Origin of the sequence: Capnocytophaga sp. H2931 (genome assembly GCF_002302535.1) — a bacterium.
Classification (GTDB): domain Bacteria; phylum Bacteroidota; class Bacteroidia; order Flavobacteriales; family Flavobacteriaceae; genus Capnocytophaga; species Capnocytophaga canis.
Genome location: NZ_CP022381.1, coordinates 1,994,665 through 2,052,335, shown reverse-complemented (window position 1 = coordinate 2,052,335; position 57,671 = coordinate 1,994,665). Strand labels below are relative to the sequence as shown.

General features: G+C 36.5%; 47 protein-coding genes (2 of these 47 only partly in view). 18 read left to right on the top strand and 29 right to left on the bottom strand.

The window, feature by feature from the left end; all coding sequences use genetic code 11:
- The 6 genes from CGC52_RS08725 to CGC52_RS08700 form a co-directional block, all read right to left on the bottom strand.
- Window positions 1-7,410 carry the 5' portion of a gliding motility-associated C-terminal domain-containing protein gene (locus CGC52_RS08725; protein ID WP_157909134.1) on the bottom strand. The gene continues 1,629 nt to the left of window position 1, outside the view, so only the first 7,410 of its 9,039 coding nucleotides appear in the window; its start codon is at window positions 7,408-7,410; its stop codon lies beyond the left edge, outside the window.
- A gap of 1,122 nt (window positions 7,411-8,532) precedes the next feature.
- Window positions 8,533-9,963, bottom strand: coding sequence for an asparagine--tRNA ligase (gene asnS, locus CGC52_RS08720; protein WP_042344666.1), 1,431 nt, complete (start codon window positions 9,961-9,963; stop codon window positions 8,533-8,535).
- 136 nt (window positions 9,964-10,099) lie between these two features.
- The gene (locus CGC52_RS08715; RefSeq protein ID WP_232751809.1) at window positions 10,100-11,764 is read right to left on the bottom strand and encodes a hypothetical protein; all 1,665 of its coding nucleotides are present in this window, start codon (window positions 11,762-11,764) and stop codon (window positions 10,100-10,102) included.
- Between the two features lie 106 nt (window positions 11,765-11,870).
- Window positions 11,871-12,851 carry a cation diffusion facilitator family transporter gene (locus CGC52_RS08710; RefSeq protein WP_095894124.1) on the bottom strand — a complete coding sequence of 327 codons (981 nt, stop codon included), beginning with the start codon at window positions 12,849-12,851 and terminating at the stop codon, window positions 11,871-11,873.
- 27 nt (window positions 12,852-12,878) lie between these two features.
- Entirely contained in the window at window positions 12,879-14,291 is a 1,413-nt protein-coding gene (locus CGC52_RS08705) for an alkaline phosphatase (RefSeq protein WP_095894123.1), read from the bottom strand.
- A gap of 186 nt (window positions 14,292-14,477) precedes the next feature.
- Complete coding sequence (locus CGC52_RS08700; protein WP_095894122.1) at window positions 14,478-15,428, bottom strand: Na/Pi cotransporter family protein; 951 nt, start codon at window positions 15,426-15,428, stop codon at window positions 14,478-14,480.
- Between the two features lie 264 nt (window positions 15,429-15,692).
- Here CGC52_RS08700 and CGC52_RS08695 point away from each other — a divergent pair, with 264 nt between their 5' ends.
- From CGC52_RS08695 to CGC52_RS08660, 8 genes are all read left to right on the top strand, one after another.
- Window positions 15,693-16,607, top strand: a complete 915-nt coding sequence (locus CGC52_RS08695) for a dimethylarginine dimethylaminohydrolase family protein (protein WP_042008492.1) — start codon at window positions 15,693-15,695, stop codon at window positions 16,605-16,607.
- A gap of 382 nt (window positions 16,608-16,989) precedes the next feature.
- Window positions 16,990-17,922 (top strand): citrulline utilization hydrolase CtlX, encoded by a 933-nt coding sequence (gene ctlX, locus CGC52_RS08690; protein WP_042008490.1) that lies wholly within the window; start codon window positions 16,990-16,992, stop codon window positions 17,920-17,922.
- Window positions 17,923-17,938: 16 nt separating this feature from the next.
- The gene (locus CGC52_RS08685) at window positions 17,939-20,470 is read left to right on the top strand and encodes an O-antigen ligase family protein (protein WP_095894121.1); all 2,532 of its coding nucleotides are present in this window, start codon (window positions 17,939-17,941) and stop codon (window positions 20,468-20,470) included.
- A gap of 3 nt (window positions 20,471-20,473) precedes the next feature.
- Window positions 20,474-21,037, top strand: a complete 564-nt coding sequence (gene pyrR / locus CGC52_RS08680; protein ID WP_042008486.1) for a bifunctional pyr operon transcriptional regulator/uracil phosphoribosyltransferase PyrR — start codon at window positions 20,474-20,476, stop codon at window positions 21,035-21,037.
- Between the two features lie 8 nt (window positions 21,038-21,045).
- The gene (locus CGC52_RS08675; protein WP_042008484.1) at window positions 21,046-21,975 is read left to right on the top strand and encodes an aspartate carbamoyltransferase catalytic subunit; all 930 of its coding nucleotides are present in this window, start codon (window positions 21,046-21,048) and stop codon (window positions 21,973-21,975) included.
- A gap of 3 nt (window positions 21,976-21,978) precedes the next feature.
- A complete protein-coding gene (locus CGC52_RS08670) occupies window positions 21,979-22,293 on the top strand; it encodes a hypothetical protein (protein WP_042008483.1) in 315 nt (104 codons plus the stop codon).
- Window positions 22,293-23,198, top strand: coding sequence for a ribonuclease Z (locus CGC52_RS08665; RefSeq protein WP_095894120.1), 906 nt, complete (start codon window positions 22,293-22,295; stop codon window positions 23,196-23,198). The genes CGC52_RS08670 and CGC52_RS08665 overlap by 1 nt, the downstream gene beginning before the upstream one ends.
- 122 nt (window positions 23,199-23,320) lie before the next feature.
- Complete coding sequence (locus CGC52_RS08660) at window positions 23,321-24,442, top strand: serine hydrolase (RefSeq protein WP_095894501.1); 1,122 nt, start codon at window positions 23,321-23,323, stop codon at window positions 24,440-24,442.
- Window positions 24,443-24,460: 18 nt separating this feature from the next.
- Here the strand turns inward: CGC52_RS08660 and pyrF are convergent, their stop codons facing one another.
- The 15 genes from pyrF to CGC52_RS08585 form a co-directional block, all read right to left on the bottom strand.
- Window positions 24,461-25,273: an orotidine-5'-phosphate decarboxylase gene (gene pyrF / locus CGC52_RS08655; protein WP_095894119.1), complete on the bottom strand. Its 813-nt coding sequence runs from the start codon at window positions 25,271-25,273 to the stop codon at window positions 24,461-24,463.
- 137 nt (window positions 25,274-25,410) lie between these two features.
- Window positions 25,411-26,067, bottom strand: a complete 657-nt coding sequence (locus CGC52_RS08650; RefSeq protein ID WP_095894118.1) for a hypothetical protein — start codon at window positions 26,065-26,067, stop codon at window positions 25,411-25,413.
- Window positions 26,068-26,729: 662 nt separating this feature from the next.
- Entirely contained in the window at window positions 26,730-27,083 is a 354-nt protein-coding gene (locus tag CGC52_RS08645) for a VOC family protein (RefSeq protein WP_095894117.1), read from the bottom strand.
- Window positions 27,084-27,142: 59 nt separating this feature from the next.
- The gene (locus tag CGC52_RS08640; protein WP_082023462.1) at window positions 27,143-27,313 is read right to left on the bottom strand and encodes a DpnD/PcfM family protein; all 171 of its coding nucleotides are present in this window, start codon (window positions 27,311-27,313) and stop codon (window positions 27,143-27,145) included.
- Between the two features lie 8 nt (window positions 27,314-27,321).
- Window positions 27,322-28,032, bottom strand: a complete 711-nt coding sequence (locus CGC52_RS08635) for a hypothetical protein (RefSeq protein WP_095894116.1) — start codon at window positions 28,030-28,032, stop codon at window positions 27,322-27,324.
- Window positions 28,033-28,106: 74 nt separating this feature from the next.
- A complete protein-coding gene (gene nhaA / locus CGC52_RS08630) occupies window positions 28,107-29,261 on the bottom strand; it encodes a Na+/H+ antiporter NhaA (RefSeq protein ID WP_095894115.1) in 1,155 nt (384 codons plus the stop codon).
- Window positions 29,262-29,631: 370 nt separating this feature from the next.
- Entirely contained in the window at window positions 29,632-30,705 is a 1,074-nt protein-coding gene (prfA, locus tag CGC52_RS08625) for a peptide chain release factor 1 (RefSeq protein ID WP_095894500.1), read from the bottom strand.
- Between the two features lie 157 nt (window positions 30,706-30,862).
- The gene (locus tag CGC52_RS08620; protein WP_157909133.1) at window positions 30,863-31,705 is read right to left on the bottom strand and encodes a DUF4249 domain-containing protein; all 843 of its coding nucleotides are present in this window, start codon (window positions 31,703-31,705) and stop codon (window positions 30,863-30,865) included.
- 5 nt (window positions 31,706-31,710) lie between these two features.
- Window positions 31,711-34,056, bottom strand: a complete 2,346-nt coding sequence (locus CGC52_RS08615; RefSeq protein WP_095894113.1) for a TonB-dependent receptor — start codon at window positions 34,054-34,056, stop codon at window positions 31,711-31,713.
- Between the two features lie 11 nt (window positions 34,057-34,067).
- Window positions 34,068-34,412, bottom strand: coding sequence for a hypothetical protein (locus CGC52_RS08610; protein WP_095894112.1), 345 nt, complete (start codon window positions 34,410-34,412; stop codon window positions 34,068-34,070).
- Window positions 34,413-34,486: 74 nt separating this feature from the next.
- On the bottom strand, window positions 34,487-35,575 hold the full coding sequence (locus CGC52_RS08605) for a clostripain-related cysteine peptidase (protein WP_095894111.1): 1,089 nt from the start codon (window positions 35,573-35,575) through the stop codon (window positions 34,487-34,489).
- Window positions 35,541-36,437, bottom strand: a complete 897-nt coding sequence (locus CGC52_RS08600; protein ID WP_095894110.1) for a hypothetical protein — start codon at window positions 36,435-36,437, stop codon at window positions 35,541-35,543. The genes CGC52_RS08605 and CGC52_RS08600 overlap by 35 nt, the downstream gene beginning before the upstream one ends.
- Before the next feature lie 12 nt (window positions 36,438-36,449).
- A complete protein-coding gene (locus tag CGC52_RS08595) occupies window positions 36,450-37,406 on the bottom strand; it encodes a hypothetical protein (protein ID WP_095894109.1) in 957 nt (318 codons plus the stop codon).
- A gap of 12 nt (window positions 37,407-37,418) precedes the next feature.
- Entirely contained in the window at window positions 37,419-38,369 is a 951-nt protein-coding gene (locus CGC52_RS08590; RefSeq protein ID WP_095894499.1) for a hypothetical protein, read from the bottom strand.
- Between the two features lie 556 nt (window positions 38,370-38,925).
- Entirely contained in the window at window positions 38,926-39,828 is a 903-nt protein-coding gene (locus tag CGC52_RS08585; RefSeq protein ID WP_042347109.1) for an AraC family transcriptional regulator, read from the bottom strand.
- Window positions 39,829-40,021: 193 nt separating this feature from the next.
- Between CGC52_RS08585 and hemA the strand changes: the two genes are divergently transcribed.
- The 8 genes from hemA (at window position 40,022) to CGC52_RS08545 (ending at window position 48,068) form a co-directional block, all read left to right on the top strand.
- Window positions 40,022-41,275 carry a glutamyl-tRNA reductase gene (gene hemA / locus CGC52_RS08580; protein WP_042010309.1) on the top strand — a complete coding sequence of 418 codons (1,254 nt, stop codon included), beginning with the start codon at window positions 40,022-40,024 and terminating at the stop codon, window positions 41,273-41,275.
- A 177-nt stretch (window positions 41,276-41,452) separates the two neighbouring features.
- Window positions 41,453-42,259, top strand: coding sequence for an enoyl-ACP reductase (locus CGC52_RS08575; protein WP_042010276.1), 807 nt, complete (start codon window positions 41,453-41,455; stop codon window positions 42,257-42,259).
- A gap of 200 nt (window positions 42,260-42,459) precedes the next feature.
- Window positions 42,460-42,684 carry a membrane protein insertion efficiency factor YidD gene (gene yidD / locus CGC52_RS08570; RefSeq protein WP_042345442.1) on the top strand — a complete coding sequence of 75 codons (225 nt, stop codon included), beginning with the start codon at window positions 42,460-42,462 and terminating at the stop codon, window positions 42,682-42,684.
- Window positions 42,685-42,707: 23 nt separating this feature from the next.
- Window positions 42,708-44,036 (top strand): dGTP triphosphohydrolase, encoded by a 1,329-nt coding sequence (gene dgt / locus CGC52_RS08565; RefSeq protein ID WP_095894108.1) that lies wholly within the window; start codon window positions 42,708-42,710, stop codon window positions 44,034-44,036.
- A gap of 15 nt (window positions 44,037-44,051) precedes the next feature.
- On the top strand, window positions 44,052-44,609 hold the full coding sequence (locus CGC52_RS08560) for an aminodeoxychorismate/anthranilate synthase component II (RefSeq protein WP_095894107.1): 558 nt from the start codon (window positions 44,052-44,054) through the stop codon (window positions 44,607-44,609).
- A gap of 68 nt (window positions 44,610-44,677) precedes the next feature.
- Entirely contained in the window at window positions 44,678-45,058 is a 381-nt protein-coding gene (locus CGC52_RS08555; protein ID WP_052458244.1) for a CCC motif membrane protein, read from the top strand.
- 181 nt (window positions 45,059-45,239) lie between these two features.
- Window positions 45,240-45,626, top strand: a complete 387-nt coding sequence (locus CGC52_RS08550; RefSeq protein ID WP_042010265.1) for a DUF423 domain-containing protein — start codon at window positions 45,240-45,242, stop codon at window positions 45,624-45,626.
- A gap of 12 nt (window positions 45,627-45,638) precedes the next feature.
- Entirely contained in the window at window positions 45,639-48,068 is a 2,430-nt protein-coding gene (locus CGC52_RS08545) for a YfhO family protein (RefSeq protein WP_095894106.1), read from the top strand.
- A gap of 123 nt (window positions 48,069-48,191) precedes the next feature.
- Here CGC52_RS08545 and CGC52_RS08540 read toward each other — a convergent pair whose 3' ends face one another.
- From CGC52_RS08540 to CGC52_RS08505, 8 genes are all read right to left on the bottom strand, one after another.
- On the bottom strand, window positions 48,192-48,401 hold the full coding sequence (locus tag CGC52_RS08540) for a helix-turn-helix transcriptional regulator (RefSeq protein WP_042010260.1): 210 nt from the start codon (window positions 48,399-48,401) through the stop codon (window positions 48,192-48,194).
- Between the two features lie 4 nt (window positions 48,402-48,405).
- Window positions 48,406-48,885, bottom strand: a complete 480-nt coding sequence (locus CGC52_RS08535) for a DUF2975 domain-containing protein (RefSeq protein ID WP_095894105.1) — start codon at window positions 48,883-48,885, stop codon at window positions 48,406-48,408.
- 4 nt (window positions 48,886-48,889) lie between these two features.
- Window positions 48,890-49,429: a hypothetical protein gene (locus CGC52_RS08530; RefSeq protein WP_042010253.1), complete on the bottom strand. Its 540-nt coding sequence runs from the start codon at window positions 49,427-49,429 to the stop codon at window positions 48,890-48,892.
- A 211-nt stretch (window positions 49,430-49,640) separates the two neighbouring features.
- Entirely contained in the window at window positions 49,641-50,924 is a 1,284-nt protein-coding gene (locus CGC52_RS08525; protein ID WP_095894104.1) for a citrate synthase, read from the bottom strand.
- Between the two features lie 383 nt (window positions 50,925-51,307).
- Window positions 51,308-51,751 (bottom strand): hypothetical protein, encoded by a 444-nt coding sequence (locus CGC52_RS08520; protein WP_157909132.1) that lies wholly within the window; start codon window positions 51,749-51,751, stop codon window positions 51,308-51,310.
- Between the two features lie 11 nt (window positions 51,752-51,762).
- Entirely contained in the window at window positions 51,763-52,341 is a 579-nt protein-coding gene (locus tag CGC52_RS08515) for a 6-bladed beta-propeller (RefSeq protein ID WP_157909131.1), read from the bottom strand.
- A gap of 189 nt (window positions 52,342-52,530) precedes the next feature.
- Window positions 52,531-54,228, bottom strand: a complete 1,698-nt coding sequence (lysS, locus tag CGC52_RS08510; protein WP_095894101.1) for a lysine--tRNA ligase — start codon at window positions 54,226-54,228, stop codon at window positions 52,531-52,533.
- A 45-nt stretch (window positions 54,229-54,273) separates the two neighbouring features.
- Complete coding sequence (locus tag CGC52_RS08505; RefSeq protein ID WP_095894100.1) at window positions 54,274-55,044, bottom strand: alpha/beta fold hydrolase; 771 nt, start codon at window positions 55,042-55,044, stop codon at window positions 54,274-54,276.
- Window positions 55,045-55,188: 144 nt separating this feature from the next.
- On the opposite strand from CGC52_RS08505, the gene CGC52_RS08500 reads away from it, so the two are divergent.
- Both CGC52_RS08500 and CGC52_RS08495 read left to right on the top strand, forming a co-directional pair.
- Complete coding sequence (locus CGC52_RS08500) at window positions 55,189-56,181, top strand: DUF4837 family protein (protein ID WP_042010239.1); 993 nt, start codon at window positions 55,189-55,191, stop codon at window positions 56,179-56,181.
- A gap of 183 nt (window positions 56,182-56,364) precedes the next feature.
- On the top strand, window positions 56,365-57,671 hold the 5' portion of the coding sequence (locus CGC52_RS08495) for a dihydroorotase (protein WP_095894099.1). The gene runs 31 nt beyond the window's last position; only the first 1,307 of its 1,338 coding nucleotides appear in the window; its start codon is at window positions 56,365-56,367; its stop codon lies beyond the right edge, outside the window.

The following is a 57,671-nucleotide window of genomic DNA, read 5'->3' as shown; positions in this document are numbered from 1 at the left end:
TGTGTATGTCTTGGTCTCGGTAGCTGTTGTCGATGGTATCAATAATTTACCATCAGTATTAATCACCACTCCTGTGAGTCCTCCATCAGTCAATAACGTTACACTTACCGTACCGCTATTTGGTGTCAATCCGTTCAAATCATCATTTGTAAAGACACTACCCACAGTTTCTCCACCTGCGGTCGTTGAAGTGAATGTATCCGAATTTGCTGTAATAGTTGATACGCTTGGAGCTATAACCGTAAGCGTTACCGTAGCTTCATCACAATTATCAGGGGTCGCTCCATTCTCACAAATTTTATAGGTCAACGTATAAACTCCGCTCGAAACATTCGTTCCTATCGTTACTTTTCCGTCACCATTCAACGTAATGCCCGTTGGGGTAATAAGCGGAGTAAGGGTTACCTTACCTACTTCTGTGCCTATAACCACAGGTACACCATTGAGCTTATCATTACTAATAACCGTCTGCGTAGTCGTACCCCCCGATACTACCGGTCCTAAATCATCATCAGCAGCTACGATGCTGTTTTGAACCGTGATCGTTACCGTAGCATCATCACAATTATCAAGGGTCGCTCCATTCTCACAAATCTTATAGGTCAACGTATAAACTCCACTCGAAACATTCGTTCCTATCGTTACTTTTCCGTTAGTAGCATCTATCGTAATGCCCGTTGGGGTAATAAGCGGAGTAAGCGTTACCTGACCTACTCCTGTGCCTATAACCACAGGCGTACCATTGAGCTTATCGTTACTAATAACCGTTTGCGTAGTCGTACCACCCGATACTACTGGTCCTAAATCATCGTTATCAGCTACGATGCTGTTTTCAACCGTGATCGTTACCGTAGCTTCATCACAATTATCAGGGGTCGCTCCATTCTCACAAATCTTATAGGTCAACGTATAAACTCCACTCGAAACATTCGTTCCTATCGTTACTTTTCCGTTAGTAGCATCTATCGTAATGCCCGTTGGAGTAACTATTGGAGTAAGCGTTACCTCACCCGTACCTGTGCCTATAACCACAGGCGTACCATTTAATCTATCGTTAGTAATAACCATCTGCGTAGTGGTACCTCCCGATACTACCGTTCCTAAATCATCATCATCAGCTACGATGCTGTTTTCAACCGTGATCGTTACCGTAGCATCATCACAATTATCAGGGGTCGCTCCATTCTCACAAATTTTATAGGTCAACGTATAAACTCCACTCGAAACATTCGTTCCTACCGTTACTTTTCCATCACCATTCAACGTAATGCCCGTTGGGGTAATGATTGGTGTAAGGGTCACCTCGCCCACACCCGTGCCTATAACCACAGGCGTACCATTGAGCTTATCGTTAGTAATAACCGTCTGCGTAGTCGTACCTCCCGATACTACCGCTCCTAAATCATCATCATCAGCTACGATGCTGTTTTGAACGGTTACCGTTACCGTAGCATCATCGCAGTTATCAGGAGTCGCTCCATTCTCACAAATTTTATAGGTCAACGTATAAACTCCACTCGAAACATTCGTTCCTATCGTTACTTTTCCGTTAGTAGCATCTATCGTAATGCCCGTTGGGGTAATAAGCGGAGTAAGCGTTACCTGACCTACTCCTGTGCCTATAACCACAGGCGTACCATTAAGCTTATCATTACTAATAACCGTTTGTGTAGTGGTACCTCCCGATACTACTGTACCTAAATTATCGTTATCAGCGATTATGTTGTTTTGAACCGTGATCGTTACCGTAGCATCATCGCAGTTATCAGGGGTCGCTCCATTCTCACAAATTTTATACGTCAACGTATAAACTCCACTCGAAACATTCGTTCCTATCGTTACTTTTCCGTTAGTAGCATCTATCGTAATGCCCGTTGGGGTAATAAGCGGAGTAAGCGTTACCTCACCCACACCTGTGCCTATAACCACAGGCGTACCATTAAGCTTATCGTTACTAATAACCGTTTGCGTAGTGGTACCTCCCGATACTACCGGTCCTAAATCATCATCTTCGGCGACTATGCCGTTTTGAACGGTTACCGTTACCGTAGCATCATCACAATTATCAAGGGTCGCTCCATTCTCACAAATTTTATAGGTCAACGTATAAACTCCACTCGAAACATTCGTTCCTACCGTTACTTTTCCGTTAGTAGCATCTATCGTAATGCCCGTTGGGGTAATGATTGGTGTAAGGGTTACCTGACCTACTCCTGTGCCTATAACCACAGGCGTACCATTAAGCTTATCGTTACTAATAACCGTTTGCGTAGTGGTACCTCCCGATACTACCGGTCCTAAATCATCGTTATCAGCGATTATGGAGTTTTTAACCCTAATAGTTACCGTAGCATCATCACATAAAGAAGGTACTACTTTTGAACAAATTTTGTAATTAAAGCTATAATTACCACTTGGCGTTCCCGAAGCTACACGAACTATTCCTGTAATAGGGTCTAAACTTATCCCTGATGGTAACGTTCCTATTGGAGTTAAGGTTACACTCACCGTTGAAGACAAAAATTCTCCATCATATTTGTCGTTGTTTAGCACACTACCCGTATTGCCTCCCGCCGACACCTCAAAATCATCATTATCAGCATTGATGTTTTTAACCGTTATGCTTACAGTTGCCGTATCGCAAGGTGTACCATTTACTTTTTCGCAAATGGTATAAGTAAGCGTATATACGCCTGATGCCACGTTATTAGCCACACTCACTTTACCATCTGTTGTAGCAATGGTTATTCCGGCGTGCGGACTAACCACGTTCTTAATATCTACATCAGCCGTAGTTGCCGAAGCCGTTCCCAACTTATCGTTATCTAAAATACTTCCGGTAGTGGTTGTATTCGCTTCTACAATACCAAAATCATCCTCTACTGCATCAATGGTACACGTAGTATTAACCACAAAAGAGGTCGCCTTAGTACAAGTTCCGTTGGAAACCGTCATCGTATATGTAGTTCCAAAAGCAAAACCTGTAATGGTTGTCCCTGTATGGGTTACCCCTGAACCACTAAACGTATAGGTAAGCGTAGGGTCATAATTAGCAATGATTGCTGAACCACTATTTCCGCAAGTGGCCGTAACGACATTTATGGTTGGGGTTGGCAAATCGTTTACGGTAACGGTGTAAACATTCCCCGTAGTGGGTGTTGTTGGACAACCCGAAGCATTAGACACTGAAACCACACGTAGCACTTGGGTGGTGGTGGCAGCACTTACCATATGCGTATAAACGCCACTTGTAGGTAAAGTGATGGTTGAAGCTACTCCATTTACTGTATAATGCACTTCTTCATTGGGTACTCCTACGAAAGTGTATTTGACGTCCTCACCACATTGAACTGATGATAAAGTAGTTACTGTTGGCACAGAAGCCGTCATTCCTTTAACTTCTACCTTTACAATATTCGTATACATAGGTACGTTACAAACGTTTTCAACGGTTACCTCCACGAAGTAGTATTTTGCACCCATACTTGCCGTAGATGGCGTATAGGTTGACACCTCTCCCCTATTGAGCGTTTGAGCGTGTACTTGGGTAGCTCCTATCGTTCCGTTGTAGGTGCTTTCAAACCATTTGTAAATCATCTTACCTGCGGTTGGTGGTGAGGTTGAAGCCCCTAAAGCCGTTAACACCACCTGCTCACCCGAACAAACGATATGTGACACGGGTTGTGTAACAATATTAGTTTGATTGAAATTCAAGGTGATGTTTCTCCACGATGAAGGGCAACCACCATCTTCCATACGATAGCGATACACTTCGGAAGTGGTAAGAGCATAATTATCAGGCAATTCTGATGAAGTTTCTACACCGCCTACTATACGAATTAGATAAACCTTTGGAGTCGAACGATGTCCGAAAATTTGTTGTAGCCTTGCTCTTACATCTTGTACTGTTACTCCGTTGGCACAAGTGTCATAGGTCAAATCCACCAAACGCGGGTCATCGGTGCCATCAGGTTTTTTATATGTTGAAAATTTATCAATCCTAATCCGTGCTACGCTTGAACAATAATCTGCTCTATTTATTTTGTAATAAATTATTTTAACACTTTCAGTTGTAAAATCCAATTGATGGACAGGAGTATTACCTTGTGGGTCGCTAAAAAACTCAATCAAGTCGGTGGTTCGTGCCGCATTATAGGTTTTTATATATTCCGCCAAAGCGTTAAAATTCGTAGCCCCAAAAGTTACCCAATTGGTCAAATCTGCATCACAAACCCTAAAAGCATTGTGATTTACGTAGGTAAGGTCTTCGGGCTTGATATTTCGTTTAACCGTTAAAGTAGCGGTTTTGGTAGCCTCCAAACCACAAGCGTTGGAAATTGTATAGGTAAAGGTAAAGGTTTGTCCTTCCAATACGGGTATCATATTCTTATGCAACGCCATAAGCCCGTCTTGTGAAACCGGGTACATACCTGAAATTTCTCGGATAACAGCGTTGGTATGGCCCGAAGCTGTCGCATTGTTATGCACTGTGGCAAATAAATTGGTACGCACATCATAAGAAGTTTTTCCGTTGAGTTCAGAAGCACACAACACCACATTGGTAGCATCACCTGTCAGTACAGGAACTGATGCGGTACTGCCCGTTAACTGCACTTCATATTCCGCAGGGATACACAAAGTGAAAGACGCATCTTTCGGAGCTACTCTTAATTTGTACTTATGAGCAAAATCAGTAGCTTGTAGATTGCTCACCTGCAAGGTTGGTGAATGGGATAAAATGGTGCTTGGGTCGTCTTCACGGAACCATTCATAAGTATAAGCTAACGATAAATCGGGTACGGAAAGGGTAGCCGAAGTACCTTGGCAGTACTCGGTGCGGTCGGTGGTGATGACAAACGGGGTCATATTTCGGATTTCTACATCTTTGGTTTCCTGATTGCAGACATCTTCCACCGCAAATTTGTACGAAGCCGAAGGATTGGTTTCCGTGATGGTAAACTTCCCTGTGGTATTCGTAATAGGCACAAAAGAAGTATCCAAGGATCCTCCTACACTTCTGCTCAACACCTTGTAAGTGAAAGGAGGCGTTCCACCACTGGCAACCACCATAATTTCATACTGATTTGCCCCACAGGTAGCCCCTACAATATCTACCAAAACAGGCAACTCCGAAGGGGCTTCGTATTCGCCTATCACTTTCGGACACGCAGAGAGAAGCCCCACCGTGCCGGTGAGTTCCACCACCCGATAACGGGTATAGAGCTTATAGTTGTTATGATTTAAATCCTTGGTTCTATTTTCCTTTCCATTTGAAATAATATCTCCGTAAGGACTTGCATTAGGGTCAATCATATTTACCCAACGGGCTTGTGCCTCATCATAGCCTTGCAACCAATAGGAGCGTTGGTAACTATCATTGACCGCATCATAAAGTTCAATACGTACTTTACACCCTGTTATCGTTGAAAAACGTACCTTGGGGTCGGGCGTTGGGGTTTTTATTTCTACTACCTTATCAACCACATCTTGCTGACATTCAAAACCGATTGCCGATAGAGTATATTTACCAAAAGGTAGGCTGTGAAGTACGCGTCTTCCACTGACTATTGTTGTCCATTGGTCATAATCGTACTCTTGGGGAACGGCAAACGTACCCGAAGTGCCTGGTGCTGGGGTAAAGCCCGTGATACGTATTTTCTGGGGAGCTCCTGCACCACCTGCTTCTAAAAATCCGATACCATAACTTTGATTTTCACAATAATAGGTGCTATAAAAATAACTTGCATTAGGCACACCCGCTGGGTTTTGCAAATCGGTTACGGTAATTTCCTTTTGAAGTTCAGAGCCACAATCCGCATATACGTAGGTGAATTTATAATTTCCTAACAACAAATGCGGATGGCTTACTATGTGTACATAACGATGGTCAAGCCGAACAAATTTGTAATATTTCCCTCCAAAACGATGATTTTTTGTAAACCCTGCGGCGATGGGGTCAAACCCTGCGGGAGCTTCGTCCAATACTATGTATGCGTCCTTAAAAAGGTAATCAGCTCGGACACTAATGCGGTTTTTACCACAAGGGTCATAGCTTTGTTTAATTTCCGAAAATTGGTAAAACGTTTGCACTCTGGAACTTGTATTCTCTTTAAGAGAACCCAAATTACGTACCCCGCAGGCGGTCGTTACTTGAATGCTATGCTCCCATTCACCAACTTCATACGGAATTTGCACTCCATCACCAAAGAAATTTTGCCTACCTGATAGATTATGCCCAAAATAGATACTCGCTTGATTATGGTCATACCACGCATAAGTGGTTAATTCGGTTCTATTATTAAAGGTACGTGTCATCGCATACGATGTTCCGCTGGGGGAAGTCAGCGTATAAGAAACCGTCATCGGATAGGGAATGGCATCAGCATGCCAATGTTCCCTTGCCATTTTTATCCCTCGTTGTAGCCTAACAAGCCCTCGCCCACACTCGTCTGTGGGGGATACATAAGAATACCCTCCAATAGGTCCTATTGAAAAGAGTTCTCCATTTATCCTAAAACTTAGGGTACGCCCTTGCCCGCAAGCGTCTTTTACGTACATTGTGTAATTCCCCGCAGGTAGGTTTTCAAACACGTTGCTGGCTTGTTCGGGTCGGGTTACAGGACCATTCGTAATCTGAAAAGTAAACGGGAATGCCACTCCTTTGGTAATGTTTACAATGGCTCGACCTGTATTAGGAGCACAAAGCAAAGGTTGTGCCGTGACGGCGTACTCAATCCCTGGTGGGTTAGGCACTTTTAAATTGCCTACGTTTATGGTTTTTTCATAAAACGTAGTGGGATTGGTTTTCAACTCAGCACGAATAACATAGGTTTTTCCACCTTGTACGGTTTGCAAGTCGTTTCTGTCTGCGGTAGCGGTTTGAAAAGCGGTTTGCGTGGACAACTTGTGATAAAAATTATAGTTGTCGTTGCTATCGCCCATCATTTGGTAGTAAATTCCCCCCGAATTATCGCAATACTCATCGCGCACACGGGTTTGCAAATGTACCTCCGTGGTTGGTTTTACCTCAAAAGTAACATCATCTACTACCTTGAAACTACAACCACCTGCAATGGCGTGTACTTCAAAAGTGGTATTCTGAGTAAGAACCCCCACAGGAATGGTAACCATAAATAGCGTAGTATCATAACTACCTGCAAACCACATTCCTGTGGTTTTGTTTATGGCAAAATAGGTTACACCGGTAGCCATACGCGAGTTATCCAAATAGATAACCGCATTACTACCCGATTCAATGGGTGAAAACACACTTGCCTTAGTCTGTTTAATCAGTCCATCAAAATACGGGTCACAATCTCCGGAAGGCGTTGGTAACGTCGCAGGAGGATTTCCCTGAGCCCATAGCATTGGGCTCACCAAAAAGAAAAATAGTTTGAATAATATTCTCATTGAGTTAAAAATTAGTCTTTAATTATTGGAAGTGATGTAAAAAGTATGATACCTTAAAAAAAGAGGACATTTCTGTCAGGCTGAGCGAAGTCGAAGCCCTGTAATGATAAGGCTTCGACTTCGCTCAGCCTGACAATCAGAACTTCCATCATACTTTTTACAACACGACCCAAATTTTTATACCATCATACTTTTTAAAACACGACCATTATTTATATGTGTGAAAATGGATAACTTGTTAATCAAATTTGTTGGAATATCATTGTTTTTTATAAATGCGTACTTCATCTATCAAAAACTAACATAAAATTCCTTAACATAGTTTTAAGGGGACAAAAATACATTTTTTTTTTGAAAAATAATGCAATTTTTTAACTATGCTGAACAAAAAAATAGAATGAAGTTGAAAAAAGACTATTTTGTTTCATCATATCACACAAATTACAGAAAATGACAGCCTCGAAAACCTCTGTATAAACAAAACACACGAACATCTTATGAGGCTCTAAATATGTAAGAAATAGCGAAACGTTGCGTTTAACTTCTCAATTCATCCGATTTTTCCAATGGAACAGAAGGTAATCTGCAAGAAAATACTTTTACAAATTGAATATAACCAACCTCACATAATTTATCTTTCATTTATATTCTTTTTAAAGCAATTTTTCTCTTTTTACATATCAAAATATAGTAAAAACCACCGATTTTATGCTTTTGCACCCTTACAAAAATGCAAACCTACCCGATTTTATACTCTTATCAGAGTACAATAGTGCAAAACCTGCCGATTTTATGCTTTTGTACCCTTACAAAAACACAGATCTTTCCGATTTTATGGATTTGTATCCTTATAAGAAGATAAAATTCAAGATTTAAAAAGATAGGGAGAGCTCAGTAGGTGATAACAAAACTTCAAAACTTTTAATTTCGACAGACTATGCTCCATGCATTCAGAAATTATGCTAAAAATCAATTCTCACACACTCTTCTTTGGCGGACTTTGTCTCCAAGGTCATAAACTCTCTCTTGAAAATAGCGACAATTTAAAATGAGTTAACTATATAAGAAATTAAAAAAGCTGTCCTTTCAATTTTGGACAGCTTTATATTTTAAGGTATCAAATTAAAATTCAGCATTTTGTGGCGTTCGTGGAAAAGGAATCACATCACGAATATTGCTCATCCCCGTAGCGAAAAGTACCAATCGCTCAAACCCAAGTCCAAAGCCACTATGCACTGCTGAACCGAATTTACGCAAATCCAAGTACCACCAAAGATCTTTCTCTTCAATGCCTACCGATTTTATTTTTTCTATCAACACATCATAACGCTCCTCACGCTGTGAACCTCCAACAATCTCGCCTATACCTGGGAAAAGAATATCCATAGCACGAACCGTTTTACCATCTTCGTTAAGTCGCATATAAAATGCTTTTATCTTAGCTGGGTAATCGTACAAAATCACCGGACACTCAAAGTGCTTTTCGACCAAATAACGCTCATGCTCACTTTGTAGATCAGCACCCCATTCGTCAATGATATACTGGAATTTTTTCTTCTTGTTGTGATTTGAATTTTTGAGAATGTCAATCGCTTCGGTATAGCTCACTCGTTTGAAATTATTGTTAATTACAAACTCTAATTTTTCAATAAGGGACATCGTACTACGCTCATTTTGAGGTTTTGTTTTTTCCTCTTCCAAAAATCGAGTATTCAAAAACTCAATATCTTCGCGACAACGCTCCAAGGTATATTTCAACACATACTTGATGAAATCCTCCGCCAAATCCATGTTTCCGTCTAAGTCGAGAAATGCCACTTCGGGTTCAATCATCCAAAACTCTGCCAAGTGACGCGACGTATTTGAATTTTCGGCACGGAAAGTAGGCCCAAAAGTATAGATTTTACCTAATGCCATTGCAAATGTTTCACCCTCAAGCTGTCCTGATACAGTCAAGTTGGTTTCTCTTCCAAAGAAATCTTTTTTGTAATCGACTTTACCTTCTTCCGTAAGAGGCGGATTTTTAGCATCCAACGTTGTTACGCGGAACATTTCTCCCGCTCCTTCAGCATCGCTTCCCGTAATGATAGGCGTATGTACATAGAAAAATCCATTACGTTGGAAATAATCGTGTATGGCAAAAGAAAGCACTGAACGCACACGCATGATCGCCCCGAAAACATTGGTACGTACACGCAAGTGAGCATGTTCACGCAAAAACTCAAAGGAGTGTTTCTTAGGTTGTATAGGATAGGTTTCAGGATTTGAATCGCCTAAAACAATCACATTAGAAGCTTGGACTTCAATAGATTGCCCTTTTCCTTGACTTTCTACTACACTTCCGTGAATCTCTACTGCAGCTCCCGTGGTTATGCGTTTTAAAAGTTCTTCACTCGTATTTTCGAAATCCACAACAACTTGTACATTTTCAATCGTTGAACCATCGTTCAAAGCGATAAACCGATTACTTCTGAAGGTACGAACCCATCCTTTTAGGGTTACATCTTGTGCAATTTTACCTTCACTGAGTAGTTTTTTAACACTGATATACATATAGTTATATTCTTATTCGTTTTTGTTCGTCAAAATAAGTCTGCAAATATAAAGATTTTAAATGCGATTTAAAAATTTTATGAAAAACACGTTTTTCAAATCTATGCTGCTTAAAAATAACCTATACTCGAAGTACTTATGATTCGAAAATCTGTTCTAAAATTTTCAAGGTAATAAGATAGGTGGGTTTCACTCCCATAGCTCCCAAACCTCCTGAAGCTAAAGTACTTCCTGTTTCCAACGGGTTGTCAGAAGCATAGTACGCATAACGCACTTTTACATCCTCACGAATACTTTTCCTAATCTTTGAAGCTGATTGAATTGCCTTTTGATAGTGAACCCCTTCCATTTCAAGTCCGATAACGTTCCAAGTGGAACGTAAAAAATAATTTAACACATCCTTATTTTGCAGAGATGTTCCTAAAACGGTAATCATAGACCCTTCGAACACACGAAGCCCATTCCCCTCAAAATCAGCCTTTTTCAATTCATTTTTAAACGGATAATTATCCGCTGTTCCTTCAAAAATATGTGCCGTTGGAATCATCAAATCGCCTTTTTCTCCTTCCAAAATTCCTGCTTTCCCCATGATGGAAATAGAAGCTACATTCATGAAATGAACTTCTGTTTCGGTTTTGTAGGGCTTCAAAAGTTCGTCGATGGTTTCATAAGCCTGTTCTCCAAAAGCATAATCCATTACAAAAATCACTGGCTTTTCAGCTTCTACCACCGAATAAGAGGTATTTGAAAAATCAATCTTCGCTGTGTCGAATATCTGAACATCAATATTTGTTCCCGAGGAATCATCCAATGAAATCATTCCGTTTTTGTGAGCGTAATCATTCACTTTCTGGCGTAACTCTTCATTTTCTTTTTGGCTTAATAACTCAAAAATTTCCATCGGTTTTTTGCCTTTCATCTCGTTTTTTAAGGCTTTTTCTGCAAAAAGACTATTCATAACGCTATGTTTATTGGCACTGATAATGTGCAACGGACGATTTAACAAGCCTTGTGTATGAAGTATTTTCTTGATGGCATCTGCCCAAATTTCACTGTACAGATGATGTCCCAAGCGTTCACGAAGCACCGAACTAAAGGTAATCACTCGCTTGTCATCGTGCAAAATTTCATCTATTGCCAATTTCCCTAACCAATATATGATGTGTATAAAACGCTCGGGATGTGTTTCTGTTGAAAAATAGGTGTACGTTTCCAGTACTTCCTCAAAGGTACGACCTAAGATATTTCCGATGTGGATCAATGTGACTTCTCGTTCGGCCTGTGAAAGTTTTTGTTTGTTCACCGATTGTGCCAATTTTTCCCAATCGCGTGTCAGTTTCCCATCATCCAACAACACATTTCGAGCAATTTTATGAGACTCCACAAACAAAAACGTCAAATGGGTTAAGGCATCATAAATATCCGACCGTCCACGGGTAATTTCAATATTCATCTGTTGGTCGTCAATGCGATAACAATTACGTCTTCGCTTCGGAGGAATAATTGAGTGAAAATGAGACTTTCGATAACCTTCATCTGCAATAAGATTTATATACTTGCACTGTTCAATACCTTCAGGAAGCCGGTCTAAAACGTACGAAAGCCCTGCTAATTCAGATTTGTTTTCGGCAATAGAACCATAGATTTCAGGACGTAGTAACAGAAGTGCTTCACGCAATGCTTCCCCTGAAATTCCCATAGGCTTATAGAACCCACGAGAGAATAAATGCCTCATTGTAACGTACATACGCTCAATAGCTCGTTTTGACTCCTGAGCTCTGGTTCGTTCTTTTACTTTCATAATATAATATATTTCGTTTTCTTAAATATGTTTACTTTCTCCAATCCTCTCTGGCACCAAAATAGTGGACATAAAAAGCAAATGATTGAAAAATAAAAATTTAACTTCACAATCCCCGAAACCTATGCTTCTGCACCTGACGAATGGTTTCGCTGTTCCACTGAATGCTCTCCACAAAAGGCTTCTTTCGTAAAGGACAATCCAAATCGCATATTTCACAGGAAAAAGATTTACAATCATCCATATGGAAATTAAAATCAATGGTTCGTTCAGTATTTTTTAGTAATACCTGAATCACTTTTTCCATTTCCTGATGAGCCTCTCGAAGTGAATAGTAGTAGGGTAAGGTAATGTGTGCATCAATATGCAAGTGAGAGCCAAATTGTTGTACTTTCATATTGTGGATATCAATCCATTCGGAATGGCGATTTTCCTGAAGAACCTTTACAATTTCGGTAATGAGGTACTCATCTTGCTCGTCCATAATACCACTGAGTGCCTTTCTGATGATTCTGTATCCAACGATGATGATATATCCTCCAAAGACAAGAGCTACAATGGCATCCAACCATAGCAAATGAGTGAAATAAACTAATACTAAACTGGCTACCACTCCAAGAGTCGAAATAGTATCACTTTTCAAGTGTTGCCCAGAACTCATCAGTACCATCGAATTTTCTCGCTTTCCTTTTTGGTAGGAAATATGTCCCAGCACATAGTTAGCAACAGCCGTTGTCCCTACTATGAAAATTCCCCAATCCAGCTGATGCAAAGCTACTCCCACTATGAGAGAATGTACTGATTGTGCAATGATTAAAATCCCAGCAATTACGATGAGCGTCCCCTCAATTCCCGAAGTGATAAATTCGACCTTTCCATGTCCGTAGGGATGGTCATCATCACGAGGCTTTGCTCCCAAATAAAGTGAATATAATCCCATAAAGGCTGAGATTATATTCACTATACTTTCCATTGCGTCTGAAAAAACGGCATCTGAATTGGTTAATTGCCAAGCAATCAACTTGCCAATAAACAAAACAACGCCAACGATGGCAATCCCTTTTTGGAAGGATAAACTATTAGACATTAGATGGTCGCGATAACTTTTCTTTTGTTAAAATTTATCTTCAACTTCAGCCACATCCAATAAAAACTTGTGCATATCGGTGTTTCGCATAAAAGGCCTTAGTTTTTCACTTCCAGGCCCAAACATTGCCAACTCCACAAAATCAGAGGAATGATCCATACTAATCCACCCAACAGAAGTATGTGCTTTTTGGATTTCAGAAAATAATTTATACGGCAAGTGGTTGTAGTTGTAAATACCATCCTCTTGCCCTGCTTGAGCGTAATAAGTTAACAACTCTCTGGCCTGGTCATCAGTAATAGACATCTTCCCACAGTTATTGTACACGCTTTCTTTGACTTTAGCTATGCCGTCAGTAGGCTTTATGTTCTGCAATATCCAATCATTTGAATGTTTAAAGTCTTGAATTCGGTCAAAATTACCATTACATTGTTTCCCGTAAATCAATCCTGGATTTGCATTTCCATGGTCGGATGTTAGCACTACTAACGTATTTCCGTCTTTTTTAGCAAAATCAATGGCAACCTTTACGGCATCGTCAAATGCCACTTGGTCGTAAATCAGTCCTCCAAGATCATTTCCATGAGCTGCCCAATCTACTTTTCCTGCTTCAACTTGAATTACAAACCCTTGAGGATGATTCTTCATAACGTCAATAGCTTTGGCTGTCATCTCAGCGAGTGTTGGAATTTCAGCTTTAAGTACTTCATCCTGCATGTGGTCGACAGTATATGGCAAAGCTACATCGGCAAAAACTCCAAAAAGAGGTTTTTTAAGTGATGCTTTTTGCATATCTGCTCGATTTCGAACCACCGTGTATCCTTTTTGTTGCAGTATTGCATACACATCCTTCCCATCTTCACGTAAAGAAGGATTGAACACTTTGTTTCCACCTCCCATCATGACATCAAATCCTAATTCCGTATACTTCAACGCAATACCTTCCATATCATTACGTCTTTCCGACCAAACAGAGAATCCTGCAGGTGTAGCATGAGTTATTGGTACGGTGGTTACACAGCCTACCTTTTTTCCAGCTTTTTTAAACTTTTGTAGAATAGGTAGATTTTCCTTTCCATCAGGACTTATATTCAGACTTCCATTATTCACACGAACTCCCCCACCCCACGAGGAACTTGCTGCAGCTGAATCAGTTACAATAGAACTTGCTGAAGCCATATCCATTAAACCTCGTTGTACTAAATTGGTCTCATAAAGCCCCATCCAATTGGACGGACGATCAAACTTTCGTCTGATATATATGTCTGCCATAACAAGTGTTCCTACACTCATACCATCACTTACCATGAAGATGATATTTTTAGCTTTCTTTCCTTTATTTTCCTCTAAAATGGTATTCGCACGTAGGTCAAAAGAGGAAGTTAACATTCCCCCCAATGTGGCTAATGCCCCTTGTTTAAAAAACGACCTTCTTTTCATACTTCTTATCTTTAACATTAATCTATATAATCTCTTTATAACCAGAATTTAGTTTGGTCTCATATTCCCAAAAAGACACCTAACTATTGAAAAATATGCATTGAAAATGTTGCGAAAGTTACGTATTTTATCAGTAAAAACAAACATAATAAACAAAAAGTTTTTTTACATATCTATTCTATTTACTCATTTATCCTGTTTTTCAGTTTTTTGATACCAACGATGTCGTTTCAACATTCGAATAGTTGGAGTTAGAAAAAATAAAAAAAACAATGATGTCAAACTATTACTAATAGTAAATGCTATAGCAACTTGCAACGACGGATTTTGACTCAGAGATGTAGCTATACTTTCTAAAAGACCAAAAAACGGAAAAATAATCAACACCCCGACAATATTGAAAACCGAAGCAGAAAGTGCTACCAAACGAGAGATTGGCGACATCCGAAGGCTAATAAGCAGTGCCGTTGAGGTTGTTCCAATATTTGCTCCAATAACTATGGGGATAGCAGAATCAATGGTAATAGTTCCCTGTGAAAGCAACACAATCACTAACCCCACTACTACTGAACTTGATTGAATGATAACAGTAATAAGAATTCCGTATAAAATTCCTAATAGCGGATTCGAGGCTTTGGAAAGTACCTGAATGAGCATTGGGTCTTTTTTTATAGGTTCCATAGCCTCACCAATGTAAGCCAAAGAGAAAAAGATGAAGCCAAAGTAAAATATTGATTTCCCAACAACGGACACTTTAGCAGGAATCATACTAATTAACGTTCCCAAAACGATAAACAGAGGGCCTAAAAACGTAGATTCCAAAGAAACAATCCAAGCTGTAGAAGTTGTCCCCACGTTTGTTCCAAGTAACACTAAAATACTATCTGTAAAGGTAATTGCTCCAGCATTTACTAGTGAAACAGTTATGGACGAAACCAATGTACTTGATTGAATAACAGCTGTGAACACACCTCCAAGCAAAAAACCTCCTAACGGAAATGCTGTAATTCGACGAATCCAACGAGAAAGACGCTCTGTTCCCAAATTCTCGATTTCTTTACTAAAACTATGCAATCCGTAAACAAATAAAGTAATAGAAGCTATGATGACAATAATCGTTTGAAAATTCTCCAACATTTTTGTACAAAATTAACTTAGCAAAACTACTAAGATTTTCCAATTCAACGAACATTTTTATCATAATTAACAGTACTTTCTTCGAGTTGTTCAACATGTGCATGTATACTGTTTAAAAAAGTTTTTTAATTATGAAAAAATTCCTATTTTTGCGGTACGGTATGCTTTATCTCTTATTTTCACCTGCATACAACTGATTTTAACCATACTAAAATATACATTTGAAGTAAACAAACTCCTTTCGAGGCACTAAATAACGAACCTATGCTACAACTAAACATAAAAAACGAAACCAGTCGACTAAAAGCCGTAATTTTAGGAACAGCCCAAAGCAACGGCCCTACACCTACGTTAGAGGAGGCATACGACCCTAAATCAGCAGAACATATCAAAGCTGGAACCTATCCGATTGAAAAAGATATGGTAAGCGAAATGGAAGCGTTTAACGCTGTCCTTAAAAAGCACGGTGTTACTGTATACAGACCTGAGTTAATCAAGGACTATAACCAAATTTTTTCACGAGACATCGGTTTTGTCATTGAGGACATTTTCATCAAAGCAAATATTTTACCCGACCGCGAACGTGAACTTGATGCCATTCAATACGTGATTGACCAAATTGACCCTACCAAAGTGGTTCGTCCCCCAGAAGAGGTACATATTGAAGGAGGTGACGTAATGCCATGGAATGACCATATTTTCATTGGAACATACAAAGGAGGGGATTATAAAAACTACATTACCGCTCGTACAAATACACAAGGGGTAGAATTCATCAAAAACCTTTTCCCTAACAAAATTGTAAAGGAATTTGACCTCGTAAAGTCAAAAATTGAACCAAGAGATAATGCTCTGCATTTGGACTGTTGTTTTCAGCCTGTGGGCAAAAATAAAGGGATTATTTACAAAAGTGGTTTCCGCGAAGAAGCAGATTACATGTATTTGGTGGAGCTTTTTGGCAAGGAGAATTTATTCCATATTACGCGAGAGGAAATGTACCACATGTTTAGTAATATATTTTCGATTGCACCCGATGTGGTGGTTTCAGAACAAAAATTTACACGTTTAAACAACTGGCTGAAAGACCATGGATTCACCGTTGAAGAAATTCCGTATTATGAAATTTCCAAACAGGAAGGTCTGTTGCGTTGCTCAACCTTGCCCCTTATTCGTGAATAAACCCAGGTTTTAAAAGATACCTTTGGGGACACTTACTAAACATCTTTCTGTTTTACGTGAATCATAATCCTCATTACAAACCAATGTTGAATGAAAAGGATAAGCGAATCACTTTCGAGAAGATATCAGTAAACTCTCTTTCTGCCAATTATATTAAAAAAGGAAGTGAATTAAAAATCGTACTCTACGACATTTTTTATAATAACCTAAAAAACAATAAGTTATAACAGATACAATAGGTGTTTTTTTTTAAGTGAGTGACAGCCGTAACAAATATATTACCTGCGGATTTGGCTTTACGAATGTGGCTTAAAGGAGATGACCCATCGGTTAAGTAACTAATTTTTTAAAACCATAATATTTTAGTATACAAAAAAATACAATGAAGAAGCAAATAACCAACACAATACTAATGATTCGTCCAGTTCGTTTTCGCATGAATGAAGAGACGGCTATCAACAACTATTTTCAAGAAGAAATAGAACTAAAAAACGAAGAAATTAACAACAAGGCACAACAAGAATTTGATGCTTTTGTACAAAAATTAGAAAACATAGGAGTAAATGTTATCGTAGTAGACGACATTTACGAACAAAACACCCCTGATTCCGTTTTTCCAAATAATTGGATAAGCTTTCACCAGAATGGGAACATTGCTCTATATCCAATGTTTGCGGAAAACCGTCGTCGTGAACGTCGTGATGATGTATTGGATTTGCTTGAAGAAAAAGGATTTTCAATTGAGAATGTGTACGACTATACCGATGCGGAAAAAGAAGAATTGTTTTTAGAAGGCACAGGCTCAATGATTTTAGATAGAGCGAATGAGGTAGCTTATTGTGCATTATCGCCCCGTGCTGATGAAGAACTATTCATCGAATTTTGTGAAGACTTTGAATACACTCCTGTGATTTTCAAAGCATACCAAACTGTAAATGGTAAACGAGAATTGATTTACCACACTAATGTGATGATGGCTTTAGGAGAAACTTTTGCTGTAGTTTGTTTGGATGCCGTTGACGACAAATCGGAAAGAAAAGCCTTAACAGAAAGTTTAAAACGTACGGGGAAAGAAATTATTAGCATTACAGAGGAACAAATGCATCGTTTCGCAGGAAATATGCTTCAAGTACAGGGTTCAGACCACACTTATCTGGTGATGAGCCAAGCTGCTTATGATTCATTAACTGAAAAACAAATAAAAAACATTGAAAAGCATTGTAAAATCTTGTATTCCAACTTGGAAACTATCGAAACCTGTGGCGGTGGAAGTGCAAGATGCATGATGGCAGAAGTTTTTTTACCAACGAACTAAAATACGAACGCAAACAATGAAAACAAAGAAACGCAACAAAACCGCGGCTATTTCAGGTTCATTTTCAAGTCATAAAAAAGGAAATGCTACTCTGAATCTCTTAACCAGCATCCTTTTGATAGCTTATGGATACGTAACTGTATTGACTCCCAATTGGATGGCTTTTGACTCGAATGCTCCCAAATTCTACACTTTTGCCATATTGAACTTAGTGGTTGCTATTTTGGTGTTCTCAATTAAAGATTTCAGAGAGAAAAATAAAGTTCTTTTTGGTTTTTTCACCAATAAAATTGGAATTGCATACACCACCATCATCTTTTTTGCTTTGCTTTCATTTGCAAAAGTAATTAATGTTGAAGAGGCTGTTTTACATTTTTTCAAAGTTTTCACCGCATTTTCGGCAGCTTGGATGGTATCCGCTTTAGTGATTTATAATCCGAAAAGCATTACGGTTTTAGCCGTTTCAATGACCGCTTTATTGCTTTACGATTCGTTAGAAACATTTCGTGGGGTGTCAAACATCATCAAAGGAACTGGTTCAGATGGCGATATAAAATCCTCCTACTCAAATAAAAACATTTTAGCTTCGGCAATGTTTATTAAAATTCCGTTTGCAATTTGGCTATTCTTCTTTAAGAAAAATAAACTCCGCATTATTGGAGGTATCGGAACTCTTGTGGGAACCCTCGCCATATTCTTTATGAGTACGCGTGCTTTCTACTTGGCTACATTCATCATCTCATTTGTGCTTATTGGGTATGCTGTGTTGAATTATTTTCTTCTAAAAAACAAAAAAACAGCTGTTAGCGTTGGTGGACATACGCTATTTGTGTTAATCGCTTTTGGAATATTTTCCTTTGTGCAAGGAGTGATGTATCCAAAAGCTATTAAGGAAAGTACAAGTTTCACCGCTCGTTTGGCTACAATTGCAGATCAAGAGAACACAAGTAATAACCTTCGGAAAACAGCTTGGACAACAACCCTTACAGAGATGATTCCAAATGACCCTCTGTTGGGAGTAGGAATCGGGAACTGGAAGGTTCGCTATTTGGAATACGAAAACTCGTACAGCCCTCATTACATATATATGTACAAGGCTCACAACGACTTTCTTGAATTAACCTCAGAAGCTGGTATCTTTGCTGGGTTAGCTTTCTTGTCAATATTTTTATTGATAGCGTATTATTTCTTACGTGCTACTTACAAAAATAAAAATCCAGAATTAGAAAAATGGTTATTTTTACCTTTATTCGGACTTTTCGCCTACTCCTTCGATGCATTTTTTAATTTTCCCCAAGACAGACCTGAAATTCAGTCTCTATTTGCAATTTATGTTGGATTAGCTGTTGGATTATTGGTCGTTCATTTGAGTAAAAACAATCAAATTGAAGAAAATGTAATAACTGAAGAAAACACTGATAAAAAATCCGTTAAAGTAAATTCAGGAGCCATTATTGGAATGATAGCTATCGTTACTATCGTGGTAAATTTAGCAAACGTAGTAGTACAAAAAATGTACTTCGATTCATCAAAAATTCAGCGGATGGTCAAAGAAGAGCAACAAGGAGTTCGAAAAACAAAATCTACATCGGATTTTTTAATTCAAAACTATCCTAAAATCCCAAATTTGACAGCCGTTGCTGAACCAGTAGATGTGGAAAAAGCTCGTTATCTCATTGACGAAAAGAAATTTGACGAGGCTCGTAAAGTTTTACAATCGATTGAATATAATCCTTGGGACGGACGTGCTGACTACTTTACAGCTGTATCCTACTTCATGGAAGAAAACAAAAAGTACGACAGTATTTACAAATATGCTATCTGGGCAAAAGTAGCAAAACCCAATTTCTTCGGAAATGTAAATCTGGCAACTTATGGTTTGAATGGTATGGGGCGAGAAAATGAATCTATTGAGCTATGGAAAGATTTTCTGGAATTGAGTCCACCAGACACAACTTCAACAAAAAAACCTAAAAAATGGAAAAAAATACTAAAAGAAAGGTTTCATGTTGATGTGGACAAAGACGGAAGAAACGCTAAGCGTCAAGAAGCAAGTGCATGGAATGCTCTGGCCTATCTATTAGAAAAGAATGGCATGGTAGAAGAAGCAAAAGCAGTTTTGGATACAGCGATAAAATATGTGCCAAACGACAAAACTGTGGTTGATAATCAGATGAAAATCACATCTCGACTCCAAATGGAACAGTATTTACCCATCTATGGAAAGGCTTTACAATTACAACAACAACGAGACTACGTGGAGGCAGTTAAACTACTATCTCAATTCTTAGAAAAAGTTCCAGCTCATGTTGATGCTTTAGGACAAAGAGCCATCTGTTATTATAACCTACAGCAATATCAAAACGCTATCAAAGATATCGTTCGAATGGAAGAATTGGGAGCTACTCCAAGTCCTGCCATGGATAATTATTATGCATCTTGCTACTACATGATTGGGGATCGTGCCAAAGCCAAAACACTTTTTGAAAGAGCCGTTCAGAAAGGAAATGCGGACGCGGTGAATAACCTAAACAAACTAAAATTCTAACGTATGAACCAAAAAGATACACATAAGAAGGAAATAGTATCTTCCTCTGAAATGAACGTAATTCTTAATCGACTGGCATGTCAACTTATAGAGCGACATGGCGATTTTTCAAATACAGCCTTAATCGGTATTCAACCTCGAGGAACATTTTTAGCCAAACGTTTAGTAACATTACTCAGCGAAAAATACAACATCAAAAACGTCCCTTTAGGATTGTTGGACATCACTTTTTTTCGTGACGATTTCAGAAGAAATAACAAACCATTAGAGGCAAATTCTACAGATATTAATTTCATTGTTGAGGATAAAAAAGTAGTATTTGTAGACGATGTACTTTACACTGGACGTAGCATCCGTTCGGCTCTGACAGCCATACAATCATTTGGCCGTCCATCAGAAATTGAACTTTTAGTATTCATCGACCGACGTTTTAGCAGACATCTACCCATCCAACCCAACTACAAAGGGAGGCAAGTCGATGCCATCAATCAAGAGCGTGTGATAGTACACTGGAAGGAAAAAGACGGTGAAGATACCGTTTACATCATCAATAAAGACAAAATATAACATTCATCATGAGCGAATTAAGTGTAAATCACCTATTAGGAATAAAATACATCACCGAAAAGGATATCCAACTTATTTTTGAAACCGCTGACCATTTTAAAGAGGTTATTAACCGACCTATAAAAAAAGTACCATCATTACGGGATATTACTATTGCCAATTTATTTTTTGAAAACAGCACTCGAACTAAATTATCGTTTGAGTTAGCAGAAAAACGATTATCGGCGGATGTAATTAACTTTTCAGCATCACAATCGTCTGTGGCTAAAGGAGAAACTCTGATTGACACGGTGAATAACATTTTGGCAATGAAGGTAGACATGGTCGTGATGCGACATCCGAACCCAGGTGCATGCGTTTTTCTATCCAAACATGTAAATGCTTCCATCGTTAACGCGGGTGACGGAGCTCACGAACATCCTACACAAGCCTTGTTGGACTCCTATTCCATTCGCGAAAAGTTAGGTGACCTCGCAGGTAAAAAAGTAGTAATTGTGGGCGATATTCTACATTCACGTGTGGCTCTTTCCAACATATTTGCATTGCAATTGCAGGGAGCTCAAGTAAAAGTATGTGGCCCTAAGACATTAATTCCTAAATACATTCACACACTTGGTGTAGAAGTAGAACACAACCTAATCAAAGCTTTAGAATGGTGTGACGTTGCCAATATGCTACGTATTCAAAATGAGCGTTTGGATATCAGCTATTTCCCCACCACCCGTGAGTATGCACAACAATACGGTGTAACCAAATCTATTTTAGACAATCTACCAAAAGAAATCGTAATTATGCACCCCGGCCCTATCAATCGAGGGGTAGAAATCACCAGTGAAGTAGCTGACTCTAAACAATCCATAATCTTAGATCAAGTCGAAAATGGAGTTGCTATCCGCATGGCTGTGATTTATTTATTAGCCTCAAAAATAAATAGATAAAAGATGAGTACAAAAATCATAACAATAAAAAAATCAGAATTATCAGACTTTGTCAATACATTTAAAGATAAAGAAGAGTTGAAGTCTACGCATATTATCTTAGATTTATCAGAGATTAAGGATTTAGAAACCAAGGACTTAATTCCGTTTGTAGAAATTTCAAAATATCACACTAAGAAAAACAAAAAAAGCTTAGTCATTGTTAGTGAAGAGATTACATACGGAAATATTCCTAATGAAATCAATTTGACTCCTACCATTCAGGAAGCAAAAGATGTAATTGAAATTGAGGACATTCAACGTGATTTAGGATTTTAATGGAACTGACGATTTTAGGTTGCCATAGTGCCACTCCACGCCCGAACGCCCGTCCTTCATCGCAGGTTTTGGAACTGCGAGGGCATCTATTTCTCATTGATTGTGGTGAAGGTTCACAAATGGCTCTACGAAATGCAAATGTTAAATTTTCAAGAATTAAGCACATATTTATCTCGCACCTACATGGCGACCATTTCTATGGACTACCAGGCTTAATTTCCACTTTCCAACTTTTAGGAAGAGAAACAGAATTGCATATTTACGGCCCAAAAGGTATCAAAGAGGCTATATTATTGCTACTCAAACTAGGAAATGCATGGACTGCTTTCCCTCTGATTTTTCACGAATTAACTTCCGAAGAGTCCGAAATATTATTAGACGACGAAAAGGTAAGTGTCCAAACTATTCCACTAAAACATCGAGTTTATACCAATGGTTTCATTTTCCGAGAGAAAATAGGTGATCGCCAACTAAATTTAGATGCAATCTACAACTATGGCATTGAAACATGTGATTATCAAAACATTAAAAACGGGAAAAACATCACCTTACCCCATGGCGAAGTAATAGCAAACGAACTGCTGAGCTTCGACCCGATTGAACCTCAGAGCTATGCCTATTGTAGTGATACAATTTATTTTGAAGAATTAGCAACTAAAATTAAAGGTGTTAGAACAATCTATCACGAATCCACATTTTTACAACAACATACAGATCTGGCAGAAAAAACAATGCATTCAACAGCTCTCCAAGCGGCATTGACTGCTAAAAATGCAGGAGCTGAGGTTCTTATTATAGGACATTATTCATCAAGATATTCCGACAAAAATCTTTTTCTAAAAGAAGCCCAAACGGTTTTTAAAAATACCCTACTATCCGAAGACGGAAAACGAATAAAGTTTTGAAACAACCATTATTTGTTTACAATAAAACAAATACGTCATTTAAAACTCTTCCATTCGAAAGAGAAAAACTATAAGTCGGAAAAATATTTATTACGGATAAAAAAATAATGATACAAACACAAATGAAATTGATATTTTTCATATATTTTCTATCAATCCCTTGGGTTTTCCCTCAGAATGACTCAATAAAACGTGAAAAAATTGCGAAAGTACGTTCATTTGCCGATGGAAAAAAAGAAGCCGAAAAGATTATCCTTTCGTTAATTCACAAAGGTACCGTACCTGGTGTTGCAATTACCATTACTAAAAAAAATAAAACACTTTGGCAACAAGGATATGGCTTTGCTGATTTACAACATAAAACTCCCGTATCACCACAAAAAACACTATTCCGAATAGCCAGTGTGTCAAAACCTATATCAGCAACCACCTTAGCTAAATTACAGAAAAAAAAGAAGTTCGACTGGAACAAATCAATTTACACCTATCTTCCCAACTATCCCAAGAAAAAACATGACTTCACCATCAAGCAATTAGGTGGGCATCTCGCAGGAATTCGTTCCTACAAAGGAAGAGAACCGTTTAGCAACAAACCGATGACCATTGAACAGGGAATCAACATGTTTAAAAATGAATCCTTACTATCTGTTCCCGGAACACAATACTTATACAGTAGTTTCAACTGGAATTTAATTTCCTTAGCGATGCAAAAATACCTGAAAAAGAGCTTTGAAAATATTGTTTCCGATGAACTTTTAAAACCTTTACAGATGAAAAACACCCTTCCTGACAAAGGAAAAATCATCAAAAATCAAGCTATTCCTTACTCAAATAAAAATAAAGGTAAAGGTTTTGTGCGTTCGCCCGATGTAAATAATTTCTATAAATTAGCTGGTGGAGGCTATCTGTCCACCTCAGAAGATGTTGCTAAATTTGGAAATGCCGTATTGTCTGACGGGTTTATCTCTCAAAAAATAAAAGAAGAAATGCTAATGCCTCAGCAAACCACTGCTGGAAGTTCAACAGGTTGTGGCATTGGTTGGCAATCTACCAAGGATTGGGCTGGACGCACCTACTACGGACACTCTGGAAATGGCATCGGTGGTTATGCTTGGTTTTTTGTATATCCTGAAGAGCAGGTAGTTGTTGTAATGCTTTTTAACATGACCAATCCAAAAATAAGTCAACAACTTCGAGATGTCATTGACTTTATTTTGGCTGGAAGTAAGTTTATTTATATGTAAAAGTTAACTAAATTGTGCTTATCGCACCCATTTTTCCATTTGTTGTTGTAATTTTTGGGCTTCTTCACGGGATTTTTCGGCAAAATCAGTGCCGTTGGAGGCATAAATAATTCCTCTTGAAGAGTTTATCAGCAAACCATTATCTGCATTGAGTCCATACTCACAAACCTCGTCCAAACTACCGCCTTGAGCCCCTACACCGGGAACCAACAAAAAGTGATTCGGCACAATCTTACGGATTTCTTTCAGATATTCGGATTTGGTAGCTCCTACTACGTACATCAAATTCTGACTATTTTCCCACATTAAAGAAGTCTGCAATACTTTTTTATAAAGCTCCTCATTATTTACCATTTGTGTTTGAAAATCAAAAGCTCCCGCATTGGAAGTCAATGCTAAAAGTATGGTAATTTTATCTTCAAAAGCTAAAAAGGGCTCTACCGAATCCTTTCCCATATACGGAGCTACCGTAACGCTATCAAACTGCAAATCATTGAAAAAAGCCTTAGCATACATTGCAGAAGTATTACCAATATCACCACGTTTCGCATCAGCGATGGTAAATATATCAGGGTAATTTTCATTGATATATGCAATAGTTTTTGCCAATGATTGCCAACCTTTCACCCCATAAGCCTCATAAAACGCCGTATTGGGTTTGTAAGCTACCGCGAAAGAGTGTGTCGCATCGATAATTGCTTTATTGAACTCAAAAATAGGGTCTTCGGTTTGTAACAAATGTGACGGAACTTTTGTCAAATCCACATCAAGTCCTACACATAAGAATGATTTCTTTTTCCGTATTTGATTTATTAGTTTTTGTAGTGTCATATACTGATACTTTTTATTTTTATGGTGTTATAATGCTGTAATTAAGATAATTTCTTCTTTAAAAACAGAAAAAAATTTGCCTTTTGAGCTTTAAGAAATACATGTTTTTAGGAGTTAACTTACTTTAATAGAAAATGTTATCGTATTGCTCGTCCAAACATTTGTAAAAACTGAGGCTCATCGGCAAGAGCGTATTTTGCATAACTATAAAGTTCACGTGTCCATTTGTCGAGAGCTTCAAAGGCTTTATTTTTGTCTTTAGTAGCTTGTTCGCTTTCATTTTTTTCCTGAGAATAAATGGCGTATAAATCTTTGGTTTGTGAGATTTCCGATTGTTTTTCAGTGATTATCTGTTGCGTGATTTTTACCCTTTCTAATGGAGTGCGTAGGGTTTCTTGCTCAGCTAAATTCTTATAAAACAAAGTCATTTCTTCCAAAATTGCCATGATAGACTTTGAAGGACTTCCCTTTAATGATAATCTCACCTTTGCTTCTTCATTATTTTTAAAAATGAGCTTTGCTTTATTACGATGTTCGCGATAGGATTTAGAGGTTTCATCCATTTTTTGTTTGAAATTCAGATACGCAACACGTTCTTCTTCAGTTTCTTTCTTGTTAGAACCATACTGAGCTTGAGCCTTTTCGTAAAGTGCCTTTCCTTTAGCAATTTCCGATTCAGAATAGCCATAATCGTCTAATTTATCGGCAATTTTGCTATTATTTTCTAATGTTTCAAAAAGAACTTTAGCATTTTGAAGCATTTCTTCGTTTGTAAAATAGATTTTGGAAGCCATAATTTTATATTTTTTATAGTTAAACGATTGGATTTTTAATTTTTTATCAAGGATTTTTATTTTATCAAGTCACTTTTTTATTTTCCGTACTTACTTTTTAATTTTATACTAAAAGAAGAGGTCATTCCGTACTAACTTGTGTATTTTTTACACTTACTTTTGTGTTTTCCGTACTGACTCATCTGTTTTTTACACTGATTTATCTTTTTCCGCTATTGCTTTTATGCATTTTATAATGACTTTTAATTATTTTTAATTTACTACTTAGATTTTGTTACTTTATCCTTTTAACTTTATACTTTATCCTTTTAACTTTTAACTTGTGACTTGGATTTTGTTACTTTATCCCTTTAACTTTACACTTTATCCTTACCTCTTGTGACTTATCAGTTACTTTTGCTGTCAAAGTTAGATATTTAGGATTTATTTTCCTAATTTTTGGAAAACATTTTTTATGGATTTTTAATTGACTATGGGAATTTTAAGAAAATGTTAGGATTTTTGCTTTTATTGAAAAAAGTATGAAATAGAAAAAATAAATAATTTTTGTGATAATAAATGAAGTTAGAGAAAAAAGTCTGTGTACTAAAGCCTTATGGTTAATGAGTTCTAACTACTTTAATCCTAATATTGAAAAGGTTTACTATTTTTTTATATTATTGTTACTTTTTATCTTCAAAGAATTCAAACCAATTGCCGTCGGGGTCTTCAAAGGTAAGTAGTTTTCCGTAAGTTTCATATCGGATAGTGCCAATAAAATGAACATTTTGGCTTTTTAGAGTTTCGTAAAGATTTTCCATATCGTCCACTTCAAACATAATTCTTGTTTTTTGCGGTTTGACCTTTCCTTTCTCGGCAGGACGTTTGAGAATGGCAAAAGAGGTGGCTCCCAAATCGAATTCCACCCAATCTTCCTGCTGAAATTTCAGTACAAAGCCCAATTCTTGAAAGAATGCTTTAGAAACTTCCAAATCGCTCACATATACCCAACAGGCGTAGATTTTTTTGATGGTCATAATGATTAAAATATACTAAAAATATTCATTCAAACAGATAAAAGAGGCATGAAAAAAAATCATTCTAAATATTCTATGATTTCATGAGTTACAAAATCATCGAAATCTAAAATGATTTCTTCATTTTTATACATCTCTTCTACTTTTTGAACTGCTTCTTGTTCGTTTTCTGCCTCAATCGGAACTATTCTTGATAGAATTTCCTTTACTTCTATTTTATAAATATTCATTTTTTTTATTATAAATCCCCTATTTTGTACAATTCAAAACTCTTCGTATGCAAAGCCGAAACAAAATCATAATCAATAAACTGTACTCTATTTTTTATTTGCTTAAATGCAGAATATGCTATTTTTTGTTCAAATTCTTTTTTTCTCTCACTTGCACTTAGAATATAAAATTTAGAATAAAAATCCTGTAAGTCATTAAATTTCAATAACGAATTTTGTATATCGGTAGAATGTTCAACTTCAAAAAAAGAATGTGGTAAATTCCTGTTATTGAACCATATCACATCTATTGTTTTAGCCCTATTAACGATATTTTGATAACTAAAATCAAATATTTTGTCTAAGGTAGAAATGCTCCTCAATGGTCTGTCTAAAAATAATTTATTTTTATCTTGTGCGGGAATAAAAGTGTTGTATCCTTTTAAATTTCCTATTTCGAGCAATAATCCCTGAAAATAAGTATGTGAAAATTCTTGTTCTTTCTTTGTGGATAATTGTATTTCGAACTTATTTAAAATTTCGCTCTGAAACTCTTTTAAAGCCCAAAGTCCTGGTTTTATTTTAAAGAAAAATCGTTCATCTTGTACAATCCTTCGTATGGAAGCAAAAGGAGTTTTTGTAGCCCAATCAGATACATCAACTTTATGATTGAGAAAACCGAGCGTTGCAAACCCTCCGTTTTCTCTCATAACTTGTATAACCTGTTCATATTGTTTCATATATCAGATTTTCCCCTTCTCGGATATCAATTGAGCTTTGTATCTTACTTCATTTCAAAAGACACCTCCATATTTTATGCTTCTTCCTCCACCACAGTGTTCTTCAAGATCAACTTTAACGATACAAATCCGATAAGTCCTGCTGTTAAAGATGATAGCAGAATAATTAGTTTGGAATTGTTTATAATCGTTTGATTATCAAAGGCTAAAAGAGTAATGAAAATGGACATCGTGAAACCAATCCCTGCCAAGAAACCTACTCCCAAAACAGATTTCCAATTAATATCGGAAGGTAGTTTGCAAAGCCCAAATGAAACAGCTAAGAAAGATAATAAGAAAATACCCAATGGCTTACCAACAATCAAACCTAAGGCAATTCCCAAGCTATTGTTTTCTGTCAATATTTCGGAAATATTTCCCTCAAAGAAGATAGCAGTATTTGCTAAGGCAAAAATCGGTAGAATTACGAAAGCTACGGGTTTATGCAAATAGTGTTGCAGTTTATAGGAAGTCGATTCCTCTCCTCCATCACCAAATGGAATTGCAAAAGCCAATAGCACCCCTGCTATGGTGGCATGTACGCCCGATACCAACATGAAATACCACATCGCAACTCCTCCTAACAAATAAGGAATGAGTGATTTAACTTTTAAACGATTTAAAACTAACAACACCGCGAATATCCCCAAAGCAATAAGAAGATTTGTCCAAAGCAACTCTTTAGTATAGAAGATTGCGATGATAATAATTGCTCCCAAATCGTCAATTACAGCTAAGGCAGTAAGAAACACTTTCAGCGAAACAGGAACGCGATTGCCTAATAATGAGAGTATTCCCAACGCAAAAGCGATGTCAGTTGCCATTGGGATTCCTGCTCCTGCTTGGGTTTCCGTTCCGAAATTAAGAGCTAAAAATATTCCCGCAGGAATTAACATACCTCCGATAGCTGCAAAAATAGGAAGTAATGCATCTTTCACATTTGAAAGTTCTCCTTTGTAAATTTCTCGTTCTAATTCCAAACCGATGAGTAAGAAGAAAATAGCCATCAGTCCATCGTTAATCCAATGTTCAATGCTCAAACCTGCAGTTTTGGTTTGAAAAAATTGAACATAACTTTCTCCAAACGAAGAGTTTGCTATCAGAAGAGATATAACAGTACAGGCTATTAAAATCAAACCTCCTGCTTTTTCACTTTCAAAAAATTCTTTAAATAATTTTGTTGCTTTCATGCTTCATTTTTTTAATGATAGGATCTAAATAAATGTATCCAAGCACTTCTATTAAGAGATCCTTTGTGATTAATATAGATTTATTTGGCAATATCCTTAGACTTGCCGTTCGTTTACAGTAATTTTTAATGTATAAAAAATATAATTGAAAAGATTTAAGTTGATGGTGAACACTACTTTTTCAAGTTGGAATAGAAGTGTTCACCTCAGCAATGGATTGCATATAAACTTATCACTTAAAAAACGGTACATCCGCAATTTCTCAAAAAATTTAGCTAATACAGATATTCTTTTAATGTTGTTCAGTCTATCAAAATCTTTCGTACTAATTTTATGGGAGAAATACCAAGTAATTATTATTATTTATGAACTAAAAAATATCTCCTTCTTTGAGTTTTTCGGTATTTTCGGCAAGTTGTAGCTCGTCGATAAGACGCTGTACATCACCGTTGATTACGTTTTGCAAATCGTAGAGTGTCAGCCCTATGCGGTGGTCAGTTACACGTCCTTGCGGATAGTTATACGTGCGGATTTTAGCACTTCTGTCGCCACTGGAAACCATACTTTTACGTCGTGCCGAATCTTCTTCCATTTTTTTAGCCAATTCCATCTCGTACAAACGCGAACGCAACACTTTCAAAGCCTTATCCAAGTTTTTATGCTGTGATTTTTCGTCTTGGCAACGTACTTCAATCCCTGTGGGAATGTGTTGCAACTGAATGGCGGAATACGTGGTGTTCACCGACTGCCCTCCAGGCCCTGTTGAGGTCGTTCTGATGATTTTAACGTCTGCCATATCCAATTCCACATCAAATTCTTCTGCCTCGGGCAACACCATAACAGTCGCCGCCGAAGTATGCACTCGCCCTTGCGTTTCCGTTTGCGGAACACGTTGCACGCGATGTACCCCAGCCTCAAATTTGAGCGTTCCGTACACGTTATCGCCCGTAACTTCAAAGATGATTTCTTTATATCCGCCCGAAGTTCCTTCGTTGTAATCCATTACAGATGTGTTCCATCCTTTTGATTGACAATATTTTGTGTACATACGATACAAATCCCCTGCAAAGATAGAAGCCTCATCACCTCCCGTTCCAGCACGGATTTCCATTACGGCATTTTTGGCATCTTCAGGGTCTTTCGGGATAAGCATAAAGCGGATTTCCTCCTCCAACTGCGGAAGTTTTTCTTTGGCTTCGTCTAATTGCATTTTTGCCATTTCCACCATTTCGGGGTCCGTTTCATTGGCAATAATATCTTCGGCTTCGCTAATGTTCGAAGTTACAATGATGTATTCCTCTCGCTTATCGATAAGCTCTTTGAGGTCTTTATATTCTTTGTTAAGCTGAATATAGCGTTTTTGATCGGAAATAACATCAGGTTGAATGATTAAATCCGAAACTTCGTCAAATCTTTGTTTTACAATGTTTAGTCTCTCAAGCATTTTGTTTTGAATATCTCTAATAAATATAGTAACTGGGTGCAAAAATAGCAAAAATGGTTTGAAATACAATTCGTTTTGAGAAATCTATATCCCTAAAAAGTCTTTTATAACCTTTTTTTGTGACTAACTAAGGAGTTACGCTCTGCTTGTATACTCTCTAAAGTTCCAGAGTAACAACCTTCTTCGTATAAGCTCCAAATACACCCAATCCTCCTTTTATATTTGAGTTAAGAATTACGGTCTCACCAAAAGGCCCTATGTCCTCTGTGTCATTTTGCAAAGAAACGCTACGTCCGTATTCATAGAAATTAACATCCGTAGTATAGAGCGTTACGACCACCTGTTTCACATACTGAGCCGAACCGAAATCTTTTTCTGAACGCACCGTGATTCTATTTCCATCGCGATTATTATCAGTAAAAAACTTAGCCTCTAATCTACGATCGTAGTTAGATAATTCTTGACGAACCAAAATCACAGGAATGTAATAGTTACGTTCGTTGGCTCTATCTTGAAAATCAAAGGACACTTGATAGGCATCGCTACCTTCATTTTTAGTGTCGATAACGGTTACGTTTTGTATATCTCCGACAATGTTTTGAGGCACAGTACAATGAGCTGTTGCCTTATTTCCATGAGAATCTCGCACTTCTAAATGATAGGTTTTCCCCGCTTCAATTGGAAAAGTGGTTGCACTAATGGTATAATATTCTGAATTACTTTCATATGGAAGGGTAATGCTTTCATTTTGGTCGTTTCGCAACGTCACTTGTGCATTACTTACGGAAGGTATTCCCGATTGTGAGTGATTTCCAAAGGTAGGATTTGACATCGCCACTTTGACTTTTATATCGGGGCTATCGGCTGAAATATAGCTATGTATCACCAACTGAGATTGGGTACTGATTTTGGGTGGCTCAACCTCACTTTTGAAAAAATTTTCACACCCCACGAATAGAAATCCGCTAAAAACAAGCAATATATTAAAATATTTTTTCATCATAATTAGAATTTTAGGTTATACGTAATGGAAGGAATCATTGGGAATATGGAATACTGTTCAAGAACGTTTTTTTGACTTGAAGGATTTCCTGAGTATTCCCCACTGATGGCGTAGAAAAACGGATTTTTACGTGAATATGCGTTGTAAACCCCTATTTCCCACGTACGTTTCATGTTCTTTCCTTTGCTTTTATGAAATTGTACAGCTAAATCCAAACGATGGTAAGCTCGCATTCTGAAACTATTTTTTTCATCATAGTTATATGCAGTATATCCTCTGATGGCATCAGAAACATCCCCTTTGTCTACTTGGTAGGAGGAAACAGGCAAGCTAATTGCATTTCCCGTTCCGTAAACCCAAGTGCCTGAGAGAGTTATCCTCTCCGATAGGTTATAGACAGCCACGAGGGAAATGTCGTGTCGGCGGTCGTAACGAGGAAAAAATTTACGTCCTCCATTATCTCCATCAAATTGATGTTGCGTCCATGAGAGGGTATAGCCTAACCAACCCGACAGTTTTCCAACTTTCCGTTGTAATAATAATTCTGTTCCGTATGACCAACCTTGTCCCCGAATGATGCTCTCTTGCCAAGCATACTCAGAAACACTTTCAAAGTCTTCTAACAACAAGAAATTTGCACCAGGAGCATACCCAATAATATTGTTCATTTTTTTGTAATATCCTTCTAAGGAGATACTTAGGTTTTTGTCTAAAATATCTTTGGCAATCCCCACTGCCACTTGTCGCGATTGCTGAGGTTTTACTTCATCGGTGGTTGGTACCCATAAATCCATCGGTAGTGAAATCCCCGAGCTACTCAGCAAATGCACATACTGACTCATAGAGGCATAGGAGGCCTTCACCGACCAATCGTTCGGCAATGTATATCCCACAGAAAATCGAGGTTCGAGGTCTTGATACGACGTGTTTTTATGCAAATAGTGACTCAACCGAAGTCCTGCATTTAGTCGTAATCTTTCTTCTATCGTAAGTTCATTTTCAATATAAATTCCTGATTCCAAAGTTTTTATATCTTGTATTTTGCGTTCGAATTGGTTGAAAGTTGGGTCTTTAATGACAATCGCACTTGGCCTAAATCGATGGAGCGTAGAAGCAAATCCCGTACGAATCAAGTAATTAGGATTTAAGTTGATTTGCATGTCATATTTAAGTCCAACATCCTTAATTCCAGAGTTGTACCGCATTTCGAACGTATTATTTTTATACGTATTTTCTTGGTATATTTCAAATAAATAATCACTGAAAATCAGCGAAGTATTGGAAAATATTTTATCCGTAAACAAGTGATTCCAACGCAAAGTAGCCGTAGCATTTCCCCAATGTAATCCTCCTTTGAACACCTCTCCTGTGTTTTCTTTATCTCGGAAGTAGAACTTATCCCGACCAAAATACCCACTTAGATATAATTTATCTTTTTGGCCGAAATCGTAGTTTACTTTCATATTGAGGTCGTAAAAGAAATAACCTACCTTTTCGTTTTCAGGCATTAGCGGACGCGTCAATACATCGATATAGGTTCTTCTGCCTGAAATGATAAACGATGATTTGTCTTTAACGATGGGAGCTTCAAGCGTAAGCCTTGATGAGATAAGCCCAATCCCAATATCACCTGCAAATCGTTCTTTATTTCCGTCTTTCATGCTCATATCTAATACTGACGAAAGCCTTCCTCCGTAACGAGCAGGAAATCCACCTTTGGTAAGATTTACGTTTTTAATGGCATCTCCGTTGAAAATAGAGAAAAAACCAAACAAATGTGAAGCATTATAAACAGGAGCATCGTCCAAAATCAGTAAATTCTGGTCAGGGCCTCCTCCACGAACATACAAACCGCTATTTCCTTCCGAGCCTGATTGCACCCCAGGTAGGAGTTGCAAGACTTTTAACACATCTTTCTCACCCAATAAAGCGGGTATTTTTTGTATCTGAGCAATGGGAACTTGGATGGTACTCATCTGTGAACTACGGCTAAGCATTGGGGTTGTTTCTCCCGTAACAACCACTTCTTCCAAAAGTTCAGCATCTTGCAATTCCACATTCAACGATATGTCCTCTGAAAGGTTAATGGTTTTTGTAAAAACCTGATAACCAACGTATGAAACATACAGCTCATACGTTCCCTCAGGGAGAGAAATGGTGTAGAAACCATAATTATTCGTTGTTGTTCCCACTTTTAACGCGGGGATGTAAACATTTGCTCCAATAAGAAATTCCTTACTTCCTTTTTCGGTGATATACCCGCTAATGGTGTACTTCTTTTGTCCCCAAACAGCACTGCAAAACAGCATGAAAAAGAACAACGCAAAATTTGATGTTTTTATTCTCATTATTTAAAAATTTAATCAACTAAAATAGTTCCGTCAGAAATCAAGGTTAATAAAATAGTGTTTTTATGACTTATGGCTTTAAATTTTGTAGTGATTATCAAATTTGAAGTAGTATAAAGTTTCACACTATACGATGAAACTGAAAACTTTTCTTTAAAAAAGTAAGTTTCTCCCACTGAAAGAGACTTATTGAACGTAGCACTACCTATTTTTATGGAATCAATAGCTTCAAAATAATTATTTTTTACACCTATGTTGTAATTTTCTTGAAATATTTCTTCCTTTTTACAACTAATCATGAATGTAATTAACCATATTAACAGCATTGTTCCAAGAAAGCGTTTTGTAAAAATCATAAACCTCATTTGTGTTATCTATTTTATTGGGAACAAAGATACTTACACCAGTACTTTTTTCCAAAGGAATTTTATTAAAAAAAATAAGATGTATGGTCGTAACATACAATTAATTTCTCAAATTGTTTTGAAAGTTCTATTTCCGTTTGATTAGGTTGTAAATGGTTCAAAAAATCCCCCATATCAAACAGATAATCAGAGCCTTCTTGGTCATATTGCAACCATTTGGTTGTATCTATTTTTTCCGTTTGTTGTGATAGACATTTATTAAAAAGATAAGCAAAATTTTTTAATTCACTTGTTTTTATAGTAGTAACGGCAGCAGATTGTAAAATTCCTTGTTTTTGTTTAAAATGAGAAACATATTTTTTAGAAATATTGTTGTAATTCACTGTATTTTCAAGCATATCTATTAAAATATCTTTGTAAGGAAAACCTGTTGCTAAAACCTCTGTTGGCGAGGCAATGATATAATCAAAACTATTTTTAAGTTCATAAAATACTTCTATGGATGCCATAAAACACGCGTCAAACAACAAAAAATCAAAGTGATAATTTACTAATGATTTCGCTAATTTTCTGATGTCCATTTCAGAATTAATCGCTGTGTCTTCTGTCGCGGTTTGGTCAACTCCAAACGATTTTACGGCTGTGGCTCTGTTTGAAGCCAACAGAGAACTTTTAGGCAACCACGCACTACCGTGTGACCAAAGTACCAAGCCACGAACCTTTTCATTTTTGGCGGTAGTTAAAGTAATTACCTCATTTAAAACCTCTTTAAAAACAACTTCATTTGAAGAATCTTTTTCGGGATAGACTCTTAAAATTCTCGAATTGATTTGAGCGGTAGTGTCAGCCGAAATTTGGTATAGTAGAGGATGAGCCGTTTTCCGGTTCTTGGCTCGGTCAATGTAGACATAAATATTCCCTTTATCTGGATTTTTAGCTATAAATGCTTCCATTTCGTTAATATTGGCGGTGGCATAAAAATCCAAGTCATTATCCGCTATCATATACACAAACAACGCCTTATCTTTCTGTAAAGATGTTAATCCTGTGATTTCATCTTTATTGCAACCCACTAAAACAAACACTTGTATCAATACCACAAGTGTTTTTATATAAAATCTACTCCCCATATTGTTCAAATATTTTACTTCCATAAAAACCTTGACGTGTATTTATAAACCATATTTGCCCTGAATTGGAAAGTGTTTGATTTGAAGGGATTACTCCATAATGTTCCAATTCTTTATGTTTTCCTCCAATGCTATGTTTTTCAACATATTGTGCATAATGAGTAAAATATAATATTTCTTTGTAAATATATTCTCGTTTATACAAATCAATTATTTGGGAGGCAGAAAAGGGAGTGTTAGCAACAACACCTCCAAAATCAGGAGCTTTAAATGACTCACGTTCAGCTAATTTAGGGTTTGATTTTCTAACATACACATCTGTTTGAGGTGCTAACTCTGGTTTAATCAAATATAAAACAGGAATATCTTTATAAATTGGAATGGGACAACTTTTTAGTACTTTTGTTTTATCTATTTGATTTGCATTAAAAAAACCATAACTCTCAACACATTCAGTAGTACAATATTTTAATGGTTGATTTCCTACCACACAATATTCCAAATCCACGTTTGATAAATTTTTAATTTCCAAGTAATCAGCTCCTTTTGGGGTGTAATTTCTTTTTAGTTCGTTGTAAACAAAATGTTTATCTGATGCAGCGACAACACTATCATACACAACTTTGACATCCTCTCCTCCAATGATAAAAGGAGTCGTTAGCGTTTCTGTTTTCACAATGTTTTCAGAATTTCCTGCTACAAAAACGGAATAGCTCACTTCAACCTCAACAGCCGAACCATCTACCGATGCTAAAACAATGTAGTTATGTTTCAAGGTTTTGGATTTATTAGAGGTTTCTACTTCAAGACCTACTTTACTACAACTCCCTTGAAAGCTAACAAAAATACTTAATAAAAGTAGAAATTTCACTATTATCTTTTTCATAATCTATAAAATCTACTCCCCATATTGTTCAAATATTTTACTTCCATAAAAACCTTGACGTGTATTTATAAACCATATTTGCCCCGAATTGGCAAGTGTTTGATTTGAAGGGATTACTCCGTAGTGCTTAACATCATTATAGCGACTACTAATTAAACTCTCATTAACAGATGATATTTGTCCAGTTGTGTATCGGTCATAATCTTCAAATAGCGTATATCCATTTGTGTATTCTTGACGATATATCCCCATTATTTGAGGTATAGAAAAAGGTGCAGTTGCTGTCATTTCTCCCAAAATAGGAGCTTTTAAAGAAACTAATTTCGCTGGCATATCACTTATGGAACAAGATATACCATTGCAATACCCAATAACCCAAGGGACATAGACATCTATCTGTGGGGCTAACTCAGGTTTTAACAAATACAAAACAGGAGTCGCTTTATAAATGGGAATAGGGCTGTACTTCACTACTTTTGATTTATCAATCAAATGTCTATTGGACATATTAATCCACTCATCAATATATTTAGTAGTATAATATTTTAACGACTGATTTCCTACCACACAATATTCCAAATCCACGTTTGATAAATTTTTAATTTCCAAGTAATCAGCTCCTTTTGGGGTGTAATTTCTTTTTAGTTCGTTGTGTAAATGTCTTTTCCCCATATGTGATTCATAGGTCAAACTGTCATACACAACTTTGACATCCTCTCCTCCAATGATAAAAGGAGTCGTTAGGGTTTCTGTCTTCACAATATTTTCAGAATTTCCTGCTACAAAAACGGAATAGCTCACTTCAACCTCAACTGCTGAACCATCTACCGATGCTAAAACAATGTAGTTATGTTTCAAGGTTTTGGATTTATTGGGGCTTTCTACTTCAACTTCAGGCTTCGTGCAACGAAGTTGAAGATTTAACGATATGCCTAACAGAACTAAGCATCTAATAATTATCTTTTTCATAATCTATAAAATCTACTCCCCATATTCTTCAAACATTTTATTTCCATAAAAACCTTGATGCGTATTTATAAACCATATTTGCCCCGAATTGGCAAGTGTTTGATTTGAAGGGATTACTCCGTAGTGCTTAACATCATTATAGCGACTACTAATTAAACTCTCATTAACAGATGATATTTGTCCAGTTGTGTATCGGTCATAATCTCGAAATAGGGTATATCCTTTTGTGTATTCTTGACGATATATCCCCATTATTTGAGGTATAGAAAAAGGTGCAGTTGCTGTCATTTCTCCCAAAATAGGAGCTTTTAAAGAAATTAATTTTGCAAACATACCACTTGTGGAACAAGATATACCGTTACAACGCCCAATAGCCTTAGGAATATAAACATCTATCTGTGGGGCTAACTCAGGTTTTAGCAAAAATAAAACAGGAACCGCTTTATAAATGGGAGTAGGACTGTACTTCACTACTTTTGATTTATCAATCAAATGTCTATTAGACATATTAATCCACTCATCAATATATTTAGTAGTATAATATTTTAGAGACTGATTTCCTACCACACAATATTCCAAATCTACGTTTGATAAATTTTTAATTTCCAAATAATCCGCCCCTTTGGAAGTGTAATTTCTTTTTAGTTCGTTGTAAACAAAATGTTTATCTGATGCAGCGACAACACTATCATACACAACTTTGACATCCTCTCCTCCAATAACAAAAGGAGTCGTTAGGGTTTCTATTTTCACAATATTTTCAGAATTTCCTGCTACAAAAACGGAATAGCTCACTTCAACCTCAACAGCCGAACCATCTACCGATGCTAAAACAATGTAGTTATGTTTCAAGGTTTTGGATTTATTAGAGGTTTCTACTTCAAGACCTACTTTACTACAACTCCCTTGAAAGCTAACAAAAATACTTAATAAAAGTAGAAATTTCACTATTATCTTTTTCATAACACCCCCCATTTAATTAGTCATAAACCAAAAACCAAGGATTCCACACTTGTACAGCCGTATAGTTTATTTCTTCGTTAATATCTCGCTTTCTATCTTTTATAAGTGTTTCATTATCTATTTGTAGAAATTTGTAATTTCTCCAAAGATACCCCCGTTTGCTACCGCTCCATAAGCCAATGTCCAATGCAACTGACCATTAGGAGCTAAAAAAAGACTTTCCACCGATCATTTAGAAAGTATCTTGTTGTAATTAAATGTTTCTTAAAAAAACTCTTTGGAGTAATACTTCTTTTCTTGACATGCCATCAAGGATAGAAATCCTACGGCAAAAAATAACCTTCTCATAAGAATAAAAATTTATACACGTCACAAAGCTAAGCCAAGTTATTTTAATAAGCAAATTTACATATCATTTTTCTTTCTTGCTTAAACATAAATATTTTATAATGAATAAGTTACAAGTAAAATTATTTTTATAAAATCTTAATAAATATAAAATCTAGTTTTTTTTGTAATTTTTAATATGTCTGAAAATACACTTTTCAACTCTTGATTAATCCCGATTCGATAAATATTTTTTTGGAGTAACTCCATATTTCTTTTTAAAAGCCGCAATAAAATGACTTGGAGTGCTATATCCTATTTTGGAACTTATTTCATTGATATTCATATCTTTACCCTCCAATAATTTTCGCGCAATTTCCATTTTATAATCGAACAAAAAAGCGTAAACTGAATCACCATAAATCTGCTTAAACCCTTCCTTTAACTTCTTAATATTCAACCCTATTTCATTGGAAAGTTCCTGTAAAGTAGGCGGTTCAATCATACGACCAATAATAATCTCTTTAGCTTTATGAATTTTAGCAATACTTTCTTCATCAGCCAAAAACGGACACTGCTCAATATCAGCTTCATTGGAACGATTAAAATAGAGCGCAAGTAGTTCATACACTTTCGCTTTCATATAAAAAGGCTGTAAATTTTTCTGAAAATTAGCATTCATTATCTGATGTAGTACCACCATAATAGCGGGTGCAATTTTGTCTTCCTTATAATACTTCTTGTCTCTATTTTCAAGACTTAAAAAATCCACATAACTGGCTTCATCGGAAAGTAACTTATGAAACTTTTGAATTGATATAAAAACCGAAACAATTTGTGACTTTGGCTCGACAATTTGATGCAGAGGTAAAGCCTGTTGTGGATTGTAAAGCAACAACATACATTCCGCATGTAGCGGTTTCTTGTAGTTCCCATTATTAAACAGAAATTGAGCTAATCCCTTGATATTGAAATGATACTGAATAAAATTCTGAGGAATTTCTTTTTTTATTTCTAAAGGCTCAGCTGTGTCATTTCCTATTTTTAAAAGGATGATATCCTCGCTAATAAGCACCACTTCAGAAGTACTTCCTGCGGTATTTTTTGAAAAAAAATATTGTAAATTTTTCATGTAATTTTATTTAGATTTGTTCTATATTTCCGTATATTCATTTTACTTAAAATACACATTATCAGTATAATAATTGCAAATATACAATAAAAAAAATAAACGCGTACTCAAAGAGACAAAAAAAGTTCTTTTAGCGTTATTTTTATATTTCAGTTGTGATTATTTTTGCGAAAGAATTAGCGAAGAATATTTTATGAATCAATATCATTTATCAAAGAGCAAAAGTTTTTACTGCATTGGGTTAAGCTACAAAAAAGCGGACGCTACAATGCGTGGTACTTTCAGTTTATCTTCTGAAAATAAGGCACTTTTGTTAGATGAGGCTAAGGCACAAGGCATTCAGGAGTTGTTAGTGATATCGACTTGTAATCGTACCGAGTTATATGGATATGCTGAACATCCTTTCCAGTTGATTCAATTGCTATGCGAATTTTCAAACGGTTCAGTGGACGATTTTCAAAAAATTGGATACATTTACAAAAACCGGGATGCTGTACAACATATTTTTCGAGTAGGGACTGGGCTAGATAGCCAAATTTTAGGTGACTTTGAAATCATCGGACAGATAAAACAAAGCTCTTCAGTTTCTCGCCAAAAAGGATTGTTAAGTACTTTTTTAGAACGCTTGATTAACAGCGTTATCAACGCCAGTAAACGCATCAAAAACGAGACGAATTTATCGGCAGGTGCAGCCTCTGTTTCGTTTGCTGCAGTACAATATATCTTGCAGAATGTGGCAAACATTTCTGAAAAAAACATCTTGCTATATGGCGTAGGAAAAATTGGGCGTAACACTTGCGAAAACCTTATCAAGCATACTCAAAACAATCATATTACTCTCATTAATAGAACTCGAAAAAAAGCTGAACAAGTAGCTGGAAAGTTCAACGTGTTGGTAAAAAATGAAAATGATTTGACCTCTGAGATTGCTAATGCAGATGTGTTGGTTGTGGCTACGGGAGCTCCACAACCTACTGTACACAAACAACTTATCGCAGAAAACAAAAAACTTTTAATTTTGGATTTGTCCATCCCTAAAAACGTAAACGAAAATGTGAAAGAGCTTTCGGGCGTAACGTTGGTTCACATGGATGCACTTTCAAAATTAACAGATGAAACTTTGGAACGCCGTAAAGAAGCCGTACCTAACGCTTTGCTGATTATTGAAGAGGTCAAAAATGAATTTTTCGAGTGGATGAATAGCCGTAAGTTTGCTCCTACTATTAAAGCATTGAAAAATAAATTAGAAAGCTTAAAACTTGCTGAATTGGATTTTCAACGCAAAAAAATCAACAACTTCAACGAAGAACAGGCTGAAATTATCAGTAATCGCATCATCCAAAAAATAACTACACAATTTGTAAACCACCTAAAAGACTCACAAACAGCTGACGAAACCATCAGCTGGATGCAACAAGTATTTCAGTTGGATGTAGAAGCTGTTTAAGGAATCTTTTGCCGTAATCTTTTTGACTGAATTAGAACAGATCTTTCTTCTTCAGATCTATAATCAGTTATAAAACATCTTTTAACTATTGAAGCTTCAGGGTTTTGAATCAATTAGTTGCTTTGTTGCTTACTTAATTTTTTTTCATATCTTTGTCCAAATAAAACCAAAATAGTTATGTACAATTTATTAAAAGGAAAAAGAGGAATCATTTTTGGAGCATTAGACGAAAATTCAATAGCTTGGAAAACAGCAGAACGTGTTCACGCCGAAGGAGGTAAATTCGTGCTTACGAATGCACCAATCGCAATGCGTATGGGACAAATCAAGCAATTGGCAGAAAAAACAGGCTCAGAAATCATCCCTGCAGACGCTACCAATATGGACGATTTACAGAACTTGGTAACCAAATCAATGGAAATTTTAGGCGGTAAAATTGATTTCGTATTGCACTCTATCGGGATGTCTGTCAATGTTCGTAAAAACATTCCTTACACCGAATCAAACTATGACTTTACTGAAAAGGGCTGGGATGTTTCGGCATTATCTTTCCATAAAGTGTGTCAAGTTTTGTACAAAAATGATGCAATGAACGAATGGGGAAGCATCGTCGCATTATCATATATGGCGGCTCAACGAACATTCCCTGACTATAATGATATGGCAGATAACAAGGCTTACTTGGAATCAATCGCTCGTAGCTTTGGATATTTCTTCGGAAAAGAGAAAAAAGTGCGTGTAAACACCATTTCACAGTCACCAACTCCAACTACAGCTGGACAAGGAGTAAAAGGTTTTGATGGGTTTATCGCCTATGCAGAAAAAATGTCTCCATTAGGGAACGCTACCGCACAAGATTGTGCTGACTACACTGTGAGTTTGTTCTCTGATTTAACACGAAAAGTTACAATGCAAAATCTTTTCCACGATGGGGGATTCTCTAATACAGGTGTAAGTCAAGAAGTTATAGAAAAATTTAGTTAGTTTTCCAAAAAATATACGCTAAAGGATTTACATTCAAGCTCATACCTATAAGCTTTTATACTTTTGGAAAGCAACATTATAAAATAAAAATTTCGACTGTATTGTGGATTTGATACAGTCGAGGTTTTTGTTGTTTCATGAGGTATACTTTTAAAATAAAGATACATCTCTCCTTGATTTAAGTTGAGATTTTTTGTGTTATGCTAAAAAAAATCATCGTATTCCCTTTTGTGCTGTTGGTTCAGTTTTACCAGATTTTCATCTCCCCCTTGAAACCACCTACGTGTCGTTACACACCTACCTGTTCAAGTTATACCATCGAAGCTCTAAAAAAACACGGACTAGTCAAAGGAGGTTGGTTAGCAATAAAACGCATTTTTAGTTGCCATCCTTGGGGAGGAAAAGGTTATGACCCTGTACCTTAATCAGATATAAAAAAACAAAAACAATGAATTGGGAAGATTTACTTTCACTAAATCGCTTTGGCGATACCAAAAAACGTCTCAGAAAAGGGCAAGATGAAAATCGCCTTAACTTTGATGTGGACTATGATCGCGTAGTTTTTTCAAGTGCTTTTCGCAGTTTACAGGACAAAACCCAAGTGATTCCTCTGTCAAAAACAGGATTCGTACACACACGCCTAACACATAGCATTGAGGTTTCGGTGGTAGGTCGTAGTTTAGGTCGTAGTATCGGAACGCACGTGCTTAATAGATTACCTCACATGCAAGAACTCGGTTATTTGGCCAATGATTTTGGTGCAATTGTAGCGGCTGCATCTGTTGCTCACGACATTGGGAATCCTCCGTTCGGACACAGTGGAGAAAAAGCTATTGGGGAATTTTTCAAATATAAAAAAGGAGCTACTATCAAGCATTTACTCTCGGGAAAAGAGTATCAAGACCTTTGTAGCTTCGAAGGGAACGCCAATGGATTCCGCATTCTGAATGAATCACGCCCAGGAGTTGAAGGAGGATTGCGTTTGTCGTATGCCACCTTAGGGGCTTTTCTAAAATATCCAAAAGAATCGTTACCTGTACGTCCTACAAAGAACATTGAAGACAAAAAATACAGTGTTTTTCAGTCGGAAAGTGCTTTTTTTAAAGAAGTCGCAAACGAACTAAAAATGCGCTCAAATTCAGATGATTACACACTTAGATATGCACGACATCCGTTAGCCTTTCTGGTTGAAGCTGCCGATGATATTTGCTACACCATCATAGATTTTGAAGACGGCATCAATTTGGGACTTATCCCCGAAGATTTAGCCTTGGAATACCTCGGAAAGTTAATCAATGAGCGAATCAACACCCAAAAATACAGCAAATTATGTACACGAGAAGAGCGTATCGCTTATTTACGTGCTATAGCTATTGGAACCTTGATTCACGAGGCAACTAACATATTCATCGAAAATGAAAAAACAATCTTAGCGGGAGAATTTCACAGTTCATTGCTCAGCAAAAGTGTGTTTAAATCTCAAATTGAAGACATTATAAACATCAGTATTTCACATGTTTACCATTCTAAAGAAGTTATCGAAAAAGAAATTTCGGGTTACACCATACTTCAAGACCTGCTTGAAATCTTTTTCACAGCAACTTTAAATGATTTCAATGGCAAAAAAAATACATTTGATGAACTTATCTTGAAAATAATTCCCGAAACTTATAAAAAAGATTCTTCACTGTACAACCGAGTTATGGGAGTTACCTGCTATGTAGCAAGTCTTACCGATTCCAAAGCTGTGGAGTTGCATTCAAAAATTAGGGGATAATAAGCACATGTCTTTATGAAAGTATTAGTAATCGACAATTACGACAGTTTTGTTTTTAATTTAGTACACTATCTTGAAGATTTAGGGTGCGAAGTAGTTGTAAAACGCAACGATGAAATATCTTTAACAGAGGTAGCTGATTTCCACAAAATCCTACTATCTCCTGGCCCAGGCATCCCAGACGAGGCAGGGTTAATGAAAGTTATCATTGAAAAATATGCTCCTTCAAAAAGTATATTTGGAATCTGTTTGGGGCAACAGGCTATCGGCGAGGTTTTTGGAGGAACACTGATGAATCTTCCTAAGGTTTTCCATGGAGTAACCTCTCAAGTAACTGTCATAGAGGAAGATCTCTTGTTCAAAAATATGCCTAAACAGTTCACAGTGGGTCGCTATCATTCATGGGTAGTTTCATCCGTATCTGATTCACTATCCGTAACTTCTGTTGATGAAAATGGATATATCATGTCGCTCCGTCATAAAGAATATGACATTCGAGGGGTACAATATCACCCTGAATCAATTCTTACTCCCTTCGGTAAAACGATACTGAAAAATTGGATTGAAAATTAAAACATCTCTTGCCTATAAGCGTAAAAATACTTACATTTGCGTGGTTTTTAACTCTAAATGTTTTATTTATGGATACAAATCAGAATCCAACATTCAATTATAACAAGAACCCCATATTCGATCAGCGTTCAGAACTTAAACAACCTATCAGCGCTACGGTTGTGTATGTATTGGCGATTATCGGAATCGTTTTCTCTTTTTGCTGTGGCGTGGGTTTGATTCCTGCCGTTATTGCTGTATTAATAGCAAGTACAAGAATCAATCAATACAATAGCAATCCCGAAATGTACTTAGGCATTGATAATTTAAAAACAGCAAGGACTGTTGCATATATCAGTGTAATAATCAGCGTGTTGATGGTCTTATTATCTATCTACCTAATTGCTATCGTGGGATTGGAAGGAATTGAACAAATGACTGAAGAAATGCCTTATAATCATTTTGATTAGTTTTTAAAATTACTATTCTAAGCAAAAAGGCTTATGCAGTTAAACTGAGAAAACACTCGTAAACCTTGCATAGAGCTTTCTTTAGTCACATTGAGACTGGTACAAAAAAGTTAAAAATTATACGTAAAACATCGTATTTCTGAGAAAATTCTTAGATTCCTTCGATAAATATTTATTAAAAATGAAAACATTTACATTACTCTGGGGAGGTATATACGGAATCACCTCTATCATTTTAGGAGCTTTTGGGGCACACGCTTTCAAAAAAATCCTGTCCGTTGAACGATTAGCAAGTTTTGAAGTAGGTGTGAAATATCAAATGTATTCGGCTTTATTGTTACTCATCATTGGATTCTTCTTAAAGTTTGAATCTTCTTTAGAAAAATGGACTTCCATTTTAGTGATTTTAGGAACATTTTTCTTCTCTGTAAGCATCTACTTTTTATCGTTTCAAGAACATTGGGGTGTCAGTTTGCGTTTTTTAGGGCCTATTACTCCTATCGGTGGTACACTAATGATTATAGGTTGGGGATTATTAATCGCTTATTTTATCAAGTCAAAAGCCTAAATACATTTCAAGATGAAACATATTTTTCAAAAGGCACTGCCCCATTTGGTGGCAGTTGTGCTTTTTATAGCTATAGCTTTGGCTTTTTTTTATCCAGTAATGCAAGGTAAAACCATTTTCCAAAGCGATATAGTACAGTATACCGGTATGGCGAAGGAACGAAACGACTTCCGACTAAGTCAAAATGAGGAATCTTACTGGACAAACAGTGCTTTCGGAGGGATGCCTACTTATCAATTGGGAGCTAATTATTCATACGATTTTATCAAAAAAATAGACAAAGCTATTCGCTTTCTACCTCGTCCCGCTGATTATTTATTTCTTTATTTTATTGGGCTTTACGTCTTATTGCTTACCCTAAAAGTAGATATGCGAACTGCCTTTATAGGTTCAATAGCCTTTGGACTTTCTACCTACTTGATTATTATACTCGGTGTGGGACACAATGCCAAAGCTCATGCTATAGGTTATTTCGCACCCGTACTTGCTGGTATCTTACTGGTTTTCAGAAAAAAATATCTTTGGGGAGGACTGCTAACAGCCTTTGCTCTGGCTCTCGAAATCAATGCAAATCACTTGCAAATGACGTACTATCTGATGTTATTAGTACTCGTTTTTGGATGTTTTATGCTATATAAAGCATGTAAAAACAAAGAATTAAATAATTTCTTGAAAGCTACAGCCACACTCGTTGGAGCTGTTATTTTGAGTGTATTCACCAACGCTACATCGCTTTTAGCAACTCAAGAATACACACAGTGGAGTACACGTGGCAAATCGGAACTAACGATTTCTCCAGACGGAACTAATAAATTAAATAGCGGATTATCAAAAGACTACATTACGGAATACAGCTACGGATTGGCAGAATCGCTAAACCTTATCGTTCCAAGGTTGTTCGGAGGTTCAAACAATGAAGCTCTCGGAAAGGATTCAAAAACCTACGATTTTTTGGTAAAACAAGGCGTTCCTCCAACTCAAGCATTGGAATTTACAAACGGATTGCCTACATATTGGGGAACTCAACCCATAGTTGCCGCTCCAGCCTATATAGGAGTAATCATCTTTTTCTTTTTCGTGTTATCTTTATTTTTAGTCAAAGGTTACAAAAAATGGTGGCTATTAACAGGAAGTATCATGGCATTGGTACTTTCATGGGGGAAAAATTTCGACATCTTAACAAATGTGATGATTGATTATTTCCCGTTATATAACAAATTCCGCGCAGTTTCATCTATTCAAGTAATTTTGGAATTGTGTGTACCGATTTTGGCAATGCTTGGTCTGTATCGATTTTTGAAAAATACGACTGAAGAAAATAAAAAACCGCTTTTGTACACCGTTTGTATTACCTTTGGCATCGTAATTTTACTACTACTCGGCAAGGGACTCTTTGATTTTAAAGGAGTTAGCGACACTTTATATGAACAATATTACGGACGCGAAGTCGTAGCGATGATTCAAGAAGATCGGCAGTCCATGTATACGAGCGATTTGCTCCGTAGCACCATCTTTATGTTACTTACTATATTGTTTTTGAATTTATATCAATACAAAAAGATATCCGAAAAGGGAGTACAAATAGCTCTACTATTACTCATCATTTTAGATTTAGGAGGCGTAGCAAGACGTTATGTAGATGAGAAAGATTTTGTATCAACACATCGGATGAAACAACCCTTTGAAGCTACACAAGCTGATAATATGATATTAGAAGACAAATCTGTTTACCGAGTGTACGAACCTGAAGTAGGCATCAACGGAGCAAGGACTTCATATTTCCATCATTCTATTGGGGGATACCACGCCGCTAAACCAAAACGTTTGCAAGAGTTATTTGAATATCAGATTTCAAACCGAAATACAGAAGTGCTTAACATGCTCAATGTTAAATACATACTTATGCGTAACGAAAATGGACAACTCCAACCGATGCAGAATGAGGACGCTTTAGGCAATGCTTGGTTTGTAAATAAAATAATTACCAAAGACACCAACGATGAAGTCATGCAAGGGCTTTCGGATTTTAACCCGAGAACTGAAGCCATCGTCTTGACAAAAGAGGTGGAAAATTTAAATTTCAAATCATCGACAATGGATAGTACTGCAACTATAGTACTGAAAAATTACAAACCAAACAAATTAGAGTATAAAACTGATAATCAACAAAAAGGGTTTGCCGTATTCTCCGAAATGCACTACCCTCACGGTTGGATTGCAACCTTAGATGGCATAGAAGCACCTCACTACAGGGTGAACTATCTTTTGCGTGGAATGGAAGTTCCTGCAGGAAAACATACTATCACCTTTGAGTTCAAACCTCAAGTAGTAGCCACTGGAACTAAAATCACCTTAGCTGGAAATGTATTGTTGATTTTGTGGTTGCTAGGAGCAGGAGTCGTTTTTTACAAGAATAGACGTACAAAAACAGACAAAAAATAGAATAAACTGTCCGAAAAGTTATTTTTCTAAGCATCATCATTTCGAATAGGCAACAAACGAAATGATAACAAAAGAACCAACTTTTCGGACAATTTTTTTTGGAGTAAAGCACCACTAAAATTACTACTCATCTTCTTTATATTCCAAAATATCAGCAGGTTGGCAGTCAAGTGCTTTACAAATAGCTTCAAGGGTGCTAAATCGGATGGCTTTGGCTTTTCCTGTTTTCAAAATGGAAAGGTTGGAAAGCGTTAAACCCACTTTTTCCGAAAGCTCATTTAACGATATTTTTCGCTTTGCCATCATTACATCTAAATTTACAATAATTGGCATAATATCAAATAGTTAAATCGTTTTCTTCCTTCATTTTTGTACTTATTTTAAGCACTTCACTCAAAGTCATAAATAACAAACCCACAGCTACCTTAAACAACACAGGATTTGTATCCAATCGGATTCCTATATTTTTGCGTTCTATAACGCTATAAATCATTAAAGAAATATCAGTACATATAGTTATGATTATCAGTAGAATTCCTATTTTATTCAAGTTTTTAACCACTTTTTCGTTAAAAATTCGTACTCGAAGAAATAAGTATGCAGTTTTTCTGAAAAGATAAAGAATATATATGAACAAAAGATAACCAATATACCAAAGCCAAAGCACAATTTTAGCGAATAATGTGTCAGCCGTAACATCATAACCGTTCACTCTGATAGTCTCTTCCAAAAAGAATGAAATAAAACTCAAAACCCCGAAAATTGATAAAATAAATAGCAAGTCGAGAATAGTTTTTAGAATAAATATTTTTCGCATAATATCAAATAGTTAAATCGTTTTCTTCTTGTAAATCTGTTCCTTTTTTAAAAATGTAAGCAAGTACATACATAGTTGACCCTAAAAGAAGTATTATTCCCATATCCGATGCCGTTCTACGGTTAAATTCTTGGTATGACGGGATGTTAATAAAAATAAAATCACTTATGGCTTGAAAAATAAATATGAAGCAACTTAAAGAAATAGCTATTTTACTGATTTTTAAAAAATTGTCAGCCAATTTCTCTTTAAAAAACGAGTTGTTCACATTTAATTTTGAAACAGATTTAGCCGCTATCAAACTCATATAAATTTTTGAAAAGGCAATAATTAACTCAAAAAAAACAATAATTCCGTAATAAATTGGGTAATTTTGGAAGAACATCAATTTTCTACCCCAGCTTGATGTGTTGTTCTCTCTCGAAAAAATCAAAGGAGATATGAATTCGAACAACATTCGTATTGCATCAAAAGAAAATATCACTAATATCAACCAAACAGTTAATTTAATGAGTTGAAAATCGGAAGATGTAATCTTTTTCATTGTATCTGATTTTAAAATTATGATGCAAATATAATAAATTTTTATCGAAAAACAATAAATATTTATTATATTATTTGATTAAGAAATATAAAAAATAAGCATAGATTATTTCAGGAACCTCGACTAAATATGAGTTCTTATTGAAGCTATTATGGGCAAAGAATAAAAAAAGCCCCGAAGTGGAGCTTTTCTTATAAAATGTATTCTATGATTATCTTTTGCTAATCTCAACAAAAGGTCTTTCTGTACTTCCTACGTACACTTGGCGTGGTCTTCCGATTGGCTCTCCACCTTGACGCATCTCTTTCCATTGAGCTATCCAACCTGGTAAACGTCCAATAGCAAACAAAACGGTAAACATTTCCACATGCATTCCCAACGCTCGGTAGATAATTCCTGAATAGAAATCCACATTTGGATACAAGTTTCTTGATTTGAAATACTCATCCTCCAAGGCTACTTTTTCTAAATGTTTGGCAATATCAAAAATTGGGTCATCAATTCCAAGTGAATTCAATACGTCATCCGCAGCTGCTTTGATGATTTTAGCACGAGGATCAAAATTTTTGTACACTCGGTGTCCAAAGCCCATCAAACGGAATGGATCGTCCTTGTCTTTTGCTTTTCTGATATATTTTTCCACATCACCACCGTCTGCTTTAATGTCTTCCAACATTTCTACTACAGCTTGATTGGCTCCTCCATGAAGAGGCCCCCAAAGAGCAGAAACTCCAGACGAAATGGTAGCAAATAAACCTGCATGAGACGAACCTACCAAGCGAACGGTAGAAGTTGAACAGTTTTGCTCGTGATCGCCATGCAGAATTAGCAATTTATTCAACGCACTTGCCACTCTTGGATTCACTTTGTACTTATTTGTTGGGACGGCAAACATCATATTTAGAATATTATCGATGTATTCCATATCATTGTTATAGTAGTTCAATGGAAGTCCTTCTCGTTTGCGATACACCCACGATGCCAATACAGGAATTTTTGCCATCACTTTACATACAGCTTCGTACACATCTTTCTCACAAGATACATCCACTGCCTTAGGATTGAAAGCTACCAAAGCACTGATCACCGATGACAACACTCCCATTGGATGGGCTGTTTTCGGGAAACCATCTAAAATACCTTTCATCTCCTCATGAATCATTGTGTACTTATGAATGGTAGTGATGAATTTTTCATACTCAGCTTTGGTTGGTAAATCCCCAAAAATCAGCAAATAAGCCACTTCCAAGAAATCTGCTTTCTCAGCTAACTCCTCAATATTATATCCTCTATAACGTAAAATCCCTTTTTCTCCATCCAAAAAAGTAATTGCACTTTTACAAGCTCCAGTATTTTTATAACCTGAATCCAAGGTAATCAACCCTGTTAAAGCACGTAATTTCTCAATGTCAATTGCTTTTTCATTTTCGGTTCCTGTAATCACTGGAAATTCATATTCTTTTCCGTCAAAGACTAATTTTGCTGTTTCTGCCATAAGTTTAATTATAAAGTTTTATTTTAGTAATATCGTTTTTTCGCTTAAAACGTGGCTAATATACAAAAAACTTTTCTGATCAACAAAAATTTTTATCCATTTTTTTAACGCAGTTACTTTTTGGACAGTTTCATTAACGGATTCTTAGCCCCTTTTTAAACGAAAATATAAAAAAAATAGCTTTCCGCTTTTTTTCGAAAACCCGACCTTTTACATCTGTTTATCTGTTACTCTTACAATTTACTTCTTCAACATTTTTAAAGATATTGAGAAAAACCAAAACATTTTGTGGGTACTCTACCTCACGTATCGAAATTCAAAAAAACATTATTTTTTTGAAACATAGATACAACATTCTAAAAGTAAAATCCTAACTACTAATTTTATAACTTAGACTCATCTATCAATATCAAACAACCGTTACTCTCTATACTATCTAAATCGTTTACAGGCACATACAAATGATTTTTGTGAAAAAGAATTCTTGAGCCTAAATTTTGATTATCGTATGTCAGTAAATAAACTTTGGTTTTGTTATTATTCCTATCGTGTTTAACGTAGTGTATTTTTCTTTGAAAAAGAAACGTAAATCTTAAAAAATCGGAATCTTCATAAACGTTCTGCACAAGGGAAGCATACTTGTTTATGTTCTCAGGCTGATTCGTAAACTGAATCAATTCATAGAATTCTTTTTTCTTAACATCCAAAGGAATTGATTTCTCTTGAAAATCCACAATATATTTGGGAAAGCATTCTTGTTTTTCTGTGATTGTAAAAATAGTATCATTAAGTATTTCCCAAAACAACATATTTTTGCCGTCTCCCACATTAAAATTATTTAGAGAAAAAAACTATGAGCCAACCACCTATTTTTAATATTCTTTTCAATGCTATAATCTTCCTTTAAAATGCTATATGAAGGAGTTTTTCTATGACTACCCCCATACATATTTTTTGAAATAAACTTCCCATCGGACAAAGGATAGATAAAATTTGGAGTTATACTATCATATCTATCGCTCAAGTTTATAGTTGATTTGTATCTACCTTGAAAATCGTAAATAATCATCCGTTTTGTCTGATCATCATATATAAAAACATCATCTCCCTTTATGAAGAAAGAATTAAAATTACTATATTCATCGGGGGCTGCTCCTTTTGAACCTATTTGGGATAGAAACCTCCCTTGTTCGTCAAAAAGAAAAAGATTACTTAAAGAGCGTATTAAAAAACCTTGACCATTTAAAACAATTTCATCCAAGTTTCCTAACATCGATTCTTCTGAAAACTCAAAACAGACCTTTCTTTCAATATGTTGAGATAAGTCAACGTTCTCAATTTTATCAAAATCAATAAGAATTTTGCAAAACTCCTTCCTGTCTTCTTTTTTTTTGCAACCAAAAATGAAAAAAGACATAAGTAGACAAAATAAAATAGAATGTTTCATACGAAAAAACGTTTAGTTATTCTACGAACAAAAGTATAAAAATATTTGAAATGCCTATTGCCATGAAATTAAAAAGTTATCGCCTAAATTTGAAAAAGAGAACATAGCATTCTCATAATCTCTAATTAAAAAAAGGGCGAAAGATTTTTCGCCCTTTTGTTATACTAATTTTACCAATAAATTATCGCCTTGTTTCTCAACCGAAGCTACCTTTTTGCTGGTCAGTCCTTTGATGGTTTTATCCCATTTTTTATTGGATAGTCCCGATTGGGTTTTTAACTCTTCCAACGGAAGTGTTTCGGCTTTTTGGAGGATTTCAAATACCATTTTTTCATCTTCGTTTAACTCTACTGTCTGTGTCGCTCTCGCCTCAGGCTTCATTTGTGGGAAGAAAAGCACTTCTTGTATGCTTTCGTTGTTGGTGAGGAACATTATAAGTCTGTCCATTCCGATTCCAAGCCCTGATGTTGGAGGCATACCAAATTCCAACGCTCGTAAAAAGTCTTGGTCGATGAACATTGCCTCATCGTCGCCTCGCTCGGAAAGAGCCATCTGTGCTTCGAAACGCTCACGTTGGTCGATAGGGTCGTTCAGCTCGGAATAAGCGTTGGCAATCTCTTTTCCGCAGACCATCAACTCGAAACGCTCGGTCAAATTTGCGTCATTGCGGTGTTCTTTGGTCAGTGGCGACATTTCCTTCGGATAATCCGTGATGAAAGTCGGCTGAATGAAATTCCCTTCGCACTTTTCACCAAAAATCTCGTCAATCAACTTGCCTTTGCCCATCGTTTCATCAACCTCAATGCCAATGGATTGGGCGAAATCGTACAATTCTTTTTCGGTTTTCCCTGTGATGTCAAACCCTGTGAATTTTTGAATGGCTTCGGTCATCGTAACTCGCGGATACGGAGCTTTGAAATCAATCTCGTGCTTTCCGAAAGTGGCTTTGGTTGAGCCATTTACGGCAATGGCACAATGCTCTAACAACTGCTCGGTAAATTCCATCATCCAATGATAATCCTTGTACGCCACGTAGATTTCCATAGCGGTAAATTCGGGGTTGTGGGTTCTGTCCATTCCTTCGTTTCGGAAGTTTTTGGAGAACTCATACACGCCGTCAAATCCGCCTACAATCAGCCTTTTAAGGTATAATTCATTGGCGATTCGCATATAAAGCGGAATGTCGAGCGAGTTGTGATGTGTGATGAACGGACGAGCCGCCGCACCCCCTGGAATAGATTGTAAAACAGGGGTTTCCACTTCCATATAACCACGCTCGTTGAAAAACTGACGCATCGCGTTGAAAAGTTTGGTGCGTTTGACGAACACTTCTTTTACGTGCGGATTTACCACCAAGTCCACGTAACGCATACGATAGCGAAGCTCGGGGTCGGTGAAGGCGTCAAATGTATTTCCATCGGCATCGGTTTTAGGAAGCGGCAACGGACGGAGTACTTTACTTAGTAGTTTGAAGTTTTTTACCCGTACTGATTTTTCACCCACTTGTGTAAGGAAAAGTTCGCCTTCCACACCGATGAAATCACCCAAGTCGAGCAATTTTTTAAATACTTCATTGTAAAGGGTTTTGTCTTCGTCAGGACAAATTTCATCACGATTGATATAGAGCTGTACGCGTCCTTGGCTGTCTTGTAATGAAGCAAAAGAGGCTTTCCCTTGAATACGGACGGACATTAGTCGCCCCGCCAAAGTTACCTTCTTTCCCTCTTGAAAATCCGATTTTACATCGGCAGAAGTTGTATCAACAGGGTACAATTCCGCTGGATACGGATTGATACCCAATTCTTTTAATTTATCAAGTTTTTCTCTACGAATTATCTCTTGTTCTGATAGTTGCATATAATTAATCGATTTTGTTGTATATTTTCTTTGAAGATAAACATATTATTGATTTAAAAAAGCCATCGTTTTCTGGAAAAACTCATCTGGATTTTGTGCATGTAGCCAGTGTCCTGATTTTGAAACCATTTCAATTTTTGCATTTGGAAAATGTTGTTTAATCAGTGGTTCATCGCTTGGCATCACATATTCCGAAAACTCTCCTTTTAGGAATAGAATTTTCCCATCGAAAGTGTTATTTTTCGGTAATTCAACTCCAATTTCATACTCATTTTCCATAAGAGCTTCTAAATTAAAGCGAAAATCCAATTGATCTTTTGTTTTCCAAAATAAATTTTTTAGTAAAAATTGTCTTACATCAGCTTGGCTGACGTACAAAGATAGTTGCTTGTCGGCTTCCGAACGCGATTTGACAACTTCAAAATCAATCGAAGCTAATCCTTGTAAAATTTGTTGATGATGTGGTGGATAAAATTTTGGTGCAATATCTGCAACAATCACAGAATCAACCATGTTCGGATACTCCGTAGCAAATAACATTGCTGTTTTTCCTCCCATAGAGTGTCCAATTAAATCGAAAAGAGTGATGTTTTTCACTTGGGCATAATGCTTCAAATCTTCTGTTAGAATAGAATAGCTAAATTCTTGGTGATGAAAACTGTGTCCATGATTCCGTTGGTCGATAAGGTGTACCTCATACCCTGCTTCGGCATATTTGATTCCTAAAGTTCGCCAATTGTCCGACATGCCAAGAAATCCGTGTAAAATAAACAACGGTTTCCCTTCGCCTATGATTTGTGAATGCAATACGTTCATTGCTCAATTTTGTGTGTTATATTCCTTTCGGCAAAGATACTTCTAAAATATGAAAATTCAACTTATTGATAAATAAAAAACAAAAAAAACGTTTTTGGAACGATTTTCGCTATAAAAAATAATAGGAAATTAACCACTAATTTTATGAAAAAAATAATATATATTTTTATAAGTTTATGTTTGCTAACAGCTTGTAATGAAACAGATAACAACCAAAAATCGGCTAAAAATCTGCATTTGCCACAGTCTATAGGGCAATTAAATTCTTTAGCCGTAGTCATTGACAATACGCTTTGGGAAGGTTTTGTGGGGGATACTATCCGAAAATATTTTGCCTCGCCTTTAGAAGGTCTTCCAACCGAAGAACCAATTTTTTTATTACATCAGATTCCTCCGCAAATTTTTACGGATAACACTCGAAATAGTAGGAATGTATTGATTATCAGTCAAGATTCACTTAATAAATCATTCGTAAAAGAGAATTTGTATGCACGTCCTCAAAAAGTGGGTGTTATCAAAGGTAAAACAAAACGAGACATCAGTTGTGAGATTCAAGAGCATTTTGCCAAAATGATCGAAGAATTTAGGGATAACGATATTAAGGAGGCTCAATCACGATTCCAAAAATCTTTGAATAAAGAAACGGCGTTGCAGGAAAAATTAGGCTTTTCGCTCACAATGCCCTCTGTTTACAAAATTGTGAAGCAAGAAAATAATTTCTTCTGGATAGAACGTCAAATTAAGGGGGGAACTTCCAACTTAATTGTTTATGAGATGCCTATTAATAGCATACCAAAAGACAATAGCCGAGCTGAAACCATCGTAAGAATGCGTGATTCCATCGGTGAACGATACATACCAGGTAGAAAAGAAGGTATGTACATGATTACCGAAACATCCTTTGCTCCCAGCATTACAGATATGAAAATTAAAAACAGGAATGCTATGGAAAGCCGTGGTTTGTGGGAAATGAAAAATTTCTTTTTAGGAGGACCTTACCTGAATTATATTATCGAAGATGTTCCTAATAACCGTTTAGTCGTACTTGAAGGCTTCATTTTAGCTCCAAGAATAGAAAAAAGAGATTATCTATTTGAATTAGAAGCTATTGTAAAATCCATTGAGTTTGCAAAGTAATTTGTCACTTAATTTTTTGGTGTAAAAGATAGTTTTCGTTTGTGGGAATTGTTCGTTTTCTTTTTTGCAGTCAAAAGCGTTTGAAATGGATAAAGTATCCCTAAAAGTAGGTATTTTAAAATTAATCTTATATCTTTGGGGTTTAATTTTGAATACAAGACAATTTGCAATTCTACAACACAAATGAAAACACTTATCAAAGATGTACATATTATCAATGAGAATCAAGTGATTAGAGGTGATATACTCATTGAAGGAGAACGAATAGCCAAAATAGCACCCAATATTACAGCGGAAAACGGATACACAGTTATCGAAGGAAAAGGGCATTACTTATTGCCAGGAGTAATTGATGATCAAGTTCATTTTAGAGAACCTGGGTTGACGCACAAAGCCAATATAGCTTCCGAAAGTGCAGCGGCTGTTGCGGGAGGAGTAACTACTTTTTTTGAACAACCCAACACTGTTCCCCAAACCACAACTATTGATCTTTTGGAAGAAAAATTTGAAATTGCATCGAAAACTTCTTTCGCTAATTTTTCGTTTTTTCTTGGTGGAACGAATGATAATTTAGAGGAACTAAAGCGATTAGATCGCAAGGCTTGTGTGGGTATTAAACTATTTTTAGGCTCTTCCACAGGGAACATGTTGGTAGATAATGAGCAAACTATTGAACGTATTTTTTCGAATGTGGATATGGTTATAGCTACCCATTGTGAGGATGAGCAAACCATCCGGCACAACATGGAGCGTTACTCTCAACAGTTTGGTTATCAAATACCTATGCAAATTCATCCTTTAATTCGAAGCCATGAAGCTTGTTATTTATCTTCGTCTAAAGCTGTTTCCTTAGCTCAAAAAACAGGAGCGAGATTACACGTTTTTCATCTTTCAACAGCTCAAGAAACAGAGCTTTTTAGAAATGACATTCCTTTGAAAGATAAAAAGATAACTGCGGAAGTATGTGTACATCATTTGTGGTTTTCCGATGCTGATTACGATCAAAAGGGAAGCCTCATTAAATGGAATCCAGCGGTCAAAACGGCTAATGATCGTGAGAGCTTGTGGGAAGCCTTGTTAGACGACCGTCTGGATGTAATTGCTACCGATCATGCTCCTCATACACTCGAAGAAAAGCAAAATCAAGAATATCATAAAATTCCCTCGGGAGGCCCTTTGGTGCAACATTCGTTAGTAGCAATGCTTGAGCAACATCATAAAGGACGTATCTCAATTCAGAAAATAGTTGAAAAAATGTGCCACAATCCCGCAATTTTATTTGAAGTGAAGGATAGAGGGTTTATTCGTGAAGGGTATTATGCTGATTTAGTTTTAGTTGATTTGAATAGTCCGTGGAAAGTGACCACAGAGAATATTTTGTACAAATGTGGATGGTCTCCTTTTACAGATTCTGTGTTCAAATCAAAAATCACAACCACATTCGTTAATGGAAAAATGGTATACAATGATGGAATTATTATTGGAGAGGC

Bases quoted from the DNA above. Each gene is read 5' to 3' on its own strand.
- CGC52_RS08550 (WP_042010265.1), top strand. From the start codon at position 45,240: ATGAAAACATTTACATTACTCTGGGGAGGTATATACGGAATCACCTCT.
- pyrR (WP_042008486.1), top strand. From the start codon at position 20,474: ATGAACCAAAAAGATACACATAAGAAGGAAATAGTATCTTCCTCTGAA.
- CGC52_RS08610 (WP_095894112.1), bottom strand. From the start codon at position 34,412: ATGATTTTTACAAAACGCTTTCTTGGAACAATGCTGTTAATATGGTTA.
- CGC52_RS08705 (WP_095894123.1), bottom strand. From the start codon at position 14,291: ATGAAAAGAAGGTCGTTTTTTAAACAAGGGGCATTAGCCACATTGGGG.
- CGC52_RS08530 (WP_042010253.1), bottom strand. From the start codon at position 49,429: ATGAAAAAGATTACATCTTCCGATTTTCAACTCATTAAATTAACTGTT.
- CGC52_RS08665 (WP_095894120.1), top strand. From the start codon at position 22,293: ATGGAACTGACGATTTTAGGTTGCCATAGTGCCACTCCACGCCCGAAC.
- CGC52_RS08675 (WP_042008484.1), top strand. From the start codon at position 21,046: ATGAGCGAATTAAGTGTAAATCACCTATTAGGAATAAAATACATCACC.
- CGC52_RS08505 (WP_095894100.1), bottom strand. From the start codon at position 55,044: ATGAACGTATTGCATTCACAAATCATAGGCGAAGGGAAACCGTTGTTT.
- CGC52_RS08575 (WP_042010276.1), top strand. From the start codon at position 41,453: ATGTACAATTTATTAAAAGGAAAAAGAGGAATCATTTTTGGAGCATTA.
- hemA (WP_042010309.1), top strand. From the start codon at position 40,022: ATGAATCAATATCATTTATCAAAGAGCAAAAGTTTTTACTGCATTGGG.
- lysS (WP_095894101.1), bottom strand. From the start codon at position 54,228: ATGCAACTATCAGAACAAGAGATAATTCGTAGAGAAAAACTTGATAAA.
- CGC52_RS08635 (WP_095894116.1), bottom strand. From the start codon at position 28,032: ATGAAACAATATGAACAGGTTATACAAGTTATGAGAGAAAACGGAGGG.
- CGC52_RS08670 (WP_042008483.1), top strand. From the start codon at position 21,979: ATGAGTACAAAAATCATAACAATAAAAAAATCAGAATTATCAGACTTT.
- CGC52_RS08695 (WP_042008492.1), top strand. From the start codon at position 15,693: ATGCTACAACTAAACATAAAAAACGAAACCAGTCGACTAAAAGCCGTA.
- CGC52_RS08515 (WP_157909131.1), bottom strand. From the start codon at position 52,341: ATGTCTTTTTTCATTTTTGGTTGCAAAAAAAAAGAAGACAGGAAGGAG.
- ctlX (WP_042008490.1), top strand. From the start codon at position 16,990: ATGAAGAAGCAAATAACCAACACAATACTAATGATTCGTCCAGTTCGT.
- CGC52_RS08700 (WP_095894122.1), bottom strand. From the start codon at position 15,428: ATGTTGGAGAATTTTCAAACGATTATTGTCATCATAGCTTCTATTACT.
- CGC52_RS08605 (WP_095894111.1), bottom strand. From the start codon at position 35,575: ATGGAAGTAAAATATTTGAACAATATGGGGAGTAGATTTTATATAAAA.
- CGC52_RS08600 (WP_095894110.1), bottom strand. From the start codon at position 36,437: ATGAAAAAGATAATAGTGAAATTTCTACTTTTATTAAGTATTTTTGTT.
- CGC52_RS08640 (WP_082023462.1), bottom strand. From the start codon at position 27,313: ATGAATATTTATAAAATAGAAGTAAAGGAAATTCTATCAAGAATAGTT.
- dgt (WP_095894108.1), top strand. From the start codon at position 42,708: ATGAATTGGGAAGATTTACTTTCACTAAATCGCTTTGGCGATACCAAA.
- CGC52_RS08540 (WP_042010260.1), bottom strand. From the start codon at position 48,401: ATGCCAATTATTGTAAATTTAGATGTAATGATGGCAAAGCGAAAAATA.
- CGC52_RS08595 (WP_095894109.1), bottom strand. From the start codon at position 37,406: ATGAAAAAGATAATTATTAGATGCTTAGTTCTGTTAGGCATATCGTTA.
- CGC52_RS08650 (WP_095894118.1), bottom strand. From the start codon at position 26,067: ATGGCTTCCAAAATCTATTTTACAAACGAAGAAATGCTTCAAAATGCT.
- CGC52_RS08535 (WP_095894105.1), bottom strand. From the start codon at position 48,885: ATGCGAAAAATATTTATTCTAAAAACTATTCTCGACTTGCTATTTATT.
- pyrF (WP_095894119.1), bottom strand. From the start codon at position 25,273: ATGACACTACAAAAACTAATAAATCAAATACGGAAAAAGAAATCATTC.
- asnS (WP_042344666.1), bottom strand. From the start codon at position 9,963: ATGTATATCAGTGTTAAAAAACTACTCAGTGAAGGTAAAATTGCACAA.
- CGC52_RS08710 (WP_095894124.1), bottom strand. From the start codon at position 12,851: ATGTCTAATAGTTTATCCTTCCAAAAAGGGATTGCCATCGTTGGCGTT.
- CGC52_RS08685 (WP_095894121.1), top strand. From the start codon at position 17,939: ATGAAAACAAAGAAACGCAACAAAACCGCGGCTATTTCAGGTTCATTT.
- CGC52_RS08555 (WP_052458244.1), top strand. From the start codon at position 44,678: ATGGATACAAATCAGAATCCAACATTCAATTATAACAAGAACCCCATA.
- CGC52_RS08545 (WP_095894106.1), top strand. From the start codon at position 45,639: ATGAAACATATTTTTCAAAAGGCACTGCCCCATTTGGTGGCAGTTGTG.
- CGC52_RS08590 (WP_095894499.1), bottom strand. From the start codon at position 38,369: ATGAAAAAGATAATAGTGAAATTTCTACTTTTATTAAGTATTTTTGTT.
- yidD (WP_042345442.1), top strand. From the start codon at position 42,460: ATGCTAAAAAAAATCATCGTATTCCCTTTTGTGCTGTTGGTTCAGTTT.
- CGC52_RS08645 (WP_095894117.1), bottom strand. From the start codon at position 27,083: ATGACCATCAAAAAAATCTACGCCTGTTGGGTATATGTGAGCGATTTG.
- CGC52_RS08525 (WP_095894104.1), bottom strand. From the start codon at position 50,924: ATGGCAGAAACAGCAAAATTAGTCTTTGACGGAAAAGAATATGAATTT.
- CGC52_RS08500 (WP_042010239.1), top strand. From the start codon at position 55,189: ATGAAAAAAATAATATATATTTTTATAAGTTTATGTTTGCTAACAGCT.
- CGC52_RS08620 (WP_157909133.1), bottom strand. From the start codon at position 31,705: ATGAAAAAATATTTTAATATATTGCTTGTTTTTAGCGGATTTCTATTC.
- nhaA (WP_095894115.1), bottom strand. From the start codon at position 29,261: ATGAAAGCAACAAAATTATTTAAAGAATTTTTTGAAAGTGAAAAAGCA.
- CGC52_RS08615 (WP_095894113.1), bottom strand. From the start codon at position 34,056: ATGAGAATAAAAACATCAAATTTTGCGTTGTTCTTTTTCATGCTGTTT.
- prfA (WP_095894500.1), bottom strand. From the start codon at position 30,705: ATGCTTGAGAGACTAAACATTGTAAAACAAAGATTTGACGAAGTTTCG.
- CGC52_RS08585 (WP_042347109.1), bottom strand. From the start codon at position 39,828: ATGAAAAATTTACAATATTTTTTTTCAAAAAATACCGCAGGAAGTACT.
- CGC52_RS08660 (WP_095894501.1), top strand. From the start codon at position 23,321: ATGAAATTGATATTTTTCATATATTTTCTATCAATCCCTTGGGTTTTC.
- CGC52_RS08715 (WP_232751809.1), bottom strand. From the start codon at position 11,764: ATGAAAGTAAAAGAACGAACCAGAGCTCAGGAGTCAAAACGAGCTATT.
- CGC52_RS08560 (WP_095894107.1), top strand. From the start codon at position 44,052: ATGAAAGTATTAGTAATCGACAATTACGACAGTTTTGTTTTTAATTTA.